The following is a 57,671-nucleotide window of genomic DNA, read 5'->3' on the forward strand; positions in this document are numbered from 1 at the left end:
AGGATTTAAACTGTACTTTCATAGCTTTATTGGTGGAACCTCAAGTTAACAAAATTTGAGGACAATAAAAAAAATCCCCGACAAAAAACATGTCGAGGATTATACCAAAGACCTTTTTAGACAGCCTTTTTTTGTTAATCTTCAAATTCGTCCATTAGTTCTTTTAATTGTTTTAAATATCTGCCATAGAATTTTTTAATGATTTGATATTCTGTAATATTAATAAAAAAGTCGAGCTAAAAGCTCGACTTTTTCAATTATTCCTCTACAGGTTTTTGTATTTTAAATGTTTCCATAAACGCTGTTGTGTAGTTTCCGGCAACATAATCCGGATTGTCCATTAACTGGCGGTGGAAAGGAATTGTAGTTTTAATACCTTCAATAACAAACTCGTCTAAAGCGCGTTTCATTTTACTAATAGCTTCTTCGCGTGTTTGTGCCGTTGTAATTAACTTGGCAATCATTGAATCGTAGTTTGGCGGAATGGTGTAACCCGAATAAACGTGCGTGTCTAAACGAACACCGTGACCACCTGGTGCGTGCAAGGTAGTAATTTTACCTGGCGACGGACGAAAATCGTTAAAAGGATCTTCGGCATTAATACGGCATTCAATAGAGTGTAATTGCGGTAAATAGTTTTTACCCGAAATTGGCACACCTGCAGCAACCAATATCTGCTCGCGGATTAAATCGTAATCAATTACTTGTTCTGTAATTGGGTGTTCTACCTGAATACGCGTGTTCATTTCCATAAAATAGAAATTACGGTCTTTATCAACTAAAAATTCAATAGTTCCCGCACCTTCGTATTTAATATATTCGGCAGCCTTAACAGCAGCTTCACCCATTTTTAAACGCAATTCATCTGTCATAAATGGTGACGGAGTTTCCTCTGTCAGTTTTTGGTGACGACGTTGGATCGAACAATCACGTTCTGATAAATGGCATGCTTTTCCGTAAGAATCTCCTACAACTTGGATTTCGATATGGCGTGGATCAACAATTAGTTTTTCCATGTACATACCGTCGTTTCCGAAAGAAGCAGCAGCTTCCTGACGTGCACTTTCCCAAGCTTTTTCTAATTCGTCATCTTTGAAGATTTCACGCATACCTTTACCACCACCACCAGCAGTTGCTTTCATCATCACCGGATACCCGATTTCTTTTGCAACTTTACGTGCGTGGTCTAAAGATTCTAACAATCCGTCTGAACCCGGTACACAAGGTACACCTGCAGCTTTCATGGTTTCTTTAGCAGTAGCTTTATCGCCCATTTTATCGATCATATCCGGAGATGCGCCAATAAATTTAATACCGTGTTTCTGGCATAATTCAGAAAACTTAGCGTTTTCAGACAAGAAACCGTATCCCGGGTGAATAGCATCGGCATTTGTAATTTCGGCAGCAGCAATAATATTCTGCATTTTTAAGTACGATTGCGCACTTGGTGCCGGACCAATACAAACTGCTTCGTCTGCAAAGCGAACGTGTAAACTGTCTGCATCGGCAGTAGAATAAACGGCAACGGTTTTAATTCCCATTTCTCTACAAGTTCTTATAACTCGTAAAGCAATTTCGCCGCGATTTGCAATTAATATTTTTTTAAACATCTTTTTAATTTGAAATGAAACAATTTGAAAATCTGAAAATTTTTGAAGCGCGCCAATCCTTTTCAGATCAACACCTCTTCAAATAATCAAATTAAGATGGATCTACTAAAAATAATGGTTGATCAAATTCTACCGGAGAAGAATCATCTACTAAAACCTTAACGATTTTTCCTGATACTTCAGATTCAATTTCGTTGAATAATTTCATTGCTTCGATCACACATAAAACATCGCCTGTTTTTACAGTAGCACCTACTTCAACAAAAGCTGGTTTGTCTGGTGATGGTTTGCGGTAGAATGTTCCAATAATAGGAGATTTTACCGTGATGTATTTCGCATCGTCATTTGCAACGGCAGCAGGTGCAGCAGCAGTTTCTGTAGGTTGTGCAACCGGTGCAGCAGCCTGAACTTGTGGTACAGATACCGGAATGTGTTGAACGTACGTTCCGTTTTCTACTGTAGCGTTTTCTGAAGTTGTTTTAATGGTGATTTTAATATCATCCATTTCTAATTTTACTTCGGTAGCTCCTGATTTTGCTACAAATTTGATTAAATTTTGAATTTCTCTGATGTCCATATAATTCTAAAATTTTTATGTTCGTTATCTATTAATTTTTATTTTTTTGTGTAAGCCCATTTAAGGTAAATTGCACCCCAGGTAAATCCGCCGCCAAAAGAAGCTAAGATAATGTTATCGCCTTTTTTAAACTGATCTTCAAAATCGGCTAAAAGTAAAGGTAGGGTTGCCGATGTAGTGTTACCGTAGTTGTGTATGTTTACTAAAACTTTATCTTCGTTTAAGCCCATACGGTTTGCAGTAGCATCAATAATACGTTTGTTTGCCTGATGCGGTGCTAACCAGTTAATATCGTCGTGCGTTAAATTATTGCGTTGCATAATTTGTTCGCTAACGTCTGCCATACCAGAAACGGCGTATTTAAAAACCGTTTTTCCGTCTTGGTGCACGTAATGCTGTTTGTTTGCAACGGTTTCTGCTGAAGGAGGAAGTAAAGATCCACCTGCTTCGATCTTTAAAAATTCGCGACCAATACCGTCACTCTTTAAAATTTCGTCTTGAAAACCTAAACCTTCTGTATTTGCTTCTACAAGTACCGCACCGGCACCATCGCCAAAAATGATACAGGTAGCACGATCGGTATAATCAATAATAGAAGACATTTTATCTGCGCCAATTAATAATACTTTTTTGTATCTGCCCGATTCTACATAAGAAGTTGCTGTTGATAAGCCGTATAAAAAGCTTGAACATGCAGCTTGTAAATCGTAAGCAAAAGCATTGGTTGCGCCAATTTGTGTAGCCACAAAAACGCCTGTTGCTGCAACGGGCATATCTGGTGTTGTAGTTGCCATTAACACTAAATCAATTTCTTTAGGATCTAAGCCTGTTTTAGAAATTAAATCTTGTGCGGCTTTAATTGCCATAAAAGAAGTGCCTTTGTCTTTATCTTTTAAAATTCGGCGTTCTTTTATACCTGTTCTTGAGGTGATCCATTCATCGTTTGTATCAACCATTGTTTCTAATACTTGATTAGACAACACAAAATCTGGTACGTATTTACCAACCGCTGTTATGGCTGCTGTTATTTTTGTCATAAGGGACTACTTAATGTTCAAAAAAGTTGAAAAAGTGGTGAAAATTACAAAAAAAATAGCAAATAGCAGCTTTTTTTGTTGAAAAAAGCAGTTTTGCCGTTTGTTTGAATTTACGCTAAACTAAAAAACTCTCGCATTGCGAGAGCTTTTTTTATTCTTTTAGAATTAAGCTACAGCTTCTGTTTTGTCTACTAAAACTTGTCCTCTGTAATATAATTTTCCTTCATGCCAGTAAGCTCTGTGCATTAAGTGTGCCTCACCAGTTACTGCGCAAGTTCCGATTGTTGGAGCTACAGCTTTGTAATGAGTTCTTCTTTTATCTCTTCTGGTTTTCGAGGTTTTTCTTTTAGGATGTGCCATCTTACAATATTATTTATCCGTTAATAGTTGTTTTAATTTGTCCCAACGTGGGTCTGTATCTTTATTATTGTCCGAATTTTCGTCGGTTTCATTATCATTTAAATCGTCGTCATCAGCATCGTCTTCGTTTATCATTTCCAAGTCATCGCTGTCCAAGAAATCCAAGTCATCGTCTGATTCTTCCTCTTCGTAATCTGCTGCTATATCGGGATGTATCCTTTTGTATGGAACCGATAAAGCGATCATTTCGTAAATGTACTGCATTACATTAAACTGAAATTCTCCGTGCGGCAAAATTAAAAAATCATCATTTTCATTATTAAATTCTTCGCCGAATTTCACTAATAAATTTAAACTACCTTCAATAGGCAAATCAAAATCTTCATTAGTTATGTCGCAGGGTACATTTACTGTGCCTTTATGTGTAAACTGCAGTTCTAACATGGTGGTTTTTTTTAGCATTGCAATGTTAACCTGTATGTTAGCGCTGTTGAATTCACTATAATTGAATAGATCAAAAAAATCGTTTTCGATCTGATATTCAAATTGATGTTCTCCTAACTTTAATCCGGTAAACTGGATTAAAAAATCTTTTTCACTTACCATAACCATCTATTTGAGCGTGCAAAGATATAAAAATTATTTAATTACAAATAGTTATCACAATTTTTTTGTTGTTAAATAGTTGAAACCTTTAAAGGGTTCGCTGTACTCTGCAAATACTCGTTTTTACTTTTATAAATATCTAAAGCTGCGTAAACTGCGTTTTTAAATGAGGTGAAATCGGCAATGCCTTTGCCTGCAATGTCGTACGCGGTTCCGTGATCGGGTGATGTTCGAATTTTATCTAGCCCAGCCGTATAATTAACACCATTACCAAAACTTAATGTTTTAAACGGAATTAATCCTTGATCGTGATAACATGCTACAACGGCATCGAAATTTCTGAATTGTTCCGAACCAAAAAAAGCATCGGCAGAATAAGGTCCGTAAATAATAATGTCTTCATCAAACAATTCTTTAACCGTATTGTTTATAAAATTTAATTCTTCGTTGCCTATAATTCCGTTATCGCCACTATGCGGGTTTAATCCCAACAAGGCAATGCGCGGTTTTATTACATTGAAATCTTGAATAAGCGATTTGTTAATGGTACGAACTTTTTGTTTGATTAATTCCGGAGTCAACGTTTGCGATACTTGTTGCAATGGAACGTGATCTGTAACCAAACCTACTTTAAGGTCTTCGCTAATCATGAACATTAGTGCGTTTCCTTCTAACTCTTTATCCAAATAATCGGTATGACCTGGGAATTGAAATTCTTCCGATTGAATATTGTATTTGTTAATAGGTGCAGTAACCAAAGCATCAATTTCATTGTTTTTCAAAGCTTGTGTTGCAGCTACGAACGATTTTATCGCATACTGCCCAACAGCATCGTTCAAAGTTCCAAAATCTAAATTAACTCCTTCTTTCCAAAGATTTAAAACATTGAATTTTCCTTTTTGAATCTGATCTAACGAATCTATTCCGTGTATGTTGGTTTGGCAGTTAACGATCTTTTTTATAAACGATAACAACTTGGCATTTCCAAAAACCACCGGTGTGCATAATTCCATCATTCGCTGATCCTCAAAGGTTTTTAAAATAACCTCCGGACCAACGCCGTTCATGTCACCTACAGAAATACCCAATATAATATTTTCACCTTTTTTAAACATGCGTTGCGCTAATTATTGCTAATTTTGTTACAAATTTAGTAAAATTATTCTACTTATGTTTACTGGTATTGTTGAAACTCTTGGAGTTATACGAAAAATAGAGCACGATCAAACAAACGTACACTTGTTTATAGAAAGTTCTTTTGCAGATATGTTAAAGATCGATCAAAGTGTAGCGCACAATGGTGTATGTTTAACAGTGGTTGAAATCAACGACGGTTTTTACAAGGTTACTGCCATAAAAGAAACTATTGATGTTACTACGATTGGCTTATGGAACGCGGGCGATATTGTGAATTTAGAACGTGGAATGCCTTTGAACGATCGTTTAGACGGACATATTGTACAAGGTCATGTTGATGAAACAGCTGTTATTACTAAAATTGATGAAGTAGGAGGAAGTACCTATTTTAGTTTTGAATACAGCGAAAAATCGAAACATGTAACTATTGATAAAGGATCGATTACGGTTGATGGAACAAGTTTAACCGTTGTAAATTCAGGAATTAATACTTTTAGTGTGGCAATCATTCCTTATACGTTGGAACATACGCTTTTTAAAACCTATAAAGTTGGAACCAAAGTAAATCTGGAATTTGATGTTATTGGAAAATATGTAACCAAGCTAATGCAGGTGCATTTAAAATAAAAGATTATAGTAGTTTTGTCATTCTGAAAGAAACGAAGTGGAGTGAAGAATCTTTTAATTATTCAATAGATTCTTTCTTTGTTGGATTGACAAAATATATAAAGTTCTACATTGGCATGGAATTCATGTGATTATAATCAAAAATCAGGTTTAAAACCTGATTTTTTATTTGTAAGAAAAAACATCACTTAAGTTGTCGTTGTTTGTAAACGTACAGTTTTGGTTGATTAATTCGCCCGAGCCAATATTAATTACCATACCGTGAACTGCTAATTGCTGACCGTTTTTCCATGCGTTTTGTACAATAGATGTTCGGCATAAATTAGAAACCTGTTCTTGTACGTTAAGTTCTACCAAACGGTCTTCTTTCTGATTTTTATCTGCAATAGCATCAATTTCTGCGGCGTTTAAGCGGTAAACATCTTTAATATGTTGCAACCAGTTGTCTATAATACCGTATTGCGAACTGCTTAACGATGCTGCTACACCACCGCAACCGTAATGTCCGGCAACAATAATGTGCTTGACTTTTAAAACGTTTACGGCGTAATCTAAAACCGAAAGCATGTTCATGTCTGAATGTACACAAACGTTGGCGATGTTTCTATGAACAAAGACTTCGCCCGGTTTTGTTCCGGTTAATTCGTTAGCTGGTACGCGACTGTCAGCGCAGCCTATCCATAATATTTCAGGATTTTGACCTTTTGAAAGTTGTTGAAATCGACCCGAAGTATCGTTCTTAACAAAATCCATCCACTCTTTGTTGCCGTCTATTATTTTATCGAAACTTTTCTTTAAATCGTTACACATTTTTATTCGTTTATTTAAAGCTAAATTACAATATTCTTGTTTTTTGAATTGAAATCAGAACAAAAAAAAATCGACAAAATTACTTTTGCCGATTTTCTTTCCAACTATTTTAATCTAATCTGATAATATTAAAAATTAGATAAATTCAACAACTCCGGTTTCAACATCGTAGTTTGCACCAACGATTTTAATTTTCCCTTCTTGTTCCATTTTTCTTAAAGTAGAACTTTGTTTGCGGATGTTTTCTATCGCATTCAAAACGTTGTGATGATTTAAACGCTCTAAAAGATCGGTGTTGCTTGATGATCTTTCTTCGCCATCTTTAATTATATTTTTAATGATCGGATCAAAATGACCAACCAAATGGTTCAGGTTGTCCATTCCAAGTCCTTCAATTGCTGCCGAATCCAAGCCGCCTTTTAAAGCACCGCATTTTGTGTGTCCTAATACAACAACCAGTTTAGAACCTGCAACATTACAACCAAATTCCATAGATCCTAAAATATCCTGATTTACGAAATTTCCTGCAATTCTAACGCTGAATATATCGCCCAAACCTTGATCGAAGATTAATTCTGCAGAGGTACGGCTGTCTATACAGCTTAAAATTACGGCAAATGGCCACTGACCTGCGCGTGTATCGTTAACTTGTGCCAATAAATCGCGGTTAGCTTTTAGGTTTTTTACAAAACGTTCGTTTCCTTCTTTTAAAATTTCTAACGCTCTTTCTGGTGTAATGGTTGCTTGTGTTTCTGATGTATGTGCTTTCATGATAGTCTTTGTTTATTTAATTATTTGATATTATTACATTGCCCTTTTGTGGGTGATTGATACGTGAGAATCCTGATCGTTTTCGTAATCACGGTACGATGTTTTAAAACCAATCAATTCTACTTCGATGTTTTCTTCTTTGGCTCTTACATTGGCGAAATCCTGGATCATTTCCAAAACGTCGGTTGTTATGTAAGATGTGGTGCGGGCATCGATTATTACTTTTGATCCCGATTTTATATTTTTAAGTGTTTTTTTAATGGCAGCTTTGTTTAAAAACGAAACTTCTTCTGCCAATTTAATGGTCAATTCATCGGCATCGTTTAATTTTTCACGACTTAAATAGTAGGCTCTTTTCATGTTTCCTTGTAAAATATAGAAAATTGAAATTGCCAAACCAATACCCACGCCTTTTAACAAATCGGTAAAAACAACAGCCAAAACAGTTGCTACGAATGGTATAAACTGATATTTTCCGTTGTGCCAGAAATGCTTGAAAGTTGCCGGTTTTGCCAGTTTGTATCCAACTAAAATTAAAACGGCAGCCAATGTTGCCAACGGAATTAAATTTAAAATGAACGGAATGGACAATACGCAAATTAACAATAAAACGCCGTGGATAATTGCCGATGTTTTTGAAGTTGCACCTGCATTTGCGTTTGCAGAACTACGAACAACTACCGATGTCATTGGTAAACCACCAATTAATGAACTGAATAAATTTCCAATTCCTTGTGCTTTAAGCTCTAAATTGGTGTCGGTAATGCGACGTCTGGTGTCTAAACGATCCGATGCTTCGATACACAATAGTGTTTCAATAGATGCTACAATGGCAATGGTTGCGCCAACAATCCAGACTTTTGTATTTAAAAAACCTTCGAAATTTGGCATTGTGATCAGGTTTTTAAAATCATCTGCACTTTGCGGAACAGGTAAAGTAACCAAATGTTCTGAACTAATTGCTAAAGAACTGCCGCTTGAAACAAAAAGTTGGTTTAATAAAATACCTGCAATTACTGCAACCAATGCACCCGGTAACATTTTAATTCTTCGTAATAACGGAACATTTTCCCAGGTTAATAAAATAATAACCGAAACAATGGTTACAACAATAGCTCCCGGATGAATCGCGCCAAAAACTTCATTAAAATAATTAAAATTGATGCCGTTTTCAAACAAGGTTTCGCTACTCATATTATCGCTGTCGAAACCTAAAGCATGCGGAATTTGTTTTAAAATGATGATGATTCCGATACCTGCCAACATTCCTTCGATAACGTTGTTGGGAAAGTAGTTCGAGATGCTTCCTGCACGGATAAATCCTAAAACCAACTGTAAAATTCCGGCAATTAATCCGGCACAAAGAAATAGTTCAAAAGCGCCCAAATCGGTAATTGCGGTTAAAACAATTGCAGTTAAACCTGCTGCCGGACCCGATACCGAAATGTTTGAGTTACTTATTGATCCTACAACAATTCCCCCGATAATTCCTGCTATAATTCCCGATAATGGTGGTGCGCCAGATGCCAACGCGATACCTAAACATAGTGGTAATGCCACTAAAAACACCACCAAACCAGATGCAAAGTTCTGAGACAACTCTGCCTTAATATTTTTTTTCATAAAATCTATAATTAATAAACATGTAAGTGCATAGCAGTTTATAAATAAATTGCTACAATAGTTTGTTATTATAGGTTTTGTTCAGGAGGTGGTAATGGAATTTTAAAAACGAGATTGTCTTTAATGGTATGTTTTGAAAAGTTTAAATTTGAATTTGCAATAACAGCATTTGATACGATTTTATGGCAGTTGAGAAAGAAATGATAGTGCACTTCTTTTTCTTCTTCTTCGTTAATGTTGTTGTTATTGGCTTTTGATTTTGTTTTTGTAGGAACTTCTTCTTCCTCGTTTATGATTAATGAAGAATTTACCACATCTTTGTTCAATGCATAGGTTATTGTTGGTGCAAATAAAAAGCACACAAACAATAAAAGAGTTGATATGTTAAAAATCTTAAGCATTGGTATAGTCGCAAATTTAATCGAAAGTTTTTTAAATGTGCACTAAAGCTTGTCAAATAAATGTTAAAGAATTTAATTTTAGTGCAAAAAAAAACATTCCGTTATAAGGAATGTTTTGTTGGCCTACTAGGACTCGAACCTAGAACGACTGAACCAAAATCAGCTGTGTTACCATTACACCATAGGCCAATTAACCGGTAAATATATAAAGTTTTATTTGTTGGCCTACTAGGACTCGAACCTAGAACGACTGAACCAAAATCAGCTGTGTTACCATTACACCATAGGCCAATAAAACTTGCAATAACAAACATATTTTGCTTAAATATTGCGAGTGCAAATGTAGTACAAAAAAATAAAATCGCAAGAAAATCAAGTAAATTTTTTAAAAAAAATCTAAAAGAGTTTATCAATAAAAAAAAAACGCTTTCTTTGTAGTTCTTACATAAAAAGATCAAAAAACAGCTATTATGTTGACAATCAATTTTAAAAAATGGAATACCATCACCGGGTGGGTTGCATTTTTAATTGCACTTACAGTTTATACTTTAACCTTAGAACCTACCGTTAGTTTTTGGGATGCAGGTGAATACATTGCTACATCGGCAAAATTAGAAGTTGGTCACCCGCCTGGCGCACCACTTTTTCAAATGTTGGGTGCATTTGCCGCTATGTTTGCTACATCGCCCGATAAAATTGCGGCAATGGTAAACTGGGTTTCGGCACTTTCAAGCGCTTTTGCCGTGTTGTTCATGTTTTGGTCGGCTACCAATATTTTATTTAAGTTAGTTAAAATTGGTACCGAAAAACTGTCAAACCATACCGTAATTGCGGTTTTAGGAAGTTGCTTAATTGGTGCGTTAACCTTTACTTTTTCTGATACTTTTTGGTTCAGCGCCGTAGAAACAGAGGTTTATGCAATGGCAACTTTTATGCTGGCATTGTTGCTTTGGTTGGGTTTACGCTGGATTGATGCTATTGACGAACCACGAGGAAACAAATGGTTGTTGTTGATAGCTTTAGTTGTAGGTATGTCTTTCGGAGTGCATTTCATGGCATTGTTGGCAATACCATCAATCGGTTATTTATATTTCTTTAAAAAGTATCCAAAAGTTACCATTAAAAACTTCATTATTGCAAATATTGCAGTAGTTGCCGTTTTATTGGTTGTTTTTGGATTTATACTTCCATATACCATGATTTTCTTCGGGAAGTCAGAAATTTTCTTTGTCAATTCCATCGGCTTGCCTTTTAATTCAGGAACCATCATTGCTTTCGCATTGTTGATTTCGTTTTTTGTTTTCGGATTAAAAATTACCCGTGAAAAGCAAAAACATTTTGCAAACACGTTGATTCTTTCGGTATTATTCATCTTCATTGGATTTTCTTGTTGGTTAATGTTGCCAATTCGATCGAATACCCAAATTCCGATCAACGAAAACAAACCTTCGGATGCTGCCGAATTATTAGATTATTACAATAGAAAACAATACGGCGATCGTTCGTTGTTTTATGATACTTACTTTACTATTAAATACGGTGGAGCGTTAGATCCTTCGCAACCTTATAAAGACGGAAAGGTAGATTACGAACGTGATTATGCTACGGGAAAATATATCGTACTAAACGACGGAAAAAATGCAAATCAGAATTATTCGCCACGTTTTAAAGGATTTTTACCTCGTTTGTGGGAGCCTGATATGGCAGCAAATTACATGGCATTTACAAAACCTGTTGATTTTAAATTAAAACCGGATTACGCATCAGAGCCACAGTTAATGGAAATAACTGGGCAGCTAAAAGCCCAAGTACAATCAGGTAGGCTTAGTATGCGTGAATATGATAATGCTTTGCGACAAATAGGTGAGTATATCGACGTTGAAAAACCAAGTTTTTCAGACAATATCGGCTTTATGTTTAACTACCAATTTGGTTATATGTATACGCGTTATTTGTTATGGAATTTCGCCGGAAGACAAAGCGATATTCAAGGCGAGAATGATCGTATGAACGGAAATTGGATTTCGGGGATTAAGTTTTTAGACGAAATTCGTTTAGGATCGCAAGAAAACCTAACCAGCGATATGGCAAACAATAAAGGGCGAAATGTATATTATATGCTGCCGTTTATTTTAGGCTTGGTTGGTTTTATTTTCCATTACCGCAAAGATCCAAAAACATTTTACGTGCTGCTGGCATTGTTTTTATTTACAAGTTTTGCATTGAAAATATTCTTAAACGAACGCCCGTTTGAACCTCGCGAACGCGATTATGCGGTAGTTGGTTCGTTTATGGTATTTGCTATTTGGGTAGGTTACGGTGTATATGCTATTTACGAGTTTTTATCGAGCAAAGTAAATGCGAAAGTAGCCTTGCCGTTGGTGTTGGGTGTTACCTTTTTAGCATCGCCGGTATTAATGGCAAAAGAAAACTGGGACGATCACGATCGATCTGAAAAATATACCGCATTGGCATTGGGTAGAGCGTATCTGGATTCGTTAGAACCAAACGCTATAATTTTTACCATTGGCGATAACGATACCTTCCCGCTCTGGTATTTGCAAGAAGTTGAAGGTTACCGTACCGATGTTCGTGTGGTTTGTACCACATTGTTGCAGGCAGAATGGTATATCGATCAAATGAAAGTGAAGGCACACAAATCAGATCCTTTAAAAATTCGTTTTAATCACAAGCAATATTCAGGTGAAAATCTTTATTTTACGGCATTTGCACCTACGGTTGATGAGCGTTTTGATATCAATACAATCTTAGAATTCATCGCATCAGATCGTCCGGAATCTAAAATGGAAAATGAAAACGGTATGGTTTTAACCCGTGTTCCAACTAATAAACTTAGTTTGCCGGTAGATAAAGAAAAAGTTCTGAGAAACGGAACCGTTTCACAGAAATTTGCAAACGATATTGTTTCTGAAATTCCGATCGATATTAAAGCAAATGCGTTGTTGCGTATGCGAATTATTATGTACGATATCATTGCGAACAACAACTGGGAACGCCCTATTTATTTTACAGCCGGCGATGTTTCAAACGAAGCAATGTTGTGGTTAAAAGATTATTTACAGTTAAACGGGTTGGTGTACAAACTGGTTCCTGTAAAAGCGAATGTTGATAAAATAAATGCGAACCATCCGTTCTATATAGGTTCGATCGATGCCGATAAAATGTACAAAACCGTTAACAACTGGTATTGGGGTAATTTTGGAAGTCCGAATATTTATCACGACCCGCAAACAAGAAAAGAATCAAGAATGTTCTTGATAAATTTGGCTCGTTTGGCAGAGCAGTTTATAAAAGAAGGTAATAATGAAAAAGCTAAAAACGTACTTGATTTAGCTATGAAAAATTTCCCGATAGAATATTATATTCCGCATGATAATAATTTAAAGTACGAGTTTTTTGAGCCTTATTCAGATTTGTATTATATGGCAGGCGATAACAAAAAAGCAGCAGAATTGGCAACCAAAATGTTTATTAAAGCAGAAGAAAACTTGAATTTCTACAAAGGAATGAAGTTGAACGAACAGCGAGAGTTTTGGTACAATATTATAGATAATTTTAATACCGCTTACCGCCTTATTGATAATTCTAAAATGCATAAAGATACAGCTACCGTTGAAGCATTAAATAAACGAATAGCACCTTTTGAAAAGCATTTTCAGCGTTACTTGAATGCTTATAAGCAGCAACAACAAGAACAAGCAGAAATGATGCAGCAAGAAGAAGAAATGTTGCAAGATACCACTGCACAAACAATAGATTCTACACAACAATAATTTAGTAAAGACGGTATTTTTGCCGTCTTTATTTATATTGCTGGTAAAAGATCCCCACGTTTTATAAAAACCATTGGGACGTTTTCATAAAACCATTGGGACCTTTTTACAAAACCATCAGTACTTTTTTGTAAGTAGCACATCTTGTATTCGCATCCACCAAAAAATAGTTTGTAATTTTACACATAAATTAAAAAGTATGTTAGAAAATAAAGATCAAAGTAAAACCTCTTTGTCACAATTAGGCGAATTTGGTTTAATAAATCATATCACAAAAAACTTTTCCATTCAACAGCAATCAACCATAAAAGCAATAGGCGACGATGCCGCTGTTTTAGATTTTAAGTCAAAAAAAACCGTTGTTTCAACCGATTTGTTGGTAGAAGGTGTACATTTCGATTTAAGTTATATGCCGTTGAAACATTTGGGTTACAAAGCCGTTGTAGTGAATGTGTCCGATATTTGTGCCATGAATGCCACACCAACACAAGTTACGGTTTCTATTGCGGTTTCAAACCGATTTCCGTTAGAAGCTATTGAAGAATTGTACGAAGGTATTCGTTTGGCGTGTGATTTTTATAAGGTTGATTTAATTGGTGGCGACACCACATCAAGCACCACCGGATTATTGATAAGTGTTACTGCCTTGGGCGAAGCAACTGAAGAAGAAATTACCTATCGTTCAGGTGCTCAAGAAAACGATCTATTGGTTGTTACGGGCGATATTGGTTCGGCTTACATGGGCTTGCAGGTTTTAGAACGCGAAAAGCAGGTGTTTTTGGTAAATCCGCAGAATCAGCCTAATCTGGAAGATTATTCTTACATTATTGAACGACAGTTAAAACCCGAAGCGCGTAACGATATTAAAGAACTTTTACAGAAATTAGATGTAAAACCAACTTCGATGATCGATATTTCAGACGGAATTTCTTCTGAAATCATGCACATCTGTAAAGCATCAAACGTAGGTTGTAATTTGTACGAAGACAAATTGCCTTTAGATCCGCAATTAATCAATGTATGCGAAGAGTTTAATTTAGACAGTACAACCATTGCCATTAATGGCGGCGAAGATTACGAATTGTTGTTCACTGTTTCAATGAACGATTTTGAGAAAATTAAAGGAAATCCACATTTGTCAATCATAGGTCATATCACAGCCGAAAAAGAGGGTATTCATTTAATAACCCGCGAGAATACAAAGCTTCCATTAAAAGCACGCGGTTGGAACGCTTTAAATGAGGAAGAATAGAAAACAAAATGAGTCCGATAATTATATTAGGCAAAGTTTTATCAACAAAAAAATCCGACTTCAATTAGTCGGATTTTTTGTTCTTATATAAAATGATCTTACATCATTCCTGGCATACCACCGCCCATTGGCATTTGGCTAGCACCTTCTTCTTTAATATCAACTAAAGCACATTCTGTAGTTAAGATCATACCAGCAACCGAAGCTGCGTTCTCTAAAGCTACACGAGTTACTTTTTTAGGATCAATGATTCCTGCTGTTAACATATCAACATATTCGTCGGTTTTAGCATTGTAACCATAATTTCCTGATCCTTCACCAACTTTTGCAACAATTACAGATCCTTCTAAGCCTGCGTTTTCAACAATCGTTCTTAAAGGCGATTCTACCGCACGAGAAACGATTTGGATACCTGTTTTCTCATCGGCATTTAAAGCCTCAACACTTGTTAAAGCAGCTTTTGCACGTAATAATGCTACACCACCACCGGCAACAATTCCTTCTTCAACAGCAGCACGCGTTGCGTGTAAAGCATCGTCTACACGGTCTTTTTTCTCTTTCATTTCCACTTCAGACGCTGCACCAACGTAAAGTACCGCCACACCGCCAGCTAATTTAGCCAAACGCTCTTGTAGCTTTTCACGATCGTAATCAGAAGTTGTAGTTTCCATTTGTGCTTTAATTTGGTTCACTCTGTTTTTAATCATGTCAGAATCACCAGCACCGTTTACAATGGTTGTGTTGTCTTTGTCAATAGAAACGCGTTCTGCAGTTCCTAACATTTCTAACGTAGCATTTTCTAATGTGTAACCGCTTTCTTCTGCAATTACAGTTCCGCCCGTTAAAATAGCGATGTCTTCTAACATAGCTTTTCTACGGTCGCCAAAACCTGGAGCTTTTACAGCAGCAATTTTTAATGCACCGCGTAATTTGTTTACAACCAACGTTGATAACGCTTCGCCATCTACATCTTCAGCAATGATTAACAATGCTTTTCCTGATTGTGCAACCGGTTCTAAAACTGGTAATAATTCTTTTAATGAAGATATTTTTTTATCGTACAATAAGATATATGGATTGTCAAACTCCGTTTCCATTTTCTCTGGATTTGTAACGAAATAAGGAGAAAGATATCCTCTGTCAAACTGCATTCCTTCTACAACATCAACATACGTATCCGTTCCTTTAGCTTCTTCAACAGTAATTACTCCTTCTTTACCAACTTTTCCAAAAGCTTCGGCAATTAATTCGCCAATAACTTCGTCGTTGTTAGCAGAGATTGATGCAACTTGCTTGATTTTTTCGGTAGTAGAACCAACTTCTTGTGTTTGTTTTGCTAAATCGGCAACAATAGCTTCAACAGCTTTGTCAATTCCGCGTTTTAAATCCATTGGATTTGCACCTGCGGCAACGTTTTTCAATCCTTCTTTAACAATAGCTTGAGCCAAAACAGTTGCAGTTGTAGTTCCGTCACCAGCCAAATCGTTGGTTTTACTTGCTACTTCTTTCACCATTTGCGCGCCCATGTTTTCTAACGTATCGGCTAATTCAATTTCTTTAGCAACCGAGACACCATCTTTTGTTACGTGCGGTGCACCGAACGATTTTGAAATAATTACGTTACGCCCTTTAGGACCCAAAGTTACTTTTACTGCATTTGCCAATGCATCAACACCGCGTTTTAAACCGTCGCGTGCTTCAATATCAAATTTTATATCTTTTGCCATAAATTTTATGCTTTAGGCAGTAAGCGGTTTGCTTTAGGCTTACTGCGAGGTTAATTTATTTTTTAAACTGTAAATTTTGCTTTTAATTGAGTTGATTTTTATGTCAAAATCTATGAAGGTATTTTCTTCTATGTATCTTAAATCTTTCGACAAAATCAACAGATATTCTGTTTCTAAAGCTGAACCTAATGCAATGTTTAGAAAATGATTGAATTCTGCATCACTATTTCTACCACAACCTTCGGAAATATTTGTTGGTATTGAAGATGATGCTCTACGAAGCTGACTTGTAATTCCATACATTTCTTCTTTAGGAAATAGATTTGTAATTCTATAAACTTCGTAAAGTAAAAAGATGACTTAATTGCCAAATATCGTATTTTTTAAAATCTCTCATTTGCTTATAACTTAAGGCTTACAGCTTATAGCTTTATATAATCGCCAAAATATCTTCTTCGCGCATGATTAAGAAATCTTTACCATCAAATTTTAAATCGGTACCTGCATATTTTCCGTATAAAACAGTGTCGCCAACTTTTACAGTTAAAGGCTCGTCTTTTTTACCGTTACCAACAGCAACAACAGTTCCTTTTTGTGGCTTTTCTTTTGCTGTGTCTGGAATAATGATACCCGAAGCAGTTTGAGTTTCTGCAGCAGCTGGTTCAATAATAACGCGGTCTGCTAATGGTTTCACGTTTAATGCCATAGTATTTAAGTTTAATTTATTAATGATTTTTTGTTTTTGTTTTGACCAAAAGTGTGCCAACTGAAAAAAGTGAAATTCTGACAGAATAAAAAATGCCAGCTTATGACAAGCTGGCATTAATTTGTGATTTTCACTATAATTTAGTTAGCAGGTTGTGCCGGTGTGTTGGCAGGTGCTTGCTCACTTGGAGTATTTTGTGCTGGTTGTGCCTGACCTTGTGCTGCGCCTGCAGTAGGTAAAGCAGCTGGTTGTGCAGGAACTGCATTAGGGTCTAAAATTTTAGAATCGGTTGAATAACCACCTTGGAAACTTAAACTAGAAACTAAAACTAAAATTACTAAAGCAGCAGCTAAAGTCCATGTACTTTTATCTAAAAATTTATTTGTGTTTTGCACCCCACCAATCGATGTTGAACCACCTAACGATGAATCTAAACCGCCGCCTTTAGGGTTTTGAATCATAATAACAATGATTAAAAGCACGGCAACAATGGTGATTAACACTAAAAAAATAGTAAACATATTTATTTGTTTTATATATTATTAAACTCTTGTAATTTTTTTATATCGAAAATTCGATTTGCAAATAAACTACTTTTTTCTGGATATTTCAAAATTAAAATTTCATAAGCTTGTATTGCTTTCTGATATTTTTTCTGTTCCAGATAAATTCGCGCCAACGTTTCGGTCATATAAAAAGGTTCTTCTTCGTTTAACCTGTCCATATTTATTACCGGAACAACCGCCGATTTACTTGGTGTTATTTTAGGATTTGTTTCGATAAATCGATCTATCAAATCCATTTGTTTTTGTTTAACAGGTATTGTTTCTTCAACAATATTTTCTGTTTTTGGTTCGATTTTTCGATCGATAATTTCTTCTTCGCGCTGAATAGGCTGTGCCGATGTAAGTTTTAACCATTCGGTAAACGAAAATTTGTCGTTTTCCGAGAAATCTAAAGGTTTACCAACTTCTAAATTTTCTTCTAGTTGATGAATTTCTTCTGCCTGAACTTCTTCGGTTGAAACCTGTTGTTCTTCAATTAAAGCATTTTCTTTTTCAAGTTTGTTCGCTTCGATTTTCGATTTTGAAATTTGATCGATCTTTTGAATCAGCTCGGTTTCTTTGTCTTGATTTTCGATATAAACCAATGTGTCTAACACACGTTTTTCAATGGTTTCGTCTAACGTTGGTTCCGGTTTTTTAAATTCGATATAGTTTTCATCAACCACATCAACTTCTTCAATTTGTAAAGGCTTGTAGGCAATAAAATCTTCCGAAACAATATAATCAAACAAAACATCGCGATCTGTTGTGTATACCGCTGTCTTTTTTAATTCGCTGTTATATAAAAAGCTGCGTTCTTGGTTTAACGTTTTTAAGTACAACGCACGTGCCGATTGTAAATAGGGATATTCACTAATTACGTCTTTTAACGCTACCGTATTTTCTGCTGTTAGCTGATACGGATTATTTAACCATTGTATGTATTGTTGTGCGTTCATAAAACTACCATTTTGCTAACGACGCGTTGAAAACATCTTGTGTTATACGTTCGTAAATTTCGTCTAAAGCAGTATTTAATGTTCCGCCGATTAATTGAGTATTCGCTGGGAAATCGTAAAAATGCGAAAAAGTTTTTTCAAAATCATCTTCCGGATTTTTCTTGTTGGTAAAACGAACATTTATTGCCATGTACAAACGGTTTTGCGCTGCTGTTTGATCGGCAGTTGCGGTCATTGGTGAAATACGGTATTGGGTAATTTCGCCTTCGTACACCAAGTCGGCATTGGTATTTGTCATGGTTAAACTGGTCTGTCCTACCAATAAATCTTGTAGTTTAATAGTAAAAGTACGTTCAATACCAGGTTCAATTAATTCGGCATTGTTTAAGAAATAATTTACCTGAAAAGTTTCTGCATCAATCGGAGCTGTTCCTGTAAAATTGTAAACTCCACAGCTCGATAAAATCAAACAGAAAAGTAATGCTGTAAATTTATATAATGTATGTTGTATTTTCATTCTATACGCTTTAAGACTTTATGATTTTACAAATCATATTGTTTAATTTTTCTGTACAATGTTCTTTCCGAAATGCCTAATTCATCTGCCGCAGCTTTTCGTTTTCCGCTGTTTCGTTCCAACGCTTTTTTTATCAGCTGAATTTCTTTTTCTTCTAATTTAAGCGTTTCTTCATCATCAATAGTTTCGGCAATTAAATAATTGTCTTCATTTTCATCTTCATCGTCGATTAATTCGGTTTGATGATTGTTGTTTTGCGATGAAGCGTGTTCGTTTAAAGGAATAGAACGGTTTGTTTGTTTGATTTGCGAATCATCGTTCTGACCATAAATGCGTTGAATTAACGATTTGTTTGATTCTTGAACCTGTGCCGAGTTTGAATTGTTCATTAACTCCAATGTCAACTTTCGTAAATCGGTTAAATCGGCTTTCATATCAAACAAAACCTTGTATAAAATTTCACGTTCGTTGCTAAAATCACTTTCCGATTTTTTTGTTTCGATAAGCGACGGCAATTGCGAATTTCTTTCAGGAAGATATGATTGTATTGTTTTTAGATTGATGTCACGATTAGTTTCAATAACAGAAATCTGTTCTGCAATATTACGAAGCTGACGAATGTTTCCGCCCCAACGGTAATGCATTAAATATTCGGCAGCATCTGGCGATAATTTAATAGGTGGCATTTTGTATTTGTGCGCAAAATCTGATGAAAATTTACGAAAAAGCAAATGAATGTCTTCGCCACGCTCGCGTAAAGGCGGTAAAGCAATTTCAACTGTGCTTAAGCGGTAATATAAATCTTCACGAAATTTGCCTTTTTCAATAGCATCGAACATTTTAACGTTGGTTGCCGCTACAATACGCACATCGGTTTTTTGAACTTTAGATGATCCTACTTTAATAAATTCGCCGTTTTCTAACACACGAAGCAAACGAACTTGCGTAGTTAAAGGTAATTCGCCAACTTCATCTAAAAAAATAGTTCCGCCATTTGCTACTTCAAAATAACCTTCACGACTGCCAACTGCACCAGTAAATGCGCCTTTTTCGTGACCAAAAAGCTCCGAATCAATCGTTCCTTCAGGAATTGCTCCACAGTTTACCGCAATGTATTTTCCGTGTTTGCGATGCGATAACGCATGTATAATTTTTGGAATATTTTCTTTACCAACGCCACTTTCACCGGTAACCAAAACAGAAATATCGGTCGGAGCCACTTGAATAGCTTTCTCTAACGCTCTGTTTAATTTAATGTCGTTACCGATAATTTCAAAACGTTGTTTTATGCTTTGAACGTTTTCCATAGTTTCTTTTTTTGTTTAGGGTTTAAAGTTTTACTTGTTTAAGGTTGTTTTCTTAATAGTGTATTTATTTAAACTTAAGGTTATTTATATTTTATTATTAAATCTACATATAGTGACATAACCTTAAACGTTAAACAAATTAAACTTGAAACAAATAACTACTGCATTTGCGAATAACCTACGGCTTCGCCAATTAAGGTTGCCGATGTACAGTCTGCTACTTTTACCAACACAAAATCGCCTACTTTGTAATTTTCTTTAGGGAAAACCACTGTTGTGTTTTGTGAATTTCTTCCAGACCAATGTTCATCTGAACGTTTAGATGTCTTTTCGATCAAAACTTCAACCGTATCACCTACAAAACGTTTGGTACGTTCCATTGCAATTCGTTGTTGTAAATCTACAATTTCTTGTAATCTGCGTTTTTTTACAGGCTCGGGTACATCGTCTTCCATTTTTCTGGCAGCCATTGTTCCCGGACGTTCAGAATAAGCAAACATGTAACCGAAGTCGTATTTCACATATTTCATTAACGACAATGTATCTTGGTGATCTTCTTCAGTTTCTGTCGGAAATCCTGTGATCATATCTTGTGATAACGAAATTTCCGGAATAATTTTATAAATTCTGTCAACCAAATCCATGTATTCTTCACGCGTGTGCTGACGGTTCATTTCGTGTAAAATACGCGTTGATCCCGACTGAACAGGTAAATGAATGTACTTACAGATATTGTGATGCTTCGCCATTACGTGAATAACTTCATCGTGCATATCTTGTGGATTCGATGTTGAAAAACGGAAACGCATTTTCGGATAACTTGTCGCACACATATCTAAAAGTTGTGCAAAATCTACCGCGGTTGCTTTTTGCATTTCGGTTGCTTTTACAAAATCTTTCTTCAATCCGCCGCCATACCATAAATATGAATCTACGTTTTGACCTAACAAGGTGATTTCTTTAAAACCACGTTGGTATAAATCTTTAATTTCTTCCATGATACTTTGTGGCTCGCGAGAACGCTCACGTCCACGAGTAAAAGGAACCACGCAAAAAGTACACATATTATCACAACCACGGGTGATAGAAACAAAAGCTGTTACGCCGTTGCTGTTTAAACGTACCGGAGCAATATCGCCATACGTTTCTTCTTTCGATAGAATTACGTTAATGGCATCGCGCCCTTCGCCTACATCTTTTAAAAGGTTTGGAATGTCTTTGTAAGCATCTGGTCCTACAACCATATCTACAATTTTTTCTTCTTCTAAAAACTTGCTTTTTAAACGTTCTGCCATACAGCCCAAAACACCCACTTTCATAGACGGATTGATCGATTTTACAGCATTGTATTTTTCTAAACGCTTGCGAATGGTCTGTTCGGCTTTATCGCGAATAGAACACGTATTAACCAAAACCAAATCGGCTTCTTCTAAATTCTGTGTGGTGTTATAACCTTCGTTGGCTAAAATAGATGCAACAATTTCACTGTCAGAAAAATTCATCTGGCAGCCATAACTTTCTATAAATAACTTTTTGGTATTATTTTCTTGTTGATCTAAAACCAGGCTTGTACCCTGTTTTTGTTCTTCAATTACCTTTTCCATAAATCACGGTCGTGTACTAAATCAATTTGCAAAGATACAATTAAAATTATTTGTGTGACAAGATGGCAGATGAATTCTGAATATTTTTAACACGTCATTTAACGTCGTTTTAAATTTGTATATTTACGTTATGAAACTCATAAATCATCATACATGTTATTCAGGTGGGGCAGAAGGTGCCGATTCGTACTTTGAATTTTTTGCAGAAAAGTTCAATGTTTCGGTGGTGGCGTATTCGTACAAAACAAAGCATCATAAATCTGAAAACAAACACGAATTAACCGATGATCAGTTTAAAGAAGGTGTTGAAAATGTTATGAAAGCCAACGAGGTTTTAAGACGATCTAAAATAAATCAATATTTAAAATTTTTGTCGCGAAACTGGTTTCAGGTAAAAAGTGCCGATGAAATTTATGCTGTATCAAGCCTTAAAAAAGTAAACGAAAAATTGCATGTAAAAGGCGGAACTGCGTGGGCGGTACAAATGGCAATTAATACCAACAAAAAGGTTTTTGTGTATAATCAGGATGTGGCACAATGGTTTTATTGGGATTTTAATCAGCAGAATTTTATCGAATTAAAATACCAGCCAAAAATTACATCGCGCCATTTTGCTGGCATTGGCACGCGAAATATCAATATCTTTGGCATAAACGCAATCGAAGAACTTTTTAAAAATACTTTTGAATAAATTATGGCAAACAAGCACAATTTAATAAGCAGGTTAACGCGAATTGTTGAAATTTTTCAGCTTCAGGGCGAAAACGGACTAACATTTTCTGAATTGAACGATAAATTAAAGAATTCGTTTATCGATGAAGATCACAGCGTGTCGTTGCGGACTTTTCAGCGCGATTTAAAGGATATTGAATCGTCTTTAAAAATAAAAATCGTTTACAATAAAGTAAAAATGAAATATATTTTGTTGGATGATGCTACGCAGAAAACATCAAAAAACAGTCAGCTTTTTACCATTGAAAGTTTAAAGATGTTGAATATCGCCCAAGATGTATCCAACAGCGATTTTATTTTGATTGATAACCGAAAAGTTACCGGATTAGAAAATTATTCTACTATTAAAGAAACAATCTGCCTAAAAAAACATCTGGAATTTAATTATCAAAAGTTCGATCAATATAAAGCTAACAAGCGCAAATTAATGCCGCTGGCTTTAAAAGAAAGTAAAAGCCGTTGGTATGTTGTGGGTTTTGAAATTAAAGACGGACTAAAAATAAATGTGTTGAAAACTTTTGCTTTAGACAGAATTTATAATTGCGAAGTAACTACCGAATTTATTTTGAAAGATACCATTGATGTTCAAAACCATTTTAAAGATTTTATGGGCGTAACCACAAAACCGTTAGATGGTTTTTCTGAAAAAACAACCGTGAAAATCGAAACTTCAATAGAATATGGCAAGTATTTCAGCACGCTGCCCATTCATCAATCGCAAAAAACCGAAATAGAAAACGGCAAAACAATAATAACTTTACAGGTAATTCCAACAATGGAACTGGTGTCCGAAATATTGTCACACAACCATCAAATAAAGGTAATCGAACCAAAAGAATTGGTGAATATTGTAAAGAAAACCATTTCACAAAATCTAAAACAATACAATTAATAAAAGTCAAAAAAACGCTAATTTAAAAAAATCCTATACTTTTGCTTTTCAAATTGAAAAACGAATGGCAAAGAATTTAGTGATTGTAGAGTCGCCTGCAAAGGCAAAAACGATAGAAAAATTTTTAGGGGAAGATTATCAGGTAGAATCAAGTTTTGGTCACATTGCCGATTTACCTTCAAAAGAAATTGGTGTTGATATAGAGAATGATTTTAAACCGAAATACGAAGTTTCTGCCGATAAAAAAGCGGTTGTAAAAAAACTGAAAGATCTGTCTAAAAAAGCCGAAATGGTTTGGTTGGCATCCGATGAGGATCGCGAGGGTGAGGCAATTGCGTGGCATTTGGCAGAAGAATTAAAGTTAAAAGAACAAAATACAAAACGTATCGTTTTTCACGAAATTACTAAAACAGCCATTCAAAAAGCAATAGAAAATCCGCGAACTATTGACTATAATTTGGTAAATGCACAACAGGCACGCCGTGTTTTAGACCGTTTGGTGGGTTACGAATTGTCGCCGGTTTTATGGAAAAAAGTACGTGCAGGTTTATCTGCCGGTCGTGTTCAATCTGTTTCTGTCCGATTAATTGTGGAACGCGAACGCGAAATTGAAGGTTTTAATACCGAATCATCTTTTAGCATCACGGCTGAATTTGTTGCAGCAAACGGTAAATCGTTCAAAGCAAAATTGCCTAAAAACTTTAAAACTCAAGAGGAAGCTCAGGCTTTTCTCGAAAAAAATATTGGTGCAGAATTTAAGGTTTCCGATTTAGAAACCAAACCTGCAAAAAAATCTCCGGCAGCACCTTTTACCACATCAACTTTACAGCAGGAAGCATCGCGTAAACTGTATTATTCTGTTTCGCAAACCATGATGTTAGCGCAACGTTTGTACGAAAACGGATTGATTACTTATATGAGAACCGATAGTGTGAACCTGTCGCAAGATGCCATAAAAGCTGCCGAAACAGAAATTGTAAATGTTTACGGAAAAGAATTCAGTAAGCCCCGAAATTTCTCTACCAAAGCAAAAGGCGCGCAAGAAGCCCACGAGGCAATTCGTCCGACAGATATGTCTAAGCATACCGTGAATATCGACCGTGATCAGGCGCGTTTGTACGAATTAATTTGGAAACGTACGTTGGCTTCACAAATGAGCGATGCACAGTTAGAACGTACCAATGTTACCATTGTTGCCAATAAACACAACCAGCATTTTGTTGCAACGGGTGAAGTTTTGCTTTTTGAAGGATTTTTAAAAGTTTATTTAGAAGGAAACGATGACGAAGACGAAGAACAAGAAGGTTTATTGCCGGCAATGAAAGTGAACGAACTTTTAACAAGCAACGGCATTACGGCTACACAACGTTTTTCACGTCCGCCGGCTCGTTATACCGAAGCTGCTTTGGTTAAAAAGTTAGAAGAATTAGGAATCGGTCGTCCGTCAACGTATGCGCCAACCATTTCAACCATCATCGCACGTAATTATGTAGAAAAAGGAACTGCTGAAGGAACTGAACGTAATTATCAGGTTTTGCGATTACAGAACGATAAAATTTCAACTGCAACCCAGTTAGAAAAAGTAGGTGCCGATAAAGGAAAATTGATTCCAACCGATATAGGAAATATTGTTACCGATTTCTTGGTAAAGAATTTCGAAACCATTTTAGATTATAATTTCACGGCTCGCGTTGAAGGAAGTTTCGATGAGATCGCCGAAGGAAATTTAGATTGGACAAAAATGATGAACGAATTTTATAGTCATTTTCATCCAACGGTAATCGATGTCGAGAAAAATGCAGAACGTGAATCGGGCGAACGTATTTTAGGAAACGATCCAAAATCAGGAAAAGTTGTTTTGGTGCGTTTGGGTAAATTCGGACCAGTTGCACAAATTGGTGATGCAGAAGACGAAGAAAAACAGTTTGCAAGTTTAAATCCAAATCAAAATATAGGAACCATAGGTTTAGAAGAAGCGTTGCAATTGTTCCTGCTTCCTAAAACATTGGGCGAATATCAAGGGGAAACGGTCGAAGTTAACAACGGTCGTTTTGGTCCGTATGTGCGTTATGCCGAAATGTTTGTATCGCTTGCAAAAGGCGAAGATCCTTTAGATGTAACGTTAGATCGTGCCATAGAATTGATCAAAGAAAAACAAAAAGCCGATGCGCCAATTGCCATTTATCAAGGTTTGCCGGTTCAAAAAGGAGTTGGTCGTTTTGGTCCGTTTATCAAATGGAACAACATGTTCATCAACGTAAACAAAAAATACAATTTCGATAATCTTTCAACGAATGATGTAGAAGAATTGATCGAAGATAAAATTCAAAAGGAAAAAGACAAGGTTATTCACGATTTTAGAGAAGAAGGCATTCGTGTAGAAAAAGCACGTTGGGGCAGATCGGTTATTTTAAAAGGAAAGGTGAAAATCGAATTAAATAAGGATATCGATGCGGCTGCTTTAACTTTAGAAGAAATTCAAAAAATGATCGAAGAAAAAGCTCCGGCTAAAAAAACAGCAGCAAAGAAAACTGCTGCCAAAAAACCGGCAGCTAAAACAACCAAAACAACAACTAAACGTACAACAAAAAAATAATACGTTATGATGTACGAAATTTTAAAACCCATTTCTGCCGAATTAGAGCAGTTTATAAATACGTTGCCTAAACATTCGTTGGGTAAAACAATGGGCATTCACACCCAAAAATCGTTACCGGAAACAGATAATGTGCAGTTGGCAATTATTACGGTGAATGAAAATCGCGGAGTTTCTAGTGCAATTGATAATGTTGGTTTTGATGAATTCAGAAAGAATCTTTATCAGCTTTTTCCAGGAAATTGGACAAAAAAAATAATCGATTTAGGAACCATTGAAGCAGGCGAAAGTATTGAAGATACTTATGTTGCCGTAAAAATGTTGGTTGCCGATCTGTTGAAGCAGAATATCGTTCCGATTGTTTTAGGCGGATCGCAAGATTTAACCTTTGGTATGTACCGTGGATACGATGCGTTAGAACAAAACGTGAATTTGGTTTGTATCGATAATAAAATTGATGTAGCTGCTGATGTAGAAAATCCGTCGGAAAATTTCATGACACGTATTATTATGGATGCACCAACCAATCTGCATAATTTCAGTGTGTTGGGCTATCAAACCTACTTTAATTCACAGGAAGAAATTGATCTGATCGATAAAATGTATTTTGAAGCGTATCGTTTGGGCGAAATCATATCAGATGTTAAAATAGCCGAGCCTGTCTTGCGCGATGCCGATATCGTAAGTTTAGATATTAATGCGGTAAAATCAGCCGATTTAGGTTTTTTTTCTCAGTTTAATCCAAATGGGTTTGATGGGCGAGAAATCTGTGCTTTAGCACGTTACGCCGGTTTAAGTGACCGTGTAAGCAGCTTTGGTATTTTTAATATCGATAATATTTCGCAAAAAAGTTTGTTAATTACGCAGATTTTATGGTATTTTGTTGAAGGATTTAATTTCAGAATGAACGAATATCCTTATATTAGCAAATCATCCTATTTAAAATATATAGTGCCGTTAGAAGAACAGGAATTGGTTTTTTTTAAAAGCGATATTTCTGACCGCTGGTGGATCGAAATTAACAGTTTAGAAAACGACAGTCGTAAAGTGTTATTCCCTTGTAGCTACGATGATTACAAGCAATCTTTACAAAGCGTTGTGCCCGATCGTTGGTGGCGTGCAAACAAAAAACTGTTAGGCTAACTGTGTTTTAAATTAAATTGTTAAATATAAATTAAATTTTTTTTTAAGATTTCGTTGTATATTTAAAAATAATTAGATAGGTTTACGCTTTGAATAATTTTTAAAATAAAACCCCAATTAATATATGAAGAAGTTCATTACACTTACTGCGGTTGCCTCGTTAATGTTCAGTTGTGGTTCTGGAGACAGAGGAGAGCTACTAGAAGGGACGCAAGGGAAACGCTGGATTACCGAAAAGCCACAGGGAATGGCTTTTATTCCGGGTGGATCTTTCACAATGGGTAAAACTCATGAAGATTTACTTGGAGCTGAAGACGCACCGGCTCGTTCAGTGACTATTGGTTCTATGTATATGGATGAAACAGAAGTTACAAACAACCAGTACCGTAAATTTGTTGAGTTTGTTAAAGATTCTATTGTAAGAACCCGTTTGGCAATTATGGCAGATGAAATGGGAATGGATGCCACGGCAGGTGGAATTGGAGCGTTTGCATTTCAAGAAGTTCAAGATCCTTCATTAAATCAAAACCAAACAGCGTACGACCGTTATATGTATGATAACTATTACAGTATGGCTATGGATGATGATGAATATGCAGGGCGTCGTTTAAATAAAAAAGCACGTTTAATTACAGACCCTAGACGTTACCCAGATGAGTATTATGTAGAGGTAATGGATTCATTGTACATTCCGGCAACACAAAATTTAAACGGAATGGTATCGTTTGATGTTCAGAAATTAAACTTTAAATATTCTTGGTGGGATGAGAACGGTTACGTGAACGATAGTTCTAACGAAGTTAGAAACCGTCAGGCGAAGTTCTTAAAAACAGAAATTGTGAATGTTTACCCGGATACCACAGCTTGGGTTAAAAACTTCAATTATTCTTATAACGAGCCAATGTTCAGAGAATATTTTTGGCATGAAGCTTACGGAGAATACCCTGTTGTAGGTGTTACAGCACATCAAGCAAAAGCTTTTGCTGCTTGGAGAACACTTTACAAAAAAGCTTATACTTCAGACCGTAAAATGAATCACAATTTATATGAATACCGTGTTCCAAGCGAATCAGAGTGGGAATATGCTGCTCGTGGTGGTCTTAAAAACGCAATGTATCCATGGGGTGGTCCTTATACTACAGATGAAAAAGCTTGTTTCTTGGCTAACTTTAAACCAGATCGTGCAGACTACGCAGTAGATGGAGCTTTATATACAGCAGAAGCACGCTCATACAAACCAAACGGTTATAACTTATATAATATGGCTGGTAACGTCGCAGAGTGGACAGATTCGGCTTACGATGAAGGAAGCTACACAATGCAATCCGGTTTAAAACCTAAAGGTAGAGCAACAACAAATCCATTAAAAGTAGTTCGTGGAGGTTCTTGGAGAGATTCACACTATTTTTTACAAGTTGCAACTCGCGATAAAGAAAATGCAGATTCTGCTCGTTGTTACATCGGTTTCAGAACAGTTGTTTCAGCACCGGGTCCAGGATTATTAAATGAAGCTAATGCGCCACAAAGTGGTAGAAATGCAAGATAATACAATTAAACAATTAAACCAACATAATTAAACTAACTAAAAATTTAAATATTTAAGATAAGATGGCTATTCCAAAAAAAGTAATGAATTTCTGCTACGGTATGGGAGCAGCAGTTGTAATCGTAGGTGCTTTATTTAAAATTACACACATGGAATTAGGACCTTTAAATGGTAACAATATGTTAACTGTAGGTCTTTTAGTTGAAGCATTAATTTTCGCTATTTCAGCTTTTGAGCCTGTAGATGACGAATTAGATTGGGCACGTGTTTACCCTGAATTAAAAGGTGGCGAACCAAGAGCAATGCAGGTTGCAGGTAACGTAGGTGTTACAGGTACAGTTGCTACAACATCAATAGGTGGATCTAACCAAGCTGCGCCACAAGTTCAAACAAGAACAGTAGCTCCGGCTTATGCAGCAGCATCTGCACAACCAGCAGTTGCAGCGCAACCAACAATGGAAAGAAGTTTGTTGTCTGAAAAATTAGATAATATCTTAAGAGAAGCAAAAATCGACGGAAACTTAATGGAAAGTTTACGTGACAGTATTAAAAATTTCGAAGCTGCAGCTAAAGGAATCGCTCCTACAGTTGAAACAGTTGCTTCTTCTAACAGATATGCTGAAGAAATGGCTCAAGCTGCACAACAATTAGAAACGTTGAATTCTATGTACAAAGTACAATTAGAAAGCGCAACTAAAAATGCAGATATTAACAGAGAAGTTGCTGAAAATAACTTGAAATTAAAAGAGCAAATGATGTCATTAACTTCAAATTTATCAACTTTAAATGCAGTTTATGGCGGAATGTTATCTGCTATGGGTAAAACAGCTAATTAGTATTAACTTTTAAATCAGATCTAATTAGACATGGCAGGAGGAAAACAAACCCCAAGACAGAAGATGATTAACCTGATGTATTTAGTGTTCATCGCGATGATGGCGCTTAATATGTCGAAAGAGGTTTTAACAGCTTTTGGATTAATGAACGAAAAGTTCGAAGATGCTAATACTAACGCTCAAGGAACAAATGAATTTTTGTTAACTGCATTAGCGGGTAAAGCTGAAGACGAACCGGCACGTTATACAGAACCTTATGAAAAGGCGTTGAAAGTACAAAAACTTACAACTGAATTTTATAATTATATTGGTTCATTAAAAGGTGATGCTACCAAAGGATTTACAAATGATCCGGAAACAAATAAATTGCCTTATGAACAAATGGACAAAGGGCAGGAAATTGACTACGGATGGTTTGAAAAAGATGGTTTATCAGCAAAAGGCAAGGAAATCATCGCACGTTTTGAAAAATACCGTAATGATTTTAAAGCGATAGTAGGAAACGATGTTACTTACAAGTTTTTATTAGAAAATATCGATAAAAAATTTAATACAAATCCTGTTAAAAATAAGGATAAGCAAGATATTGAATATTTAGATTATCACTTTAAAGGATATCCTGCAGTTGCTTCTTTAGCTTATTTATCATCTTTACAGAATGATGCTAAAGTTTTAGAACGCGAAGCTTATGATTTATTTTTAGGTAACTCATTAAAACAAGCAGCTTCTATGAAAAATTACCAGGCAATGGTAATTCCTGATAAAGCGGTGTATTATCAAGGTGAGCCTATTAAGTATAAAGTAGTTTTAGGTCGTTATGATAATTCTACAGTTCCTACTTCGGTAGTGGTTAATGGTGCAACTATCCCACAGTCACGAATCAAAGCAGGTCAGGTAGAAGGTACTTCAGTAGCTTCTGGTTTAGGTGAACATAAATTTACAGGTAAATTTACCTTTATGGAAGATGGAAAACCTGTAGTAGTTGACATCTTAAACTCAAACTATGTAGTAGTAAGTCGTCCAAGTTCAGCAACTATCTCAGCAGATAAAATGAATGTTGTATATATTGGATTAGACAACCCTATATCTGTAACAGTAGAAGGAATTACTTCTGATAAAGTAACTGCTTCTGCAACTAATGGTACATTAAAAAAGATAGGGAACGGTAAGTTTATGTTTACACCAAGTGCTGGAAAAGAAGCTGTTATTACAGCTACAGGAACAATGCCTGACGGGAAAGCAATTAGTTCTAAACAAGTGTTTAGAATTAGACCGTTACCTCGTCCTCGTGGATTAATTCGTGGAGAATCTGATGCAAAAGGACCAGCGAGTAATTTAGCAATGGTTCAGATAAGTGCTAAAATGGAAGATTTTGAGTTTGAAACTAATTTAAGAGTTACTCAATATACAATTGTTTTTCCAGGTATGGGATCTGAAGTTGTAAATGGAGGAGGTTCTTTACCATCTTCAGCTCAATCAAAAGCAAATCGTTTACGCCCTGGTGATGTAGTTCGTATTGTAAATATTAAGGCTAAATTAGTAGAGAATCCGAATGTTGTGATTAAAGATCCAACAAATGCAACCTTTACAATTCAATAATAAATTTGGTTTATGAAAAATTTTAAGAATCTATTTTTTACTGTTTGTGCAATAGTTGTTACAGGTGTAAGTTTTGCACAGAACAATATTTTAAATGCGCGAATGGCAGCTGAAATTGGTGATGAATCAATTGAAGAAATCTATGCTAAGGCTGATGGACCAATTCCTTATGAATATGTAAATGATCGTGATATCATTTTTCAAAAAAAGGTTTGGGAGGTATTGCCTTTAGATCAAAGACAAAATTTGGTTTATTATTTTCCTTTAGAAGAAACAATTGATCGTAAACCTTTGTGGAATGTTTTAAAGGATGCAGTTATGAACAAAAAAATAAATGAAGTTTATGAAGATGAAAACTTTAAATTTAAATTAAATATTAAAGATTTAGAGTCTAAGTTTGTTCGTACTGATACTGCCGAAGCTGGAAAAGAACAATATATGTTAGAAGGAAAAATTGATAGACAGTATATTTATACAACTGAGATTCGTCCTACTGATGTAAAAGAATATCGTACTATGGGTATGTGGTATTTAGATCGTAATGCAGGAGAATTAAAGTATCGTTTATTAGCTTTGGCTCCTGTTGTTACTGATATCGCAACTAAAGGTGAGGATTTTGAACAGGCAGTTCCTTTATTTTGGATTTTCTTCCCAGATGCTCGTGAAACATTGTACAATACATATGCATTTAATGAAAAGAACCCAGCGATGAAGATGAATTTTGATTACTTGTTTAATGCTCGTAAATTCTCTGGAACGATCTATAAAACAGATAATATTTACGGGGACAGAAACATTAGCGAGTATGTTCAAGGTAATGCTATGATGCAGTTATTAGAAGCAGAACGTGTTAAAGAATCTATCCGCGATTTGGAAGATGATTTATGGAATTACTAAATTTGTAAATTAATATATAAAACTCTTATCTAATGATAAGAGTTTTTTTTTTTACCATGAAAGTAGATTATATAATAGTAGGTACCGGCTTGGCTGGTTTGTGTATCGTACAATTTTGTATCAAACAAAAAAAGTCATTTGTTGTGATAGATAATGCACAAAGAACTTCGTCAAAAGTTGCAGGAGGCATGTTTAATCCAGTCGTGTTAAAGCGTTTTACTTCTATTTGGGAAGCTGATGCGCAATTAAAATTAGCAGATGAGTTTTATCCTGAAGTTGAGAAAATACTAAACAGTTCATTTTATCATAAACTGCCTATTTACAGAAAATTTGCTACGGTTGAAGAACAAAACAATTGGTTTCTAGCTTGCGATAATGCTGTTACAGCCCCTTATCTGAATGTAAATCTTTTAAAAGATAAGTTTCAACATATAGATAGTGAGTATCATTTTGGAGAAGTGTATAATACCGGGTTTTTAAATGTGAATTTATTCGTTCAAATATATCAGGAGTATCTTAAAAAAAACAACTTGCTGTTGAACGAATCTTTCATTTATGATGAATTAATCAGCGAGGATGATTCGGTAACTTATAGGGATGTTCAAGCAAAACAAATTGTATTCGCAGAAGGTTTCTCCATGTTAAATAATCCGTTTTTTAATTATTTGCCGCTTGATGGAACAAAAGGGGAACTGTTGTATGTGAAAATCCCGAATCTTAAACTGAAGTCTATTGTGAAATCAAGTGTGTTTATTATTCCTATCGGAAATGATATTTACAAAGTTGGTGCTACGTACAATTGGCAAGATAAAACAGATGATTTAACAGATGAAGCTAAAAATGAATTAATCGAAGGTCTAGAGAAATTGATTGATTGCGAATATGAAATCATTGAGCATGTAGCCGGAGTTCGACCAACAGTTAAAGACCGCAGACCTCTTGTTGGGGCACATTATCAGCACAAAAACGTATATATTCTGAATGGTTTGGGAACGCGCGGTGTGCTTTTGGGTCCATATCTTGCAGATAAACTCATTCAAAACATCGAAAATAACGTACCTTTGGATCCGAATATCAATGTTGCTAGATATTATAAAAAACTACAATTAATTAAATAGCAGTATGCTTAATATACACGATTTATCCGTATCGTTTAGCGGAGATTTTTTGTTTGAAAACGTTACTTTTCGGTTAGGAGCCGGCGATAGAATTGGTTTAATCGGTAAAAATGGTGCTGGTAAATCAACTCTGCTTAAAATTTTATCGGGTGAAGTTGAGCCAGATTCGGGAACGATTGCTTTTGATAAAGAAATTAAGATCGGTTTTCTGAAACAGGATATCGATTTTGTAAAGGGAAGAACCATTTTAGAAGAAGCTTATCAGGCTTTCGATGAGATTTTGTATGTGGAAGATCAGCTTCAAAAGTCAAATAATGAATTGGTTGAACGTACTGATTACGAATCAGAATCGTATCATGAATTAATAGATAAAGTAAGCGATTTAACGCATCGATTTGATATTTTAGGCGGTTATCAGTATCAGGGAAATACAGAAAAAGTATTGCTTGGTTTGGGATTTAAACGCGATGATTTCAATAAATTAACCGATACGTTTTCGGGTGGTTGGCGTATGCGTATTGAATTGGCCAAACTGCTGCTTCAGAACAACGATATTTTGTTGTTAGATGAGCCTACGAACCACTTGGACATTGAATCGATCATTTGGTTAGAAAATTTCCTGAAATCTTTTTCGGGAGCTGTGGTTTTGGTTTCGCATGATAAAATGTTCTTGGATAATGTAACTAACAGAACCGTTGAAATATCGTTAGGAAAAATTTACGATTTTAATAAGTCCTACACCCAATATTTGGTTTTAAGAGAAGAAATGCGCGAAATGCAGTTGGCAGCTCAAAAAAATCAGGCGAAGAAGATTGAAGAAACTGAAAAGCTGATTGAAAAATTCCGCTATAAAGCAACCAAAGCTTCAATGGCGCAATCGCTCATCAAAAAATTGGATAAAGTTGAACGTATCGAAGTTGATGAAGACGATAATTCGGTAATGAATATTTCGTTTCCTGTATCGCAAACTCCGGGAAAAGTTGTTTTAGAAATCGAAAAAGTTACGAAAGCTTATGGTGAGAAAATCATTTTTAAAGACATCAACCTGTTTATCGAACGCGGAAGTAAAATTGCATTTGTAGGGCAAAATGGTCAAGGAAAATCAACCTTAATCAAAGCCATTATGAATGAGTTTGAATATGGTGGATCGATAAAAATTGGTCATAATGTTCAATTAGGTTATTTCGCACAAAATCAGGCAGATTATTTAGATGGAGAAAAAACATTGTTAGATACGATGATTGATGCAGCTACAGATTCTAATCGATCAAAAGTTCGTGATATGTTGGGATCGTTTTTGTTTCGTGGCGATGATGTTGAGAAAAAGGTAAAAGTTCTATCTGGAGGTGAACGAAATCGTTTGGCATTGGCAATGTTGCTTTTAAAACCAATCAACGTGCTGTTGATGGATGAGCCTACGAACCATTTAGATATTAAATCGAAAAATGTGTTAAAGGCGGCTTTGAAAAATTACGAAGGAACGTTGTTGTTAGTTTCTCACGATCGTGATTTTTTACAGGGAATGACCGATAAAGTGTACGAATTTAAAGATCAAAAGATCAAAGAATATTTAGGCGATATCAATTATTTTCTGGAAGAGCGTAATGCAAGCGATATGCGTGACTTTGAACAGAAAAAAGACGCCAATACCCAAGTGAAACAAGAAGTTGTTGTAAAACAACAAAAATCACTTTCTTACGACGATCAAAAACGTTTAAAAACGTTGAATAATAAGTTGAGTAAAGCAGAAAGTACTATTACAGATCTTGAAAAGAAAATCGCAAAGGCAGATTTAGAACTGGCTAAAGATTATGAAAAGTTGATGAACGATGCAAAATGGTTCACAGCTTACGAAAAATTAAAATCCGATTTGGATAAAACCATGGAAGACTGGGAAAAAACTCAGGAAGAAATTGATGGTTTATAAAGAAAGCAAGGTTTTAAACCTTGCTTTTTTATTTGGGAAACGTCTCTAAAACTTTTGTGACAAATTCTTTAATACGTTCTTCTTTTTTGCTTTGTTTGGTAGCTAAATAACCACTTCCTTTACCTTGCCAGATCAATTCTTTATTGGCTGCTTTTAAAACATCGATATAAAGAATTCCTTGGGTTGATGTTGATACCGATTGATAACCTGGTCCCATCATCCACGGATTCCATCCCCACGGGCGGTACATTCCATAACCCCAACCTCCGTAAAAAGTATTAACATTTACAATTTGTTTGGCATCTGTAAATAAGTTAATCAACAAATCAGGATTTTCACTTTTTGTAAAACCTTTTGCAGTCAATTCTTCGTCAATTGCCTTTAAAATACGTTTTTTATCCAAGTCAGAAATATTGATTTTATCAACACCGTCTTTCATAAAAGCATACGTTTTAAACTGACTGAAGTTTACGCTGCTGTCGTAATCTGTAGCAACTTGCACCGAACTACACGAAGCCATAACAAACAGCAATAATAGAGGTATTAGTTTAAATAGTTTCATAATATTTTAGTTTAATAAATTGTCGTCAACTAAATTTGGTAGCGTAACTTTTAATAAAGGTTCTGCTTCCATTGCACGTTTAATTGCAAATACAGCTCCTTCGTTTCTTGCCCAGCTTCTGCGCGAAATACCGTTGTTTACATCCCAGAAAAGCATCGATTTTAAGCGTTGTTCCGCTTCTAAAGTACCATCAAGAAGCATACCAAAACCACCGTTAATTACTTCGCCCCAACCAACACCGCCGCCGTTGTGAATTGAAACCCAAGTTGCACCGCGGAAACTGTCGCCAATTACGTTGTGAATTGCCATATCGGCTGTGAATCGAGATCCGTCATAAATATTCGATGTTTCACGATATGGAGAATCTGTTCCCGATACATCATGATGATCGCGACCCAATACAACCGGACCAATTTTTCCTGCGGCAATGGCATCGTTAAACGCTTTTGCTATGTTGGTTCTACCTTCGGCATCAGCATATAAAATTCGAGCTTGAGATCCAACTACCAATTTGTTTTCTTGTGCACCACGAATCCATTGAATATTGTCTTTCATTTGCTGCTGAATTTCAACTGGCGATGTTTTAATCATTTCCTCTAAAATTTCACAAGCAATAGCATCGGTTTTTTGTAAATCTTCCGGATTATTGCTCGCACAAACCCAACGGAACGGTCCAAAACCGTAATCAAAACACATTGGTCCCATAATATCTTGCACGTACGATGGATATTTAAATTCACGACCTAATGTTGAATTAGGGTTCATAACATCAGCTCCGGCACGCGATGCTTCTAACAAAAAGGCGTTTCCGTAATCAAAAAAGTACGTGCCTTTTGCAGTGTGTTTATTGATGGCTGCCGCATGACGACGCAAGGTTTCCTGAACTTTTCCTTTAAATAATTCAGGTTGATCGGCCATCATTTGGTTGGCTTCTTCAAACGAAATTCCTACCGGATAATATCCACCAGCCCAAGGATTGTGAAGCGAAGTTTGATCGGATCCTAAATCGATCATTACATTTTCCTGATCGAATTTTTCCCAAACATCCACCACATTACCTAAATAAGCAATAGAAACTACTTCGTTATTAGCTTGTGCTTTTTTAACGCGATCTACCAATTGATCTAAATCTTCAATTACTTCGTGAATCCACCCTTGACTGTGACGAATTTTCGTAATTTTAGGATTTACTTCGGCACAAACCGTGATACAGCCGGCAATAGTTCCTGCTTTTGGTTGCGCACCACTCATTCCGCCTAAACCTGAAGTTACAAACAAGTTACCTTTTGGTTCTTTGCCAATTTTTCTGAAACCGTTTAAAACCGTAATGGTTGTACCGTGCACAATTCCCTGCGGACCAATATACATGTACGATCCGGCAGTCATTTGTCCGTATTGTGTAACACCCAACGCGTTGAATTTTTCCCAATCATCCGGTTTAGAATAGTTCGGAATCATCATTCCATTGGTAACAACAACTCTTGGCGCATTTTTGTGCGATGGAAACAGGCCCATTGGGTGACCAGAATACATAACCAACGTTTGCTCATCGGTCATTTCGCCCAAATATTTCATGGTTAATAAATATTGCGCCCAATTGCTAAAAACGGCTCCGTTACCACCATAAGTAATTAATTCGTGCGGATGTTGCGCCACAGCATAATCCAGATTGTTCTGAATCATCATTTGTATGGCTTTTGCCTGTAACGATTTTCCCGGATATTCGTTAATATCACGAGCGTACATGCGGTATTTTGGACGAAAACGGTACATGTAAATTCTACCGTATTTTTCTAATTCTTCCTTAAATTCAGGTATCAACGTTTCGTGATGTTGCGGTTCAAAATAGCGCAAAGCATTACGTAATGCCAATGTTTTTTCTTCTGCCGATAATATTTCTTTACGCTTTGGTGCGTGGTTAATGGTAGCGTCGTATAAAGCTTTTGATGGCAATTGTGCCGGAATTCCCTGAAGAATTTCTTCTTGAAACGTCATAATTCTCGGTTTTGTTTTTTTCTTAATTTGATCGATTAATTTACTAAATCCGTAAGGGCAGTGCTTGCATCCACTCATGCAACAATGTCCACGATTTAAAAGATATTTTTCGGTAAAAATTCTAAAACCTTTGTCCGAAAGGTAATAATCTTCACCTTCAATTAAATCTTTTCTCATAACTACAAAATTAGTGAATATTTTTTGTTTTTTTTTGAATGTAGTTTATCAGGATATCGCCCCTTTAGTTGCCAAGTTGTGATTTACTATTTTTTTTGTAATTTTACTTTAAAATAAATAATTATGGATATTCAGGCTACAAAATTGGAGCTAATAAAACGTCTTTTGCTTGTTGACAAAGAATCGGTTCTAGAAGAATTGAAAAAAATACTTTTGTCAAACTCAAACAAAGAAGAGGTTGTTGGTTATTCAACAGATGGAAAGCCTTTAACTTTGAAGGAATATCATAAAAAAGTACAGAAAGGAATTGATGATATAGCATCAGGCAATTTTACTACAGACGAAGACTTTGCTAAAGAAATTGAAACTTGGTAAATCATGTACAAAATTAAATGGTCTAATGAAGCAAAATCGGATGTAAAAAATATTTATGATTTTATAAAATTGAAATCTGTTGAAGCAGCAAAGAATTTGGTGGCAGCTATTAGAAATGCACCTAATTCGATCATTTTTGAAAATCAGTTTAGTGCAGATGAATACGCTTTACAATGTAGAAAAATTGTGGTGAAAAACTATAAAATTCTTTATGTTGCTGATGTTCAAAACAAAACCATAGATGTAATAGCAGTTTTTGATACCAGACAAAATCCTGATAAACTAACGGATATTGTTATAAAACCTTAAAGACGACTCCAAATGCGATTGATTATTTCTAAATTTTGGGTGCCAAAAGGGTTTTCGGGTATAACTGTTTACCCGTTTATTTTTGCGCGCGAAAAGCATCTACGTACCCATAAAACCTTTGTTAATCACGAAAAAATACATTTGCGACAGCAGATAGAATTATTAATTCTTCCGTTTTTTATTTGGTATGTTTTGGAATTTCTGGTTCGATTGATTCAATATAAAAATCGAAAAAAAGCTTACCGAAATATTTCCTTTGAACGGGAAGCTTACGCAAACGAATCGAATACAGATTATCTTGCCAACCGAAAATTCTTTTCTTTTTTAAATTATTTATGATACAGCCACAACAAGAATCCTTCAATCAAAAAATAGCTATTCCGAATGATTTTGGGATCGAAGTTTATGTAAAGAGGGAAGATGTGCTGCATAGTGAAATATCGGGCAATAAATTCCGAAAACTAAAATACAATTTAATCGAGGCTCGAACATTAGGATTTACAAAATTACTGACATTTGGCGGAGCGTATTCTAACCATATTGCGGCAGTAGCGGCGGCTGGTAAAGAATTTGGTTTTGAAACGATCGGAGTAATTCGTGGCGAAGAATTGCAGGAGAAATATCTGGAAAATCCTACATTAAAAAAAGCATCAGAAAACGGAATGCAGTTTGAATTTGTTACCAGAACGCAATATCGCGATAAAAATAATACAGAGTTTTTAGATCAATTGAAAGAAAAGTTTGGCGATTTTTACTTGATTCCAGAAGGCGGAACAAACAAATTGGCTGTAAAAGGATGCAAAGAAATTTTAACAGATGACGACAAAATGTTTGATTTTATCTGTTGTGCTGTTGGTACAGGCGGAACCATTTCGGGAATTATCAACAGTTTAAAACCGCATCAAAAAGCACTTGGTTTTCCTGCTTTAAAAGGCGATTTCTTAACAGAAGATATCCAAAAATATGCAGAAAACAGTCAGTGGAATTTGGTAACTGATTATCATTTTGGAGGTTACGCAAAGTTAAATGATAAACTGAGACAGTTTATGAAACAATTTTTTAAAAAATATTTAATATCTTTGGATCCTGTTTATACATCAAAAACGTTTTTTGGTGTAATCGATTTGATATCAAAAGGTTATTTTAAACCCGATTCAAAAATATTAATAATTCATACAGGAGGTTTACAAGGGCTTCAATCTAACATTGCTGAAATATGAAGAAAGTATTGTCCGTACTATTTACAGGATTGATTTTAATGAGTTGCAGTGCGGCTCATAATACAAAAGTAAAAGAAAAGATTGCCAAAGAATACGGAAATGGTGATAATAAGAAGAAAAAAGTAGTTGTTACAACCGCATCTGCAGTTAAAAAAGAAAGTACTCCGATAGCAGAACCAAAACCTGCAAAACCTGTTAAACCTTTATTAGAAAAAGACGACAGTGAAACATTAATAGCAACTTCAAAAGTAAATGTTTCTAAAAATACCGTAGAAGATTATATAAATTTATATTCTGGTGCAGCAATGCAAAGCATGAAAACGTACGGAATTCCTGCAAGTATTAAACTGGCACAAGGAATTTTAGAATCGGGATCAGGAAACGGAACGTTGTGCAGAACAGCCAACAACCATTTCGGAATTAAATGTAAGGAAGAATGGACAGGCGAAACGGTTTCTCATACCGATGATGCTCCAAACGAATGCTTTAGAAAATACCATTCAGCAATGGAATCTTACAACGATCATTCCGAATTTTTAGCAAACAGAGTGTACTACAAAAATTTGTTCACATTAGATAAAAGCGATTATTCTGCTTGGGCAAAAGGTTTAAAAAAAGCGGGTTATGCTACAGATCCTCGTTATCCTCAAAAATTAATCAGCATTATAGAGCGATATAAGTTGTACGAATACGATCAAAAAGTTTTAGGTTCAGATTATCAGTTTGTTCCAACGAAAACCGATGAAGTTTTAGCAACAAATTACGGAGCTCAAGCACAAACTTATACCGTTCAGGCAGGTGATACATTGTTTGCAATCTGTCAGAAATTTAATTCGTCGGTAGATCATATCAAACAATTAAACAGTTTAAATTCAAACAATTTAAGTGTAGGGCAAATCATAAAAATTCAATAAATGTTATACAAACGTAGCAGCGAATTATTCGTTGAAGCATTAAAATATATACCGGGAGGAGTTAATTCTCCCGTTCGTGCGTTTAAATCGGTAGGTGGAACGCCTATTTTCATTAAAAAAGCCAATGGAGCTTATCTTTTTGATGAAGATGATAAACGATACATTGACTACATTAATTCATGGGGGCCAATGATTTTGGGTCATGCGTATCAGCCCGTAATTGATGCCGTAATTGAGAAAACAAAATTGGGAACATCGTTTGGAACTCCCACAGAGATAGAAACCAAAATTGCTAAATTGGCTGTTTCAATGGTTCCGAATATTGATAAAATTCGATTTGTAAATTCAGGAACCGAAGCTTGTATGAGTGCGGTTCGTTTGGCGAGAGGTTTTACAAAACGAGAAAAAATAATCAAATTCCGCGGTTGTTACCACGGGCATTCCGATTCTTTTTTAATTGCAGCTGGTAGTGGTTTGTCAACTTTTGGAGTGCCTTCAAGTCCCGGAGTTACAAAAGGAACTGCGCAAGATACTTTGTTGGCTAATTTCAACGATTTAAATTCTGTGAAAGAATTATTTCAAGCGAATAAAAACGAAATTGCAGCCATTATCATTGAACCGGTAGCAGGAAATATGGGCTGTGTGCCACCCGTGAATAATTTTCTTCAAGAATTAAGATCGATCTGTGATGAAAACGGAACATTGTTGATTTTTGATGAAGTAATGACCGGTTTTCGTTTGGCAAAAGGTGGTGCGCAAGAATTGTTTAATGTGAACGCAGATATTGTTTGTTTTGGTAAAGTAATTGGTGGTGGCTTACCAGTTGGTGCATTTGCTGCACGTACCGAAATTATGGATTATCTGGCACCTGTAGGTCCAGTTTATCAGGCAGGAACATTATCGGGGAATCCGTTGGCAATGGCAGCTGGTTTGGCTATGTTGCAGGCTATAAACAACGATGCTGAATTATTCAATCGTTTAGAAGCAAAAACAGCCTATTTGGAAGAAGGAATCCGCAAGGTTTTAAATGCAAACAATAAAACGTTTACAGTAAACAGAGTAGGTTCTATGATTTCGATTTTCTTTTGTGAGAACGCAGTGGAAAATTACGAAGATGCTTCAAAAGCAGATACACCCGAGTTTAAAAAGTTCTTTCACGATTTGTTAGAGCGCGGTATTTACATTGCACCGTCAAGCTACGAAACATGGTTTATTACCGACGCTTTATCTTACGAAGATTTAGACGAAACAATAAAAGTTATAGACGAAGTAACGAAATAAAAAAATGCCCCAAACAGTATCAACTTTTGGGGCATTTACATTTTTACTTTTATTCCTCATCAAAACCGTATCTGCTTTTCTTCTTTCCTGCAAACTTTTCTAATTTATAAGTCACAGAAAACATTACATATTGTTTTAAAATGGTGTTTTGAACATCTGAAATGTTAGTTGGCGAAACACTTCTTCTAACACTTTGGTTTTGATTTAAAATATCATAAATTTTAACTTTAGCCAAGAAACGTTCGTTAAAGAAATTGTATCCTAAACTGGCATTCCAAAGCAAGAAATCTTTTCTAAAATCGCTGGAAAGGCTAGAGTTGTATTCGTACATAATATCACTACCAAAAACTACATTTTTAGGCATGTACGATGTAATCATTAAACCCGCATTGTGTTTAAAAAAGTTCGATTTATCAATAATAAAATTATCAAAACTATTATTTACAATTTCGTAACTGTAATTAGGCTTAATAATTAGTTTTTTATTAAAATCGAAAGTAAGACTTAATTCTGGTTGAATAGATGAACGGTTGGTACTGTAAAGTACACCGTTTTGCACACCTTTATCTAATCCGTTATTAAATTCGATACCTGCTGCAACAGTTAATTTATCTTTATCTGTTATTTGAAAACCCTTGTTGTAATTAATTCCAAGCCAATAATCATAAGTGTTTTCGATGTTTATGTAGGTAGAATAACCCACGTAATTTTCATCGAAAATGGTAGATGATGTTATTCCGCGTGAATTAAAAGTTCCACCGGCAAAAACATAGTATCCTGATCGTGTTTGCCAATCGTAATTGTTAAAATTTAAATATAGATTATGACGTTGAGTTGTTTGTAAATCTTTGTTTCCTTTTGATATAAACAGCGGGTTCGATAAATCTTCATACTCTAACAACTGGTTCATCATTGGGCTTTCTTCACGGTAAGAATAATTTAAGCTGATGCTTGTTGATTTCCCAATGCGGTAATTTCCGTATGTTCTAATACTTGGCAATAAATCGGTACGTTGATTTAAAAAGTTTGTGCCGTTGTAATACGATGCTACATCGTAATTGTTTATGGCTGTTCCTGCACCTGCACTAAAATAAAATTTTTCGCCTGTTAGCTGGTATCCAATGCTTGGATCCAATCTATATCCTTTTAAATTGTTGCTGAACGATAATAAATCGTTGTAATCAGAAAAATTATCAGCATTTTCATTCCAATCAAAAGTACTTCTGCCTTGAAATTCATTTCTCCACGTATTCGTAGCACTCAACGTTAATGTTTGTTTACTACCAATAGGTTCCCGATAAACCACATTTAACGCATAACGGTCTGTATGGTTTGACGATAGAATGTTTTGATTTCTGATATCGTCTGGTAATTGAGTTTGATAGAAATAGTTCGCAGAATTTCTTAATTGCTCTGTTTGATTATTTGAGTTGTCGTTGGTAAACGTAAAACTTAAACTACGACCTTTACGTTTAAATCTGCGCGATAACAATAATTGGTTTTGAAAATTGTAAGTATCGCCACTTGTAAAATTATCGTTTGTAGATTCGTTCAACAATTCTCCTGATTCATTGCGGGTTACACTAAATCCGTTAGTTCGCGATGAACTAATACCACGCTCTAATTTAGGAATTATAGATAATGTTGTAAGTGAATCTATTGCTATTTCAACTTCATAATTAAAAGTGTGTTTTGTTGATTTAGAGCGTAGTTCTGATTCCGATTCGGTAATGTATCTGTTTTCAGGTAAAAGATTTTCTATACGCGATTTGTTCTTGTTTCTGTTTTCAACTTCACGAAATAAGTAATTACCATTCACATTGTTGTTTTTACCCCAAGTATCGCTGTAATTTAAACCAAGCATATCGGTTTGACTAATACCTTGTTGTCCGCCAAAATCCATTCCGTTTACTGAAAAAGATCCGTCGCTGCTCCAAGATGAATAACTGTTTCTACCGCCCGACATGTTGTCCATAATTTCATCTGTAGAAAAGCCTTGAGAATTAATGTTGTTTGATGATCCTAAAACGCTAATTTTAAAATCGCCTTTAAAATAGTTGAACAAAAGCGACGATTCGTATCGGTCATCTGTTCCATATCCGGCAATAATCCTTCCAAACAAGCCTTTGTTTTTATCGTCGTCAATGGTAAGATTGATAGTTTTTGTTTCGCCGTTAGATTGCGCGCCTGAGAGTTTTTCTTCTTTCGATTTAAAATTGGTAATCTGTACTTTGTTAATAATTTCGGCAGGAATATTTTCCATGATTACTTTGCCGTCTTCACTAAAGAAGGGTTTACCGTTCACGATAATATTGGTCACTTCTACACCATTGTGTTTTACTTTACCAGCCTGATCTACTTCTACACCGGGCAATTGTTCTAAAAGTTCTTTCACGGTAGCATCTGGACGCACTTTAAATGCCGATGCATTAAATTCTAACGTATCTTTTTTTACGCGTACCGGTGGACCATCGGTAGTAATTACCAATTCGTCTAATACATCGCTTCCAGGATTTAATGTAATGGTTCCTAAATCGATACTTTCTTTTAAGCTTTCAAAATCTTGCGAAAAATCCTCGAAACCAAGATAAGATATGGTCATAAAAGTTGGTTCTTCGATTTTTTTAATAGGCATTGAAAATATTCCTTTTATATCGGTAATGGTATAATCTATTAAGGTAGAATCTTTTTTGGAAGATAAATAAATTGTAGCCGACTCTACAGGTTTTTTATTGTTGTCTGTAACTTTTCCTTTTAACTCAATTTTTTGTGCATAAAGAAATGTACCACACAAAAGCATGCAAATAAGCAGTAGGTTTTTCATAAATGTTTTTTTATTAGTTTTTAGTAAACGCAAAAATGTTAAAAAAAGTATATAAAAAAAAGCGTGGAATAATTTTTCACACGCTTTTAACATTTTTATTATTTGAAATAATTCTATAAATCTCTCATTCTGCCAGGCATCATCATACGGTTGCCACCACGGTTTCTGTTGTTTGACGAATTGCCAAATTGATTGAATTTCCATGTTACCGAAAACATTACATAACGTTCTAAAACGGTATTTTCTTGGTCGATAATCGCTGTTGGGTTAATTGTTCTTGATGTTCCAATATTCTTATTCAACAAATCATAAACTTTCACTTTTGCAGTCAACGCTTTGTTTAAGAATGTGTACGAAACTGCTGTGTTCCACAAAAAGAAATCTCTTTGAAATCCCGGTGCAATATTAGTATTGTAGGTGTAACCAAAATCGTTACCCCAAGTAAAATTTTCTGGCCAATACGTGGTTGTCTGCAACATTAAATTATGGCGTACAAAACTTGTTTCTGATAATTGAAAATTACTGTATTTGGTATTGTTAAACGATACGTTGTATGATGGTGCTATTGTAAAAAGTTCGCCATAATCCCAAGATCCGTAAATGTTTGGAGAAAAACTGATTTCGTCTGCATCATACAAAATACCATTTGCAAAACCTTTTTGTCTGTTAAAGTTGATATTACTTCCAGCTCCATATCGAATAGTATGGGCGTCAAATTTATATGATTTACTCCAATGGAAAAATAAACCAGTGTTAAATGCACCCGAAACATTTTCATAGGTAGTGGTTCGCTTGCGGTTTTCGTCGAATAGGGTAGAAGAAACAATTTGCGAGTCGTAAAAGCTTGCATTAGCAAAAATACTCCAGCCAGAACGCAGTTGAAAGTTGTAATTTCTAAAACCTAAACGTAACGAGTGGTATCTTGCTTGATCTAAATCGCGATTACCAATGTATGTTTGCAACGGATCGTTTAAACGCTCATAAGGCAGAATCTGCGTAGCGTTCGGGTTATTTACGTTGTAGTTGTAACCAATATTGAAATTTTTGTTTTTATCAAGCTTGTATCTGAAATTACTGCGGATATAAGGCGAAATAAATTTTCTATCAACAGCATAATCGTTGCTCATGTAAAAAGCCGATGCATTAAAATTAGCAATATTCACACCCGAATTTACAAACCATTCTACTTTCTCGTTGTCGTAATTTATGCCCACATAAGGCGTATTGGTAATGATGTTCGTGTGCGTTTGGTTTGATAAACGATCATTAAAATCAATAAAACTATTGGTTTCTTCGTTAAAATTAAAAGTGTTCAGATTATCGGTTTGATTGTTGTAATCAAATGTGTAACCCAAGTCAATAAACGTTTTTTCGCTGATAGGTTGCGAATATTCTGCAGTTATTGTATAGATGTCATCGGTGCTGTTTGATCTTTCTTCCTGATTACGAATATCGTTTGGTTGATCGCCCTGATAAAACAAAGTTGTCGAATTGGTGTTACCCAAACCTGTTGTTTTTGAATTATCGTTGCTGAATTCCAAACTGAAATTTTTGCCTTTATCGTTTAATTTTTTATTGAATTCAATTGAATTTTTAAACGTAAAACTGTCCGATGTAGAGAATGATCTTTCATTACTTTCGTTAAATAAAGTGCCATCTGCATCCATTGATTTTGCGGTGGATGTATTTCTGAATTCGTTGTTGTTAGCCGTTAACTTTGGGTTAATAAACAATTGAGTTGTCGGGTTTATTTTATATTCCAAACGAACATCGGCATTGTGGTTGGTGTTGTTATTTAAACGCTGCGATTCCGATTCGGTAATAAAATCGCCGTCAGGCAACAGGTTTATCACACGTGAACGGTTGTTGTTTTTGTTCTGCGTATCTTTAAAATAATAACTTGCGTTGGTTTCAAATCCTTTAAAAAACTGATCAGAATAATTTAAACCAGCCATGTGTGTGCGTGTAATTCCCGAGCCACTACCAAAACCGCCTGGCCCACCAGAACGTCCGCCAAAGGTTAAGAACTGACTGCGACCACCACCCATATTATCAAAAATTTCATCCATTGAAAAACCTTCGGAATTGATGTTATTAGACGATGCTAATACCGAAATTTTACGATTTCCTTTAAAATAATTGACTAATCCGCTGCTTTCGTAACGGTTCGATCCATCTATAATGCTGCCAATTCCTGCACTTAACTTCGCCATTAAACCTTTGTTGTTGGCTTCATCTATGGTTAGGTTTATGCTGGCATTATCACTTTTTGCATTTCTGCCCGAAAATTCTTCGCGTTTGGTTTTATGGTCGGTAACCTGAATTTTTTTAATTAAATTGGCAGGTAAATTCTGCATTGCAATGGTTCCGTCGGTATTAAAAAAAGGCTTTCCGTTAACTAGAATTTGGGTTACTTCTTTACCATTTACGGTTATTTTTTTATCGGCATCAATTTCTACACCCGGCAGTTCTTTCAACAAAGCCTCTACATTGGCATCAGGACGAACTTTAAAAGACGAAGCATTAAATTCTAAAGTGTCGTTTTTTACACGGATCGGTGCATCGGTAACAATTACAATTTCCGAAAGTACATCCGAATCAGGCACCATTACAACTTCGCCTAAATATTTTGACTGATTGATTTTATCGAATTTTTCGATTTTATCTTTGTATCCAATGTACGAAAACGTAAGATACGAAGGTTCTTCAACAGCTTTAATATCAATAGAAAACAAACCGGAAACATCAGTCGTAGCGTATTGAATAAGCGTAGAATCTTTTGCTTTAGACAGATAAACAGTCATATCGGCAAGCGGAGCTTTAGCATCATCGACTACTTTTCCTTTCAGTTGAATATTTTGTGCAAAACCATCAACAAAAATAAGAAGAATTAAAAACGGAAGTATGGACAGTATCTTTTTCATAAAAGCAAAAATAAGAAAGCGATTCTTCAAAAAAAATTGAAAAATCGCTTTTTAAAATGTATTAACCTATTTTGTTTTAAGCTTAAGCTTTTGTTTTCTTCTTTTTATTGCGTCCATACCAAATCATAAAACCGGTAACCGGTAAGCTGGCACACAGCAAACTTATAATAAAAGCAATGATTTTGGTAGGCAAACCAAAGATCGACCCTACATGAATATCGTAATTGGCATTGATCATTTTCTCACCAAAATCTTTGTCTTCCGGGTTTCTTGTGTGTAGCAATTCGCCCGAGTTTTCATCGAAAATTAAATTACTGTTTTTGTGATACGAATACGAAAGATGTCTAACATAAACCTCAAAATTCGGATGTTCGTGATCGTCTATATGCTCGTGCCCCAAATCTAAGGCAAACATGTAAGCATCGGGATACAATTCTTCTACTGTTTTAGCAATTTTATCTAACGTAGTTTCGGTTCTTAATTCTTCTGGAGCAGTGGTTTTTATGTGTGAAAAATCAGGATATTGGGTGTTTCCACCCGAAAAAACTACATAAATCATTGCCTGGATAAAAAAGAAGGCATAAAACAAACCGGTAATTGAAAAAATTAAGGCAAAAAACGATGTGTAAAAGCCAATAATGTTGTGTAAATCGTAGTTTTTACGTTTCCAGCTTTTAATATTTTTCCACTTAAACCAAAAACGTTGTTTGCGCGCAGCTTTGTTTTTTGGCCACCACAGAATAATGCCCGAAATAAGCATGAAAACAAAAATTAAAACCGGAATTCCCGTAACCCATTTTCCCCAATCAGAATTTAAAAGAAAACTCCAGTGCAGCATTTTTACAATATTAAAAAAGCCGTTTTTCTCGTCGTAAACTTGTAAAACCTTACCGCTGTACGGGTTTACATACGCTAATTTGTAAACAGGATATTCATCGAAATAATTCCAGGCATGTTCATTGCGTTCGTAATAATAAAACTGATACGATAATGCATGATCTATAGGAATATTTACCCAGTGTATTGGATATTTTTCAGGAACCTGCTGTTCCACTAAACGTTCTAACGTTTTAATGGTAAGCTTTTCCTTGTTTTGATAATTTGGTTCGTTGTGGTAAATGTATTCTTTACGCTGAACGCCTTCTATTTCGTCTTTAAAAACGTACAATGCACCAGTTATAGAAATAAAAAATACAATAGAACCAATAAGCAAGCCGAACCAAAGGTGCAGCTTGCCTATTAATTTTTTGAATTTGCTTTTTTGCTTTTTATCTTTCTTATTTGTCATTAGAATTTATAGTTTAAACCTAACGAAATAGATCTTGCAAATTGCGGGTTGATGGTTGACCAACCTATAAAATATTTTTCATTAGTAAGATTATCAACTTTTAAAACAGCACTGTATTTTTCGGCATTGTAAGATAATGCTGCGTTAAAAACGGTGTAGCCCGGCAAAGCAAATATGCCAATAGTTGATCTGTTAAGAGTAAGTAATTCACTCGCAGAATTGGCACCGAAACCTAATCCGAAATTTTTTAAAGTTCCTTGTTGAACTGTGTAATTTGCCCAAAAGTTAATTAAATTTTCAGGACCAGCTTCTTCTGTTCTTAAACCTAAATATCCAGAATCTGCTGCATCGTTAATAACTTTGTTGTTATTGTGACTATAACCTGCAATAATGTTTAAACCATTAATAGGGCTTCCTAGTACACTAACTTCAAAACCTTTGCTTTCTACTTCGCCGGCTTGTGTAGCATCTATACCGTTACCCATTACCTTGTTTTTAACTTTAATGTCGTAGTAACTTGCCGTAACCGATAAGCGGTCTTTAATTAAACTTGCTTTTGTACCAACTTCCCATTGGTTTGCTTGTTCAGGTTCAAAATAACGTAATTCTCTACCAACAATATTTCCGTCTTCGTCTGTAACATCTATGGCAGCAGCATCTAAATATTGAAATCCGTTCATGTAATTACCAAAAACCGATAACTTATTTAGAATTGGCTGATAAACCACCCCAAATTTAGGAGAGAATGTTGTTCTTTCTTTTAATTTATCAGTTGAATATGCTGTTGGCTGTCCGGTAAAATGGTCGGCGCGTAAACTAATCATTGCCGATAAATTTGGTAAAAATTCAATTACGTTTGATGTATACGCACTGTAAATTTTTGTTTCTGCCGATTGCAATTCTGCCGATGTTCCTAATAAAGCGGCGTCAACATGTGGTGTAGTTAACATTGTTTGTTGCATTTCATTATTTGCATCTGGCATTGTATCTGTTTGATTCACTAAAGAAACTGTTCCATAACTTGCCCAACCTGTACCGCCAACAGTAAATTTTCTTTGGAAATAATCTAAGCCTGCAACCAATTTATTTTTAACCGATCCAATATTGTAAGTTCCCACAAAATTTTGTTGAATACCCGTTGCGTTTGTCTCTGCTTCGCCTTTTGTTATAAAACGCGTAAACTCATCTCCGTTGGCAGAATCCCATAAATAATGGTAATAACCGCTTGTTTTGGCGTTGGTTTTAGAGAGAATGGTGGTCGATGTCCAATTTTCAGATAACTGATAAACTGCGTACGCTTGTAGGTTGAATGTTGGGTTTTTTATGGTTAAATCGTTGCTGGTGTATGATTTTTTATAGTTCTGTTCGAATAAATCCATCGATTGAAACGATAACGGACTGTATCGGCTTAAAAAGATCATAGGTGCATTCGCAGCTTCAGAACTTTTAAATTCTGTATTGACAAAGAACGTTAAACGATCGTTCGCAACAAATTTTAACGATGGCGCAAAAAATAACGATTTGCTAAAACCTGCATCTTGAAAAGAATTGCGGTATTGGTATGCCGTATTTAATCGAAAAGATGTTTGTTTGTTAAGCGGCGTATTAATATCGGCAGTAACACGGTTTAATCCGTACGATCCGTTGGTATAACCCATTTCGCCCCCAAAAGTTTCGTAAGGCTTTTTAGTAGTGATATTAATTAATCCACCGTACGATACTAAATTTCCACCATACATAGTTCCCGATGGTCCTTTAATAACTTCAATGCTTTCTATATTTGCAGGATCTAAACTTCCATTACTAAAACTTGGCATGCCGTTTAATAAGCGTGGTTGGGTTGAAAAACCGCGCATACTATAAAATTCCGCACCATCACTTCCGCGACCTGTAGATTCCCATAAACGCGAAACACCTGTAGCATTTTTCATAGCATCGCTAAAAGTGGTTACTAACTGTTCTTTTAAAATATTTTTGTTGATTACGTTATAAACCTGCGGATTTTCAATGTCTTTTAAAGGCATTTTGTTCGATGAATTTACACTTTTTTGAATATATGCTTCAATGATTAATTCATCTAAATTGTCTGATTTTATAGAATCGGTTTCTTGAGCACTTGCTTCAAAGGCAACAGTAACCGCAGGAAGAATTAGTAGTAATTTTTTCATCTTTTAAAAATTTGATGCAAAAGTACTTTTATTCTTATTTAAAACAAATAAAAATAAGGTTTTTTTGAAGCAAATTAAAAATGATTAAAAACCGATTTATTTAATTGAAAAATGTAGTTGGATTTTAAATAGAATCATTCAGTATTTTGATGAGGTTTTTGTGATATTCTGCATTGTTGTTTATACTAACATGATCTTGATTTTTTAAGATAAAAACAGAATCATTTTCTTTTAAAAGTGATTGTAATTTCAACGAATTTTGGTGTGAAATAACATAATCTTTATCTCCATGAAAAATGAAAATCGGACTTTTAACTTTTGATATATGCAAATTATTTTCGAAAGGATATTTTAAGATGAACGTTGGAAGAAATGGGAATCGTGATTTCATTTCGTTTTTTAAATTGAAATACGGCGCTTGCAGAATCAGTTTTTGCGGATTGTTTGCTGATGCCAGATAAGATGCAATGCCGGTCCCAATAGAATATCCTACAATAATGATTTGATCTTCTTTAAATTCTTTTTTCAGAAAATCGTAGCCCAATTGTGCATCCGAAAATAATTGCGTTTGATCTGAAATGTTTCCTTCGCTTTTACCAAAACCTCTGTAATCAGTAATAAGAACATTGTAACCCAATTCTAAATAAATGGGTGCGATATTTCCCCAAGTTGATAGATTTCCCGCATTACCATGAAGAAAATAAACAACTCCTTTTGGATTTTTCGTTTCAAAATACAGATTGTTTATTGTAACGTTATCACTTGTTTTTAAGTTAATTTCTTTAAAATTTTCAGAATAAATGTAGTTGGTTTCTTTGTTGATTTTTAACGGATGAAAAATAAAACTCTCCTGATTAAAATACATTATTAAGCATAAAATCAAATATAGCGAGATGATGAAGGAAAATATTTTAAAGTAGATGGAACGCATAATGTGTTTTTGATCGATTTAAAAGTACAAAAAAAGGAAAGACGTTTAAATCTTTCCTTTTGTAATTATTTCTGGCGGAAGTAAATCTCAATTGGCACTCCTTCAAAATTATAAATCTCGCGTAATTTGTTTTCTACATAACGCTTGTACGGATCTTTAATGTATTGCGGTAAATTGGCAAAAAACACAAACTGCGGCACAGGTGTTGGCAACTGCATACAGTATTTAATTTTAATGTATTTACCTTTAATGGCCGGTGGCGGATTGTGTTCAATAATCGGCAACATGGTCTCGTTAAATTTCGATGTTGAAATACGTTGCTTGCGGTTTTCGTACACTTCTACAGCGGTTTCTAACGCTTTTAACAAACGTTGTTTTGTTAATGCTGATACAAAAAGAATAGGCACATCGGTAAACGGAGCGATCTCTTCGCGGATTTTTTTCTCGTAATCGTGAGAAGTCATCGTGTCTTTTTCAACCAAATCCCATTTGTTAACCAATATTACAATTCCCTTGCGGTTTTTTTCTGCCAACCAAAAAATATTCTGATCCTGACCTTCAAATCCACGGGTTGCATCAATCACTAAAATACAAACATCGGCATGCTCAATAGCACGTACCGAACGCATTACCGAGTAAAACTCTAAATCGTCTTTTACCTTTGCTTTTCTGCGGATACCCGCCGTATCAACCAAATTAAATTCAAAACCAAAACGGTTGTATTTTGTATCGATCGCATCGCGTGTAGTTCCTGCAATATCGGTCACAACAAATCGATCTTCACCAATCAATGCATTAATAAAGCTCGATTTTCCTGCATTTGGACGACCAACAACTGCAAAACGAGGCAATTCGTCTTTTACTTCTTCAACTTCTGGTAATTCAGGTAAAATTTCAACAATTTTATCTAAAACTTCGCCCGTTCCAGAACCACTCATTCCAGACATAGTCACGTATTCGCCCAAACCTAAATTGTAAAATTCAAAAGCATCTTGTTCGCGTTTTGCGTTATCCACTTTATTTACAACCAATAAAACCGGTTTGGTAACTTTACGCAGCAGTTTTGCCACTTCGTTATCCATTGGGGTAATTCCTTCCTCAACATCAACCAAAAACACAATGGCATCGGCTTCATCAATCGCTAATTCTACTTGTTTGCGGATCTCGCCTTCAAAAATATCGTCAGATCCTTTAATATATCCACCTGTATCAATAACAGAGAATTCTTTTCCATTCCATTCACTTTTTCCATAATTACGATCTCTGGTAACACCACTTACCGAATCTACTATGGCTTCGCGTTTTTGAATAAGACGGTTAAAAAAGGTCGACTTTCCTACATTAGGTCTTCCTACAATTGCTACAATGTTGCTCATATTACTTCACTTTTAAAAAGTGTGATTTTATTTTTGTTGATACCCGAAACGACGTAATTGGAACTGATTATTTCGCCAGTCTTTATTCACTTTTACAAACAATTCTATATGAACTTGCTTGTCAAAAAACTTCTCTAATTCGGCACGCGATTCCATTCCTACTTTCTTTAAAGCTGCTCCTTTATGACCAATGATGATGCCTTTCTGACTGTCACGCTCTACCATAATAACCGCTTTAATGTGAATAATTTTATCTTCTTCTTTAAACTCTTCTGTTTCGATTTCTACCGAATAAGGAATTTCCTTTTGATAGTTTAGAAGGATTTTCTCGCGGATAATTTCATTAACAAAGAAACGTTCAGGTTTATCGGTTAACGCATCTTTCGGGTAATAAGGTGGCGATTCTGGTAATAATTCTAAAATGCGGTTAAAAACAGTATCCACATTAAAATTGTTTAGTGCCGATATTGGAATTATTTCTGCATTAGGAACTTTTTCTTTCCACAAAGAAACCTGTTCTTCTAAATGTTCCTGGTTTGATTTGTCGATCTTATTCAACAACAATAAAACCGGAACTTTTGCATGGGTAATTTTTTTAAAGAAAGCTTCGTCTTTTAATTCGCGTTCGCCCACTTCAACCATATACAGAAGAATGTCTGCATCTTCGAAAGCCGATTTCACAAAATCCATCATCGATGTCTGCAATTCGTACGCAGGCTTGATGATTCCCGGAGTGTCTGAAAAAACCATCTGAAAATCGTCACCATTTACAATTCCGAAAATACGGTGGCGCGTTGTTTGTGCTTTTGATGTAATGATTGATAAACGCTCACCAATAAAAGCATTCATTAAGGTTGATTTTCCTACATTTGGATTTCCGATAATATTTATAAAACCAGCTTTGTGCGACATAATTTCTGTAATAATTTGCAAAGTTACTTAATAATAGTGAAACACACTAATTTTATAATTTTCTGTAAAAAGTTTGGGTATTCCAAAAAGTCGCCTTACATTTGCACCACAATAGCGCGGGATAGAGCAGTAGGTAGCTCGTTGGGCTCATAACCCAAAGGTCACTGGTTCGAGTCCAGTTCCCGCTACTAAGACTAAAAGTCCTTTTAAAAAATGTTTAGAATTTCATTTTTTAATCGTAGTAAAAATTCACAAAACGCACAGCGCGGGATAGAGCAGTAGGTAGCTCGTTGGGCTCATAACCCAAAGGTCACTGGTTCGAGTCCAGTTCCCGCTACTAAAAGAGAATCAAGAAATTGGTTCTCTTTTTTATTTCAATAAAGTATGGTAAAGATTTGTTTAGCGATGAATTTGTAATGAATAATTCTCAATTGCGTTGGGCTTCAGCCCGATGGTATTAGAGGAGAGTTATTTGACTTTAGTCAAAATTCTTCAATAGAAACAAGTAGAAACAAAAAAGCAGTTCGTTTGAACTGCTTTTAATATTTTGAAAGGGTTTTTACCAACTTCCGCCGGCACCACCGCCAGAGAAACCTCCACCACCGAAGCCGCCTCCAAATCCTCCACCGAAGCCACCGCCTCCTGAAGAACCGCCAAAGCCGCCTCTTCCACCGCCGCCACGACCTAAACTGCTTAAAATAATAATATCCATTAAGTCGGGACCGCCGCGTCTGCCGCCGTTGTTTCCTTTACCACCACCCATTTTACTTGCTATTACAAGTATTATGATTACAATTAATACAATAAAAAAGCCGGGAATACCGCCACCGCTTTCTCTATTTTCTTGTCGGGTTCCTTTATAAGTTCCCGAAAAAAGATCCATTAATTTGGTGGTTCCAATATCTAATCCGGCATAATAATCGCCTTTTTTAAATTCGGGAATGATAAAATTTCGAATGATTTCTCCGTTAATTCCGGCTGTTAATAAATGCTCTAATCCGTAACCCGGAGCAATCCATAACTTTTTTTCTTTTTCTGCTAATAGAATAAAAACACCATTGTCTTTATCTGCCTGACCAATTCCCCATTTGTGTGCCCATTTCGGAGCTAATTCGCCTTCATATTCGCCATTTAAACTGGGAATTATGGCTACTACAATTTGGGTTGAAGTGGTATCGGCATAAGTAATTAGTTTTTGTTCTAACTGCTGTTTTTCGGTTGCCGACAATAAATTGGCGTAGTCAAAAACGCTGGTTTGTTCGCTTGCCTTTGATGGTTTTTCCGGAATGTTAAACTGCGCCAGAACCAGCAACGGAAAAAGCAATAAAAATAGAGTGGTTATTTTTTTGAATGGATTCATTAACCTCTTGAAATTTGGTTTGGTAATTCGTTTACATCGTCTTTACCGTTGTACGGAAAGAAATGTTTTAATTGTTTGCCACTTTGTAGAATGCCTGCAATAATACCTTGTTTAAAGTTGTTTGCTTTAAAATGATCTATAACCGTTTTCTTGGTGTTTTCCCAGAAATCATAAGGTACAACGGCATCAATTCCATCATCGCCAATAATTGCAAAATGTCGGTCTTTAACGCCTATATAAAACAAAACGCCGTTGCGGGCGCTTGTTTTATGCATATCTAACATCTTAAAAACTTCTTGGGCACGTTCTAATACAGGCAAATCAGAATGTTCTTCTATGTGCACGCGTATCTCGCCCGATGTTTCTTTTTCGGCTTTTACAATAGCTGCTACAATTTCCTGTTCTTCGCTGCTGCTTAAAAAATCTTCTGTTATCGACATTTTATTTGAAATCAAAATTTACTTCCGGAGCTTTTTCTGCACCTTCAGAAGCTTTGAAATATCCTTTTTCTGTAAATCCTAAAATACCAGCTAATAAGTTGTTAGGGAATACTTTTATGTGGTTGTTGTATGGTTTAACTGTTTCGTTAAAACGGGTACGTGCTGTTAAGATTTGATTTTCTGTACTTACTAATTCATCTTGTAATTTAATGAAGTTTTGGTTTGCTTTTAAATCAGGATATTTTTCTACAGTTACCAATAAACGAGATAATGCACTGTTTACGCCGCTTTGTGCCTGACTAAATGCTGCTAATTGTTCAGGAGTAACGTTTGAGGCATCAACCGTAGTTTGTGTTGCTTTTGAACGCGCACTGATAACAGCTTCTAATGTTGACTTTTCAAAATCGGCAGCACCTTTTACTGTGTTAACCAAATTACCGATTAAAGAGTTTCTTCTTTCGTAAGCAGTTTCAACATTTCCCCAGCTTTCTTTTATGTTTTCGTTTAAAGTTACTGCTGTGTTGTTAATACCTTTTACCCAAGCATAGATACCAATAGCTACTACTGCGATAATGATTAAAGGAAGAAATTTTTTCATAAATTTTTTAAATTAGATTTCGTTTTTAATAATAATTAGTTGTTTTTTGATAAGCTCTAATTTTTCGATAATTTCAATTGTATTCAACGGATTTTTCTTGTTGTTCTTTAAAAAATCTTTTGCACCGTCTAACGTAAATCCCTTTTCTTTTACCAAATGATAAATGGTTTTCAAGTTTTTTAAATCTTCAGGCGTAAACATTCTGTTGCCTTTTGCGTTTTTTTTAGGCTTCAAAATATCAAATTCCTTTTCCCAAAAACGTATCAACGAAGCATTTACGTTAAACGCTTTCGCAATTTCACCTATGCTGTAATATCTTTTTTCGGGTAAGTCAATCTGCATTATCTTCAAATTTTGCTTATGCTAATATACAATTTTTCTAATAAGTTTATGCATTGGCAAAAAGTTCCTGCGAACAACAAAAAATCTTTTAAAAAACACTATTTTTGCAACTTATGTACACTTTTTTAAAGTGTTAGTTTTGAACGATTCATAATTTAATATATCGAATGAAATCACAAGATATCAGAAAAAAATTTCTTGATTTTTTTGAAAGCAAAGGACATTTAATTGTTCCGTCGGCACCAATTGTTTTAAAAGACGATCCAACCCTTATGTTTAACAACTCGGGAATGGCGCAGTTTAAAGAGTATTTTTTAGGAAACGCCACACCAAAAAGCAACCGTATTGCCGATACGCAGAAATGTTTGCGTGTTTCGGGTAAGCATAACGATTTGGAAGATGTAGGTTTTGATACCTAT

51 protein-coding genes and 4 tRNA genes (1 of these 55 running past the window's edge) are annotated in these 57,671 nt (G+C 35.4%); 22 read left to right on the forward strand and 33 right to left on the reverse strand.

Annotated elements, in window-relative coordinates:
* Positions 1-257: 257 nt before the first annotated feature.
* From accC to pdxA, 6 genes are all read right to left on the reverse strand, one after another.
* Entirely contained in the window at positions 258-1,610 is a 1,353-nt protein-coding gene (accC, locus tag BM253_RS08790; RefSeq protein WP_091522473.1) for an acetyl-CoA carboxylase biotin carboxylase subunit, read from the reverse strand.
* 91 nt (positions 1,611-1,701) lie between these two features.
* Entirely contained in the window at positions 1,702-2,187 is a 486-nt protein-coding gene (gene accB / locus BM253_RS08795) for an acetyl-CoA carboxylase biotin carboxyl carrier protein (RefSeq protein WP_091522477.1), read from the reverse strand.
* A 38-nt stretch (positions 2,188-2,225) separates the two neighbouring features.
* Positions 2,226-3,224, reverse strand: a complete 999-nt coding sequence (locus tag BM253_RS08800; protein WP_091522480.1) for a beta-ketoacyl-ACP synthase III — start codon at positions 3,222-3,224, stop codon at positions 2,226-2,228.
* 165 nt (positions 3,225-3,389) lie between these two features.
* Positions 3,390-3,584, reverse strand: coding sequence for a 50S ribosomal protein L32 (gene rpmF, locus BM253_RS08805; RefSeq protein ID WP_091522482.1), 195 nt, complete (start codon positions 3,582-3,584; stop codon positions 3,390-3,392).
* 9 nt (positions 3,585-3,593) lie between these two features.
* Positions 3,594-4,190 (reverse strand): YceD family protein, encoded by a 597-nt coding sequence (locus BM253_RS08810; RefSeq protein WP_091522795.1) that lies wholly within the window; start codon positions 4,188-4,190, stop codon positions 3,594-3,596.
* Between the two features lie 71 nt (positions 4,191-4,261).
* Entirely contained in the window at positions 4,262-5,305 is a 1,044-nt protein-coding gene (gene pdxA, locus BM253_RS08815; RefSeq protein WP_091522486.1) for a 4-hydroxythreonine-4-phosphate dehydrogenase PdxA, read from the reverse strand.
* 55 nt (positions 5,306-5,360) lie between these two features.
* On the opposite strand from pdxA, the gene BM253_RS08820 reads away from it, so the two are divergent.
* Complete coding sequence (locus BM253_RS08820) at positions 5,361-5,954, forward strand: riboflavin synthase (RefSeq protein WP_091522489.1); 594 nt, start codon at positions 5,361-5,363, stop codon at positions 5,952-5,954.
* A 165-nt stretch (positions 5,955-6,119) separates the two neighbouring features.
* On the opposite strand, the gene BM253_RS08825 is transcribed toward BM253_RS08820, so the two are convergent.
* From BM253_RS08825 to BM253_RS08850, 6 genes are all read right to left on the reverse strand, one after another.
* The gene (locus BM253_RS08825) at positions 6,120-6,764 is read right to left on the reverse strand and encodes a carbonic anhydrase (protein WP_091522493.1); all 645 of its coding nucleotides are present in this window, start codon (positions 6,762-6,764) and stop codon (positions 6,120-6,122) included.
* A gap of 135 nt (positions 6,765-6,899) precedes the next feature.
* Complete coding sequence (locus tag BM253_RS08830) at positions 6,900-7,535, reverse strand: carbonic anhydrase family protein (protein ID WP_091522496.1); 636 nt, start codon at positions 7,533-7,535, stop codon at positions 6,900-6,902.
* Between the two features lie 33 nt (positions 7,536-7,568).
* Complete coding sequence (locus BM253_RS08835) at positions 7,569-9,158, reverse strand: SulP family inorganic anion transporter (RefSeq protein WP_091522499.1); 1,590 nt, start codon at positions 9,156-9,158, stop codon at positions 7,569-7,571.
* A 68-nt stretch (positions 9,159-9,226) separates the two neighbouring features.
* Positions 9,227-9,559, reverse strand: coding sequence for a hypothetical protein (locus BM253_RS08840; RefSeq protein WP_091522502.1), 333 nt, complete (start codon positions 9,557-9,559; stop codon positions 9,227-9,229).
* A gap of 118 nt (positions 9,560-9,677) precedes the next feature.
* Positions 9,678-9,748 (reverse strand) — tRNA-Gln (locus BM253_RS08845).
* A gap of 31 nt (positions 9,749-9,779) precedes the next feature.
* A tRNA-Gln gene (locus BM253_RS08850) sits at positions 9,780-9,850 on the reverse strand.
* 179 nt (positions 9,851-10,029) lie between these two features.
* Here BM253_RS08850 and BM253_RS08855 point away from each other — a divergent pair.
* Entirely contained in the window at positions 10,030-13,353 is a 3,324-nt protein-coding gene (locus BM253_RS08855) for a DUF2723 domain-containing protein (RefSeq protein WP_091522504.1), read from the forward strand.
* Between the two features lie 199 nt (positions 13,354-13,552).
* Positions 13,553-14,605 carry a thiamine-phosphate kinase gene (thiL, locus tag BM253_RS08860; RefSeq protein WP_091522507.1) on the forward strand — a complete coding sequence of 351 codons (1,053 nt, stop codon included), beginning with the start codon at positions 13,553-13,555 and terminating at the stop codon, positions 14,603-14,605.
* Positions 14,606-14,703: 98 nt separating this feature from the next.
* Here thiL and groL read toward each other — a convergent pair whose 3' ends face one another.
* The 8 genes from groL to miaB form a co-directional block, all read right to left on the reverse strand.
* Positions 14,704-16,332: a chaperonin GroEL gene (groL, locus tag BM253_RS08865; protein WP_091522510.1), complete on the reverse strand. Its 1,629-nt coding sequence runs from the start codon at positions 16,330-16,332 to the stop codon at positions 14,704-14,706.
* Positions 16,333-16,371: 39 nt separating this feature from the next.
* Positions 16,372-16,635 (reverse strand): four helix bundle protein, encoded by a 264-nt coding sequence (locus BM253_RS08870; protein ID WP_317040942.1) that lies wholly within the window; start codon positions 16,633-16,635, stop codon positions 16,372-16,374.
* 127 nt (positions 16,636-16,762) lie between these two features.
* Positions 16,763-17,038: a co-chaperone GroES gene (locus BM253_RS08875; RefSeq protein WP_091522799.1), complete on the reverse strand. Its 276-nt coding sequence runs from the start codon at positions 17,036-17,038 to the stop codon at positions 16,763-16,765.
* A gap of 140 nt (positions 17,039-17,178) precedes the next feature.
* Positions 17,179-17,565 (reverse strand): preprotein translocase subunit SecG, encoded by a 387-nt coding sequence (secG, locus tag BM253_RS08880; protein WP_091522514.1) that lies wholly within the window; start codon positions 17,563-17,565, stop codon positions 17,179-17,181.
* 5 nt (positions 17,566-17,570) lie between these two features.
* A complete protein-coding gene (locus BM253_RS08885) occupies positions 17,571-18,542 on the reverse strand; it encodes a tetratricopeptide repeat protein (protein WP_091522518.1) in 972 nt (323 codons plus the stop codon).
* Between the two features lie 4 nt (positions 18,543-18,546).
* The gene (locus BM253_RS08890; protein WP_091522521.1) at positions 18,547-19,059 is read right to left on the reverse strand and encodes an LptE family protein; all 513 of its coding nucleotides are present in this window, start codon (positions 19,057-19,059) and stop codon (positions 18,547-18,549) included.
* Positions 19,060-19,085: 26 nt separating this feature from the next.
* Positions 19,086-20,366, reverse strand: a complete 1,281-nt coding sequence (locus BM253_RS08895) for a sigma-54 interaction domain-containing protein (protein WP_091522524.1) — start codon at positions 20,364-20,366, stop codon at positions 19,086-19,088.
* A 158-nt stretch (positions 20,367-20,524) separates the two neighbouring features.
* The gene (gene miaB / locus BM253_RS08900) at positions 20,525-21,970 is read right to left on the reverse strand and encodes a tRNA (N6-isopentenyl adenosine(37)-C2)-methylthiotransferase MiaB (RefSeq protein ID WP_091522528.1); all 1,446 of its coding nucleotides are present in this window, start codon (positions 21,968-21,970) and stop codon (positions 20,525-20,527) included.
* Positions 21,971-22,100: 130 nt separating this feature from the next.
* On the opposite strand from miaB, the gene BM253_RS08905 reads away from it, so the two are divergent.
* The 10 genes from BM253_RS08905 to BM253_RS08950 all read left to right on the forward strand — a co-directional run bounded on the left by BM253_RS08905 (position 22,101) and on the right by BM253_RS08950 (position 35,256).
* Positions 22,101-22,661, forward strand: a complete 561-nt coding sequence (locus tag BM253_RS08905) for a hypothetical protein (RefSeq protein WP_091522533.1) — start codon at positions 22,101-22,103, stop codon at positions 22,659-22,661.
* A 3-nt stretch (positions 22,662-22,664) separates the two neighbouring features.
* Complete coding sequence (locus BM253_RS08910; protein WP_091522537.1) at positions 22,665-23,594, forward strand: helix-turn-helix transcriptional regulator; 930 nt, start codon at positions 22,665-22,667, stop codon at positions 23,592-23,594.
* Positions 23,595-23,658: 64 nt separating this feature from the next.
* Positions 23,659-26,190: a type I DNA topoisomerase gene (gene topA / locus BM253_RS08915; RefSeq protein ID WP_091522541.1), complete on the forward strand. Its 2,532-nt coding sequence runs from the start codon at positions 23,659-23,661 to the stop codon at positions 26,188-26,190.
* 6 nt (positions 26,191-26,196) lie between these two features.
* Positions 26,197-27,333: a formimidoylglutamase gene (locus tag BM253_RS08920; RefSeq protein WP_091522544.1), complete on the forward strand. Its 1,137-nt coding sequence runs from the start codon at positions 26,197-26,199 to the stop codon at positions 27,331-27,333.
* A gap of 124 nt (positions 27,334-27,457) precedes the next feature.
* A complete protein-coding gene (gene porK / locus BM253_RS08925) occupies positions 27,458-28,879 on the forward strand; it encodes a T9SS ring complex lipoprotein PorK/GldK (protein WP_091522547.1) in 1,422 nt (473 codons plus the stop codon).
* Between the two features lie 62 nt (positions 28,880-28,941).
* On the forward strand, positions 28,942-29,715 hold the full coding sequence (porL, locus tag BM253_RS08930; protein WP_091522551.1) for a type IX secretion system motor protein PorL/GldL: 774 nt from the start codon (positions 28,942-28,944) through the stop codon (positions 29,713-29,715).
* A gap of 30 nt (positions 29,716-29,745) precedes the next feature.
* The gene (porM, locus tag BM253_RS08935) at positions 29,746-31,314 is read left to right on the forward strand and encodes a type IX secretion system motor protein PorM/GldM (RefSeq protein ID WP_091522555.1); all 1,569 of its coding nucleotides are present in this window, start codon (positions 29,746-29,748) and stop codon (positions 31,312-31,314) included.
* 12 nt (positions 31,315-31,326) lie between these two features.
* Complete coding sequence (porN, locus tag BM253_RS08940; RefSeq protein ID WP_091522556.1) at positions 31,327-32,211, forward strand: type IX secretion system ring subunit PorN/GldN; 885 nt, start codon at positions 31,327-31,329, stop codon at positions 32,209-32,211.
* 32 nt (positions 32,212-32,243) lie between these two features.
* The gene (locus BM253_RS08945) at positions 32,244-33,329 is read left to right on the forward strand and encodes an NAD(P)/FAD-dependent oxidoreductase (RefSeq protein WP_245758482.1); all 1,086 of its coding nucleotides are present in this window, start codon (positions 32,244-32,246) and stop codon (positions 33,327-33,329) included.
* 4 nt (positions 33,330-33,333) lie between these two features.
* Positions 33,334-35,256: an ABC-F family ATP-binding cassette domain-containing protein gene (locus BM253_RS08950; RefSeq protein ID WP_091522559.1), complete on the forward strand. Its 1,923-nt coding sequence runs from the start codon at positions 33,334-33,336 to the stop codon at positions 35,254-35,256.
* A 28-nt stretch (positions 35,257-35,284) separates the two neighbouring features.
* On the opposite strand, the gene BM253_RS08955 is transcribed toward BM253_RS08950, so the two are convergent.
* Both BM253_RS08955 and BM253_RS08960 read right to left on the reverse strand, forming a co-directional pair.
* Positions 35,285-35,818, reverse strand: a complete 534-nt coding sequence (locus BM253_RS08955) for a DUF4136 domain-containing protein (RefSeq protein ID WP_091522563.1) — start codon at positions 35,816-35,818, stop codon at positions 35,285-35,287.
* Positions 35,819-35,824: 6 nt separating this feature from the next.
* Entirely contained in the window at positions 35,825-37,990 is a 2,166-nt protein-coding gene (locus BM253_RS08960; protein ID WP_177205753.1) for a urocanate hydratase, read from the reverse strand.
* 123 nt (positions 37,991-38,113) lie between these two features.
* On the opposite strand from BM253_RS08960, the gene BM253_RS08965 reads away from it, so the two are divergent.
* The 6 genes from BM253_RS08965 to hemL are packed head-to-tail and all read left to right on the forward strand — an operon-like array spanning position 38,114 to position 42,089.
* On the forward strand, positions 38,114-38,365 hold the full coding sequence (locus BM253_RS08965) for a hypothetical protein (RefSeq protein ID WP_091522566.1): 252 nt from the start codon (positions 38,114-38,116) through the stop codon (positions 38,363-38,365).
* A gap of 3 nt (positions 38,366-38,368) precedes the next feature.
* Complete coding sequence (locus BM253_RS08970; protein ID WP_091522570.1) at positions 38,369-38,674, forward strand: type II toxin-antitoxin system RelE/ParE family toxin; 306 nt, start codon at positions 38,369-38,371, stop codon at positions 38,672-38,674.
* Between the two features lie 12 nt (positions 38,675-38,686).
* A complete protein-coding gene (locus BM253_RS08975; RefSeq protein ID WP_091522573.1) occupies positions 38,687-39,013 on the forward strand; it encodes a hypothetical protein in 327 nt (108 codons plus the stop codon).
* Positions 39,010-39,894: a 1-aminocyclopropane-1-carboxylate deaminase/D-cysteine desulfhydrase gene (locus BM253_RS08980; RefSeq protein ID WP_091522577.1), complete on the forward strand. Its 885-nt coding sequence runs from the start codon at positions 39,010-39,012 to the stop codon at positions 39,892-39,894. Before BM253_RS08975 ends, BM253_RS08980 begins: the two co-directional genes overlap by 4 nt.
* The gene (locus BM253_RS08985; protein ID WP_091522580.1) at positions 39,891-40,808 is read left to right on the forward strand and encodes a glucosaminidase domain-containing protein; all 918 of its coding nucleotides are present in this window, start codon (positions 39,891-39,893) and stop codon (positions 40,806-40,808) included. Before BM253_RS08980 ends, BM253_RS08985 begins: the two co-directional genes overlap by 4 nt.
* Positions 40,809-42,089 carry a glutamate-1-semialdehyde 2,1-aminomutase gene (gene hemL, locus BM253_RS08990; protein ID WP_091522583.1) on the forward strand — a complete coding sequence of 427 codons (1,281 nt, stop codon included), beginning with the start codon at positions 40,809-40,811 and terminating at the stop codon, positions 42,087-42,089.
* Positions 42,090-42,138: 49 nt separating this feature from the next.
* On the opposite strand, the gene BM253_RS08995 is transcribed toward hemL, so the two are convergent.
* From BM253_RS08995 to era, 7 genes are all read right to left on the reverse strand, one after another.
* Positions 42,139-44,913, reverse strand: coding sequence for an outer membrane beta-barrel protein (locus BM253_RS08995; protein ID WP_177205754.1), 2,775 nt, complete (start codon positions 44,911-44,913; stop codon positions 42,139-42,141).
* Between the two features lie 113 nt (positions 44,914-45,026).
* The gene (locus tag BM253_RS09000; protein ID WP_091522588.1) at positions 45,027-47,837 is read right to left on the reverse strand and encodes an outer membrane beta-barrel protein; all 2,811 of its coding nucleotides are present in this window, start codon (positions 47,835-47,837) and stop codon (positions 45,027-45,029) included.
* Positions 47,838-47,919: 82 nt separating this feature from the next.
* A complete protein-coding gene (locus tag BM253_RS09005; protein WP_091522592.1) occupies positions 47,920-49,125 on the reverse strand; it encodes a PepSY-associated TM helix domain-containing protein in 1,206 nt (401 codons plus the stop codon).
* Positions 49,125-51,293 carry a TonB-dependent siderophore receptor gene (locus BM253_RS09010; RefSeq protein ID WP_091522596.1) on the reverse strand — a complete coding sequence of 723 codons (2,169 nt, stop codon included), beginning with the start codon at positions 51,291-51,293 and terminating at the stop codon, positions 49,125-49,127. Before BM253_RS09010 ends, BM253_RS09005 begins: the two co-directional genes overlap by 1 nt.
* Before the next feature lie 124 nt (positions 51,294-51,417).
* Positions 51,418-52,158 carry an alpha/beta hydrolase gene (locus BM253_RS09015; protein WP_177205755.1) on the reverse strand — a complete coding sequence of 247 codons (741 nt, stop codon included), beginning with the start codon at positions 52,156-52,158 and terminating at the stop codon, positions 51,418-51,420.
* A gap of 131 nt (positions 52,159-52,289) precedes the next feature.
* The gene (gene der, locus BM253_RS09020; RefSeq protein ID WP_091522603.1) at positions 52,290-53,600 is read right to left on the reverse strand and encodes a ribosome biogenesis GTPase Der; all 1,311 of its coding nucleotides are present in this window, start codon (positions 53,598-53,600) and stop codon (positions 52,290-52,292) included.
* A gap of 27 nt (positions 53,601-53,627) precedes the next feature.
* Positions 53,628-54,512: a GTPase Era gene (gene era / locus BM253_RS09025; RefSeq protein ID WP_091522607.1), complete on the reverse strand. Its 885-nt coding sequence runs from the start codon at positions 54,510-54,512 to the stop codon at positions 53,628-53,630.
* 115 nt (positions 54,513-54,627) lie between these two features.
* Here era and BM253_RS09030 point away from each other — a divergent pair.
* A tRNA-Met gene (locus BM253_RS09030) sits at positions 54,628-54,700 on the forward strand.
* 76 nt (positions 54,701-54,776) lie between these two features.
* Positions 54,777-54,849, forward strand: a tRNA-Met gene (locus BM253_RS09035).
* A 222-nt stretch (positions 54,850-55,071) separates the two neighbouring features.
* On the opposite strand, the gene BM253_RS09040 is transcribed toward BM253_RS09035, so the two are convergent.
* Genes BM253_RS09040 through BM253_RS09055 form a run of 4 tightly spaced genes read right to left on the reverse strand, consistent with a single transcriptional unit; the run spans position 55,072 to position 57,252 of the window.
* Positions 55,072-55,872 carry a TPM domain-containing protein gene (locus BM253_RS09040; protein WP_091522610.1) on the reverse strand — a complete coding sequence of 267 codons (801 nt, stop codon included), beginning with the start codon at positions 55,870-55,872 and terminating at the stop codon, positions 55,072-55,074.
* Entirely contained in the window at positions 55,872-56,312 is a 441-nt protein-coding gene (locus BM253_RS09045; RefSeq protein ID WP_091522615.1) for a TPM domain-containing protein, read from the reverse strand. The genes BM253_RS09040 and BM253_RS09045 overlap by 1 nt, the downstream gene beginning before the upstream one ends.
* Before the next feature lies 1 nt (position 56,313).
* On the reverse strand, positions 56,314-56,910 hold the full coding sequence (locus BM253_RS09050; RefSeq protein ID WP_091522616.1) for a LemA family protein: 597 nt from the start codon (positions 56,908-56,910) through the stop codon (positions 56,314-56,316).
* 12 nt (positions 56,911-56,922) lie between these two features.
* Entirely contained in the window at positions 56,923-57,252 is a 330-nt protein-coding gene (locus BM253_RS09055) for a MerR family transcriptional regulator (RefSeq protein WP_091522619.1), read from the reverse strand.
* Positions 57,253-57,419: 167 nt separating this feature from the next.
* Between BM253_RS09055 and alaS the strand changes: the two genes are divergently transcribed.
* Positions 57,420-57,671 carry the start of an alanine--tRNA ligase gene (alaS, locus tag BM253_RS09060; protein WP_091522622.1) on the forward strand. The gene runs 2,445 nt beyond the window's last position, so the window shows 252 of its 2,697 coding nt (coding positions 1-252); it begins with the start codon at positions 57,420-57,422; its stop codon lies off the right edge, out of view.

Origin of the sequence: Paenimyroides ummariense, assembly GCF_900115115.1 — a bacterium.
Lineage (GTDB): Bacteria > Bacteroidota > Bacteroidia > Flavobacteriales > Flavobacteriaceae > Flavobacterium > Flavobacterium ummariense.

Bases quoted from the DNA above. Each gene is read 5' to 3' on its own strand.
- accC (WP_091522473.1), bottom strand. From the start codon at position 1,610: ATGTTTAAAAAAATATTAATTGCAAATCGCGGCGAAATTGCTTTACGA.
- accB (WP_091522477.1), bottom strand. From the start codon at position 2,187: ATGGACATCAGAGAAATTCAAAATTTAATCAAATTTGTAGCAAAATCA.
- BM253_RS08800 (WP_091522480.1), bottom strand. From the start codon at position 3,224: ATGACAAAAATAACAGCAGCCATAACAGCGGTTGGTAAATACGTACCA.
- rpmF (WP_091522482.1), bottom strand. From the start codon at position 3,584: ATGGCACATCCTAAAAGAAAAACCTCGAAAACCAGAAGAGATAAAAGA.
- BM253_RS08810 (WP_091522795.1), bottom strand. From the start codon at position 4,190: ATGGTAAGTGAAAAAGATTTTTTAATCCAGTTTACCGGATTAAAGTTA.
- pdxA (WP_091522486.1), bottom strand. From the start codon at position 5,305: ATGTTTAAAAAAGGTGAAAATATTATATTGGGTATTTCTGTAGGTGAC.
- BM253_RS08820 (WP_091522489.1), top strand. From the start codon at position 5,361: ATGTTTACTGGTATTGTTGAAACTCTTGGAGTTATACGAAAAATAGAG.
- BM253_RS08825 (WP_091522493.1), bottom strand. From the start codon at position 6,764: ATGTGTAACGATTTAAAGAAAAGTTTCGATAAAATAATAGACGGCAAC.
- BM253_RS08830 (WP_091522496.1), bottom strand. From the start codon at position 7,535: ATGAAAGCACATACATCAGAAACACAAGCAACCATTACACCAGAAAGA.
- BM253_RS08835 (WP_091522499.1), bottom strand. From the start codon at position 9,158: ATGAAAAAAAATATTAAGGCAGAGTTGTCTCAGAACTTTGCATCTGGT.
- BM253_RS08840 (WP_091522502.1), bottom strand. From the start codon at position 9,559: ATGCTTAAGATTTTTAACATATCAACTCTTTTATTGTTTGTGTGCTTT.
- BM253_RS08855 (WP_091522504.1), top strand. From the start codon at position 10,030: ATGTTGACAATCAATTTTAAAAAATGGAATACCATCACCGGGTGGGTT.
- thiL (WP_091522507.1), top strand. From the start codon at position 13,553: ATGTTAGAAAATAAAGATCAAAGTAAAACCTCTTTGTCACAATTAGGC.
- groL (WP_091522510.1), bottom strand. From the start codon at position 16,332: ATGGCAAAAGATATAAAATTTGATATTGAAGCACGCGACGGTTTAAAA.
- BM253_RS08870 (WP_317040942.1), bottom strand. From the start codon at position 16,635: ATGTATGGAATTACAAGTCAGCTTCGTAGAGCATCATCTTCAATACCA.
- BM253_RS08875 (WP_091522799.1), bottom strand. From the start codon at position 17,038: ATGGCATTAAACGTGAAACCATTAGCAGACCGCGTTATTATTGAACCA.
- BM253_RS08885 (WP_091522518.1), bottom strand. From the start codon at position 18,542: ATGAACGCACAACAATACATACAATGGTTAAATAATCCGTATCAGCTA.
- BM253_RS08890 (WP_091522521.1), bottom strand. From the start codon at position 19,059: ATGAAAATACAACATACATTATATAAATTTACAGCATTACTTTTCTGT.
- BM253_RS08895 (WP_091522524.1), bottom strand. From the start codon at position 20,366: ATGGAAAACGTTCAAAGCATAAAACAACGTTTTGAAATTATCGGTAAC.
- miaB (WP_091522528.1), bottom strand. From the start codon at position 21,970: ATGGAAAAGGTAATTGAAGAACAAAAACAGGGTACAAGCCTGGTTTTA.
- BM253_RS08905 (WP_091522533.1), top strand. From the start codon at position 22,101: ATGAAACTCATAAATCATCATACATGTTATTCAGGTGGGGCAGAAGGT.
- BM253_RS08910 (WP_091522537.1), top strand. From the start codon at position 22,665: ATGGCAAACAAGCACAATTTAATAAGCAGGTTAACGCGAATTGTTGAA.
- topA (WP_091522541.1), top strand. From the start codon at position 23,659: ATGGCAAAGAATTTAGTGATTGTAGAGTCGCCTGCAAAGGCAAAAACG.
- BM253_RS08920 (WP_091522544.1), top strand. From the start codon at position 26,197: ATGATGTACGAAATTTTAAAACCCATTTCTGCCGAATTAGAGCAGTTT.
- porK (WP_091522547.1), top strand. From the start codon at position 27,458: ATGAAGAAGTTCATTACACTTACTGCGGTTGCCTCGTTAATGTTCAGT.
- porL (WP_091522551.1), top strand. From the start codon at position 28,942: ATGGCTATTCCAAAAAAAGTAATGAATTTCTGCTACGGTATGGGAGCA.
- porM (WP_091522555.1), top strand. From the start codon at position 29,746: ATGGCAGGAGGAAAACAAACCCCAAGACAGAAGATGATTAACCTGATG.
- porN (WP_091522556.1), top strand. From the start codon at position 31,327: ATGAAAAATTTTAAGAATCTATTTTTTACTGTTTGTGCAATAGTTGTT.
- BM253_RS08945 (WP_245758482.1), top strand. From the start codon at position 32,244: ATGATAAGAGTTTTTTTTTTTACCATGAAAGTAGATTATATAATAGTA.
- BM253_RS08950 (WP_091522559.1), top strand. From the start codon at position 33,334: ATGCTTAATATACACGATTTATCCGTATCGTTTAGCGGAGATTTTTTG.
- BM253_RS08955 (WP_091522563.1), bottom strand. From the start codon at position 35,818: ATGAAACTATTTAAACTAATACCTCTATTATTGCTGTTTGTTATGGCT.
- BM253_RS08960 (WP_177205753.1), bottom strand. From the start codon at position 37,990: ATGAGAAAAGATTTAATTGAAGGTGAAGATTATTACCTTTCGGACAAA.
- BM253_RS08965 (WP_091522566.1), top strand. From the start codon at position 38,114: ATGGATATTCAGGCTACAAAATTGGAGCTAATAAAACGTCTTTTGCTT.
- BM253_RS08970 (WP_091522570.1), top strand. From the start codon at position 38,369: ATGTACAAAATTAAATGGTCTAATGAAGCAAAATCGGATGTAAAAAAT.
- BM253_RS08975 (WP_091522573.1), top strand. From the start codon at position 38,687: ATGCGATTGATTATTTCTAAATTTTGGGTGCCAAAAGGGTTTTCGGGT.
- BM253_RS08980 (WP_091522577.1), top strand. From the start codon at position 39,010: ATGATACAGCCACAACAAGAATCCTTCAATCAAAAAATAGCTATTCCG.
- BM253_RS08985 (WP_091522580.1), top strand. From the start codon at position 39,891: ATGAAGAAAGTATTGTCCGTACTATTTACAGGATTGATTTTAATGAGT.
- hemL (WP_091522583.1), top strand. From the start codon at position 40,809: ATGTTATACAAACGTAGCAGCGAATTATTCGTTGAAGCATTAAAATAT.
- BM253_RS08995 (WP_177205754.1), bottom strand. From the start codon at position 44,913: ATGAAAAACCTACTGCTTATTTGCATGCTTTTGTGTGGTACATTTCTT.
- BM253_RS09000 (WP_091522588.1), bottom strand. From the start codon at position 47,837: ATGAAAAAGATACTGTCCATACTTCCGTTTTTAATTCTTCTTATTTTT.
- BM253_RS09005 (WP_091522592.1), bottom strand. From the start codon at position 49,125: ATGACAAATAAGAAAGATAAAAAGCAAAAAAGCAAATTCAAAAAATTA.
- BM253_RS09010 (WP_091522596.1), bottom strand. From the start codon at position 51,293: ATGAAAAAATTACTACTAATTCTTCCTGCGGTTACTGTTGCCTTTGAA.
- BM253_RS09015 (WP_177205755.1), bottom strand. From the start codon at position 52,158: ATGTATTTTAATCAGGAGAGTTTTATTTTTCATCCGTTAAAAATCAAC.
- der (WP_091522603.1), bottom strand. From the start codon at position 53,600: ATGAGCAACATTGTAGCAATTGTAGGAAGACCTAATGTAGGAAAGTCG.
- era (WP_091522607.1), bottom strand. From the start codon at position 54,512: ATGTCGCACAAAGCTGGTTTTATAAATATTATCGGAAATCCAAATGTA.
- BM253_RS09040 (WP_091522610.1), bottom strand. From the start codon at position 55,872: ATGAATCCATTCAAAAAAATAACCACTCTATTTTTATTGCTTTTTCCG.
- BM253_RS09045 (WP_091522615.1), bottom strand. From the start codon at position 56,312: ATGTCGATAACAGAAGATTTTTTAAGCAGCAGCGAAGAACAGGAAATT.
- BM253_RS09050 (WP_091522616.1), bottom strand. From the start codon at position 56,910: ATGAAAAAATTTCTTCCTTTAATCATTATCGCAGTAGTAGCTATTGGT.
- BM253_RS09055 (WP_091522619.1), bottom strand. From the start codon at position 57,252: ATGCAGATTGACTTACCCGAAAAAAGATATTACAGCATAGGTGAAATT.